Source organism: Microcoleus sp. Pol7_A1 (assembly GCF_036701085.1).
Taxonomy (GTDB): domain Bacteria; phylum Cyanobacteriota; class Cyanobacteriia; order Cyanobacteriales; family Microcoleaceae; genus Microcoleus; species Microcoleus asticus.
This window is the reverse complement of record NZ_JAUBQD010000057.1, coordinates 1-48,144: the sequence shown is the minus strand read 5'-3', so window position 1 is coordinate 48,144 and position 48,144 is coordinate 1. Positions and strand designations below refer to the sequence as shown.

Here is a 48,144-nt window from a genome sequence, read left to right as displayed (position 1 = left end):
ACCGAAACATAAACCTATTCATATTCACTCATTTATTTATTATACATCGCTGATGTTATTAAATTTTCATTCCTAAGACTATTATTGGCAGCACCAGCAGTTCGGATTTAGTAGATTTGCCGACAGTAATCGAAGCTTCTCAAACTCTCTCCAGCGAAATCGAGCTAGAGCAATTGCTGACTACTTTGATGCAAGTAGTTGTTAAGAATGCCGGATCACAAACCGGAGCATTAATTTTAAATGAGGAGGGAAATTGGAGAGTTGCCGTCCACTGTACGAATCGTCAAAATTGCCATCTTGACTCTCTGCTAGTTGAAGAGAGTCAAGCAATTCCTCTGAGCTTAATTAATTACGTCAAACGCACAAAAGAAACCTTAGTGTTTGATAATGTCAGCACTCAAACCACGTTTGCTTCTGACTCTTACATCATCCAACAGCAACCCAAGAGTGTTTTATGCACTCCCATTCTCCATCAAGGCAAAGTCATGGGGATTTTGTATATAGAAAATAATGTCACAATCGGAGCATTTACACGCGATCGCGTCGCCATCCTCAACATCCTGTGTTCGCAAGCTGCCATTTCCCTACAGAACGCCCGACTGTATCAGCAATCCCAGGAATATGCCCAAAAACTAGAGCTTTATCTTCACGATCTCAAACAGATGCAGTTGCAATTGGTGCAGGGTGAGAAGATGTCTGCACTCGGAAATTTAGTCGCAGGGGTAGCCCACGAAATTAACAATCCCGTAGGTTTTATTGCCGGCAACTTACAGCCAGCTCAAGAATACCTACAAGATTTGTTCGAGCTAATCGATGTATATCAAGATAGTTTTCCCAAGCCAGGAGCTAAAGTTGAAGAAAAAATCGAGGATATAGACTTAGAGTATTTGCGAGAAGATTTGCCCAAATTGATTAGCTCAATGAAAGAAGGAGTCGATCGCATCCGCAATATCAGTACGAGTTTGAGAACGTTTTCGAGGGCAGATAGCGATCGACCAGTTGCTTTCAATATTCACGACGGACTAGAGAGCACTCTGCTGATTCTCAAGCACCGTTTAAAAGCCAGCGAGTTCCGCCCTGCAATTGAAGTTGTGAAAGAGTATGGTAACTTGCCCCTAGTCAAATGCTTTCCCGGACAGTTGAACCAGGTATTTATGAACGTACTGGCCAATGCCATTGACGCTCTGGAGGAGTCTAATAAGGGGCGCAGTTTTAGTGAAATTAAAGCCCTACCCAATCAAATTACGATTCAAACTGCTCTGAGCGAATCCAACAATCAGGTTTTGATTCGGATTAAGGATAATGGAGTGGGGATGTCGAACTCAGTCCAGGAAAACATCTTTAACCACTTATTCACAACTAAGTCTGTGGGTCAAGGAACTGGATTGGGATTGTCTATAGCCCGCCAAATTGTGGTGGAAAAACATGGAGGTACGTTACTCGTGAATTCTTCCGTGGGACAGGGTTCGGAGTTTGTGATTTCTATTCCGGGGTGAGCAGTTCGTAGTAGCTATTTAGCGCAATTAGCGCCGCCTCGCAACTGCGAGCCGAGTTATTAGAAGAAAGAGGGAACGGGACATGGGAAACGAGCAACCGGCTAGGGGTTCTATTGCTAGGAATTAGCGACTTGGGACTAGGGAAAGAAAGAATATACTGATTCCCTTATCCTCCGCCCGCACCTTATTCGTGATTGAGACAGCGGTTTGCAACCGCCTGCTTTACAAACACTTTTCCCTTTTTTTGTTCCCAGTTTCGACTTAAAAGTTCTCTTGAGATTTTAAGCCTCTACCTTACCGAAATGAAGGCCGCTATCATGCTACTGAGATTGTGGAGTTGAATTTCATAATTTGAAAGTTGAATTTCCGACCTAAAAACTCTATCGCACTTTACGGCTGTTCGATCGGCAATTCTATGATAAACTCGGCTCCGTGGCCCAGTGCAGACACGCAGCTCAGTTTGCCACCGTGTTCTTGAACAACTTTGTAGGAAATTGACAAGCCTAAACCGGTGCCTTTGCCGGCGGGTTTGGTGGTAAAAAAAGCCTCGAATAGCTGCTGGGAAACTTCTTCTGGCATACCGGGGCCGTTGTCAGAAATCCTAATTACAGCATTGGAGTTTTGGACTTCTGTCCTAATTTTAATTTTGCTGCGGTTAGCTTTGACTTCTGGAACTGAATCCCCTTCGTTGTATTCCTCGATCGCGTCGATCGCATTTCCGATCAAATTCATAAATACCTGATTGATTTTCCCCGCATAACACTCAACCAAAGGCAAATTTCCATAGTCCTTAATTACCGCAATTTCCGGATAGTTGCCTCTGGCTTTCAGGCGGCTTTGCAGGATCAGCAGCGTTCCTTCAATCCCTTCGTGCAGGTTAACTTTGCTCATTTGAGAATCATCTTTGCGGGAAAAATTCCTGAGAGATCGCACGATTTCCCGAATGCGATCGGCCCCAACCTGCATCGAAGACATCGCTTTCGGCAAATCTTCTAGCAGAAACTCTAGGTCGATATCCTGAATTTTACCTTTAATTGCTGCCGGCGGCTGCGGGCAGTGCTTCTGGTACATATCGATCAAATTCAGCAAATCTTCCGTGTAGTGGCCGACGTGGACGAGATTGCCGCAGACGCTGCTAACGGGATTGTTAATTTCGTGAGCGACACCAGCTACCATTTGACCGAGAGTAGACATTTTCTCTGTGTGAATTAATAGAGCTTGAGTTTGCTGCAATTCGTGCAAAGTATTTTCTAATTGAAGTTTTTGTTGGGTTAACTCTGTTTGCGATCGCAGCAAAGCTTCTTCACTGCGTTTCTGCTCGGAAATATCAGTAATTAACCCTTCCAAAGCTATTAACTCTCCCGAGTCGGAAAACACCCCCAAACCTTGCTCCCAAACCCATTTTAATTCGCCATTTTTAGAAGTAATTCGGTAATTTAGCTGATAGGGTCGATTTTCTTGCAAGGCAACTTGCACGGCATTCCACAAATTATCGCGATCGTCCGGGTGAGTCAACTCCGAGAGAGAAATTTGCCGAGTGCCGATAAATTCTTCAGGAGAATAGCCTGCTAACTGATAGCAACCTTCGCTGACAAACTCCATACTGCGATCGGCATCGTTGCGAAAACGGTAGGCCATCCCCGGCAAATTGCTCATCAGCGTCGCCAAGGCCCGCTGGCTTTCCCGTAGGGCTTCTTCGGCGTGTTTGCGATCGGTAATATCCGTCATCACCGCCAGCATACAGAGTTCGCCGTCCAAATTAATCAATTCCGCTGACAGCAAACACACCACCACCGATCCCGACTTCATCCGAAACTCGCATTCCTGATTGCGAACAACACCTTGTTCGTGCAAACTTTGTCTAAAATTAACTCGGTCTTGAGACCTTACCCAAATATTTAACCCCGGTACTGTATTCCAGATAGTTTCTTCTAAAGCATAACCAATCATCGACAGAAAACTATCATTAACTTCAATAAAACGACCTTCAGCAAAAGTAGTAATAATCATCGGATCTGGGCTAGAGCGAAAAGCCTTAGAAAACTTTTCTTCCGATAAACTCAACTTTTTAATAGCTTCTTCCAACTGACTTGTCCGCTCTTTAACCCGGCATTCCAATACCTCATTAGCCTGCTTCAGGGCTTCCTCAGCCTGCACCCGATAAGTGATATCGCGCACCACGCCTTGCAGCCCTATTTTGCCGCCGATATCCATAGAAGTTAGCAGCACTTCCGCCGGAAACTCAGAACCATCCAAACGGCAGTGCCGCCAGTCAAAACGGCAATTTCCCGATAGCAGAGCCGTATTAATTCGATCTTGAAAAAGACTCATAGAATCTTGCCCGTCCGGTTGCAACGGCGGGCTGAACTCCGAAGGGTGCTTGCCGCAAAACTCGGACTCAGTGCTGCATCCAAATAACTTTAAAGTAGCCGGATTGCAATCCAAAAAACCCTCTTCGTCTAGCAGCATTACCGCATCAGTCGTCGATTCGTACAAAGTGCGAAACTTTTTTTCCGACGCCTGCAAAGAAGCAATCAACTGCATCTTTTCCTCAGCCGCCCGCTTTTGATCGGTAATATCCTGCATAACTTGAGAAAAGCCCTGCAACTTTCCGCTTTCATCGCGCAAAGGAGTAACAATAATATTCCCCCAAAATCGCGAGCCGTCTTTGCGAAGCCGCCAGCCTTCATTTTCGTATCGACCTTCTGCCACCGCCCCGATTAATTTTTCTTGGGGTTTGCCGATTTCAAGATCTTCTTTCGTGAAAAAACACTCCGAGTTATTGCCAATTATTTCATGAGCTCTGTATCCCAAAATGCGTTCTGCACCCGAATTCCAGCTAGCTACATACCCCTCAGTATCTAACATAAATATAGCATAATCCTTAACGCCTTCAATTATTAAGCGCAGGCGTTCCTCGCTTTCTCGAAGTCCAGATTCTGCCTGCTTGCGCTGGGTGATATCTTCTACAAAACCTTCGTAGTAGAGCAATTTACCTGCTTCATCGCAGACAGCCCGCGCATTTTCAGCGATCCAAATTATTGTTCCGTCTCGGCGATAAATCTGCGACTCAAAATCAGATACGATGCCCTGATCTTGTAAAGCAGAAACAAACTGATCGCGCCGATCGGGATTGACGTAAAGCTGATCGCTGATATCAGTCAGACAACTCATCAATTCTGCTGCGGAATTATATCCGTAGATACGAGCCAAAGCTGGGTTAGCGCTGATGTAGCGACCGGATTCGGTTGTTTGAAAAATGCCCGACACAGCATTTTCAAACATACTGTAATATTTTGCTTCCATTTGGTGCAGTGCCTCCGCGACATTCAGGCATTCTATCGCTTTATTTTCTAATTTTTGATTTCCCACTTGTGAATACCCTGCTCTTGGATGTGAGTTGAATATTTTTGGTCTACCGCCTGTTAAACTTGAGCCGTTAATGAGGCAGAAAGATGCTGTGGCACAGCCGGACACAAATGTGTTTATTCATCTGTCAGACAGGGCTGTTAGTTGTTAGTTGTTGCCGATCGAAGTTTAGTTTATCCGGTCTGTCTTTCTTTGAGCCGTGACTGGCTGTCACAATCAAAGCGCCAAATCGATCGGCCTGCGGTGCAGGTATCGGAAGAAAACCCGCTCGTTGAAATCTCCCTGAAATATATTAGCAGTTGAATACCCTGATATAAATTAGCGGCAAGGCTGTTGTTACAATAAAAATTAGGGACTTCTAGAACCGCAAAAGTCTATTTTTATGATTTGGGGGAGAGTGCGATCGACTCTTACCCAAGACAACTAACCCGCCTGTATGAGCTAAACGCTCCCTGTCCGTGCTGTCAGTCGATTTGAGATTTGAGATTTTAGATTAAAGAATTGACTCCACAGATGAATCTGGGGCTCCCTAATGTCTAAAATTTTTTGGTCTCCACAACTCCTGTCGGAAACTTTTATCGGTCTTTGGGTGCTCTGAGTTACTGTTAAGTATTCTTTCTGATAGATAATACAGCAGACTGCTGGCAGTTGTACGATCGGGGGTTTCTCTGTAAAGTTGGCACAACAATAGGGTAATTGTTGTATCAAAAAATTCATATTCGGCTGCTGCGGGGGGACAAATTCTGTTGCGCTGCTGGCATTTGGGCAAAAATCTGGGTGCAGGTGCGCAAAATTTGGTCGGCAAGTCTGGTAAAATCCCGATCGATTCTCGGTTTGGCCGAAAAGCTCGATCGGGCTAAATTTGACTAGAACTAATAAATGACAGATTCCCCTCTACTAGCAACGCCAGAGTTATCTCCTGCTTCAACCCACACGGCGGATTCTCCTCTGTGGCCGGCCCTGCTGCAACAACTGTTAGACAGACAATCTCTCTCACGCGCCCAAGCAGCCGACTTGATGCAGGGATGGCTAGCAGAATCTATTCCCCCCGTCCTTTCAGGAGCAATTTTAGTGGCCTTCCAAGCCAAAGGCATCTCTGCCCAAGAATTGGCAGGAATGGCTCAGGTATTGCATTCTCAGTCGCTTGCAGGCGAATCCGAGAGCGTTTTCAATCCCAAATCCTCAATCTCCAATCTCCAATTAATTGATACTTGCGGCACTGGCGGCGACGGCGCTTCCACGTTTAACATTTCAACTGCTGTAGCTTTTGTGGCCGCCGCGGGCAAAGTTCGAGTTGCCAAACACGGAAATCGATCGGCATCGAGCAAAGTGGGCTCTGCTGACGTGTTGGAAGCACTCGGAGTCAACCTCAACGCCGATGGCGCGAAGGTAAGAGCTGCGGTAGACGCAGTAGGGATCACCTTTTTATTTGCGCCGGGGTGGCATCCAGCACTTAAGGCTGTAGCGTCGCTCAGGCGCACTTTGAAGGTGCGCACTGTTTTTAACCTTTTAGGGCCCCTTGTCAATCCTATGCGCCCTACAGGGCAGGTAATCGGGGTTTTCGATCCTAGCCTGGTATCAACTATTGCTCAAGCTTTGGGCGAGTTGGGGACTGAGTTAGCTGTAGTCGTTCACGGCAGAGAAAAATTGGACGAGGCGGGTTTGGGTGATGTGACTGATTTGGCGGTTTTGTCGGATGGCAAAGTCGAACTCACTACTTTAGATCCTGAAAAGGTAGGATTGACACCAAGTGCGATCGGCTCGTTAAAAGGCGGAAATGTTGAGGAAAACGCCGAGATTTTGCGGAACGTTTTGCAAGGCAAAGGTACGCGATCACAAATGGATGTTGTAGCTTTGAATGCGTCTTTGGCTTTTCAGGTGGGAGGTGCAATTCCTATGGGTTCTCACGCAGCAGGAGTTTCTCTGGCTAAGGACATTTTATTGAGCGGCGAATCTTGGTTGAAGTTGCAGCAGTTGATTGAGTTTTTGAAATGAAGGAAGAGGGAAGAAGGAAGAAGGAAGAAGGAAGAAGGAAGAGGGAAGAGGGAAGAAGGAAGAAGGAAGAAGGAATAGGGAAGAAGTAAAGAAAAATTTAGAATGCCAAAATCTTCCCGATCTAACCATCTAAAACTCAGCCTTCTGCATTCATACTTTTTCAAGTTGGGAAACTTTTTTCTCTCTTCTCTTCTTATTGGTTAGTAAAAAAAATCCTTCTTCCTTCTTCCTTCTTCCTTCTTCCCTCTTTTTAAGAGCGCGGTCGAAATTCAATCACATCTTGCTTAATCGTTATGTCTTTATTACCAAAAAAATCGTGACCCAACAGTCCGATATCTAGGGATGGCGAGATGGCAACAACTACATTTTGAACTGCCAGACCCCCAGCTTCAATAGAAGTCAGGCGACCGAGGGGAAAAGTAGCCACTCCGTTGGGAGTTTGTGCTTGCACTGTTCCCTGAAGAACAACGCCCAAGGCTTGAGCCATTGCTGGTGTAATTACTGTGCCGCTAGCTCCAGAATCTACCATCATCTCGAACTTTTGTTTGCCGTTAAATGTGACTTCTATGACGGGGATATTAGCCTCTCTGCGTTTGATTTTTGCCTGAAATACTCCAGACTTGGCCGCCGCGGGCGAAGTAGCGGGATTCAATGCTTCGGGGAGAAAACCGCAGACTGATTGGCTGAGGTTGAGGGTTCGGCCTGAGGAGCTGCGCATGAAGCACCCCTCACTTTCTTGAGCCACTGCTCGCGAGGAGTTGGCAAAAGTCCCTACTAAAATTGAACTGCTCAGAGAAATAACTGTTGTTAACACCAGTAACGGTTGGCGCAGGTTTTGAGCGTTCAGTAGATGCTTGTATAAGTTTGAGAGTAAAGGCAAGGGAGATTTGCTAGCCATAGTTTGATTAAACGGTGTAGCTCGATCGTAACAGCGACAACTGCCTTTTGGTATAGATTTGACTTTCCGCCCGCCCTCACAAGCTGCTGGTAGATAAATTGCTGGTCGAGCGGGAGAGAGTAGAAGATGCCGGGGGTGAGGAGTGGGACAATTTGCAATTGTTGCAGCTTTTTGATTACCTGTTGCTTCTGCCTCCGGCATAAGTGCCTTGCTTTGCCGAACTCTTGCACAAATTAAAATAATATTTGTATCTTGCCGGCTAGCATCAAATCTCTGGCAGTGGTAAGAATTAAACCAAACGAAAGTAATTAAGGATGCCATGTCACTTTCAACTGCACAACCCGCTCTCCTAGTCCTGGCTGACGGTACTGCTTACCGCGGCTGGTCCTTTGGCGCTAACGCTACCGTCGTCGGGGAGGTAGTATTCAATACCGGAATGACGGGCTACCAAGAAGTCTTGACAGATCCCAGCTATTGTGGGCAAATTGTAACTTTTACTTATCCAGAATTGGGCAATACCGGGGTAAATCTCGAAGACGAAGAATCTTCGCGCCCGCAAATTCGAGGTGCGATCGCCCGGAACGTATGCAGCCGCCCCAGCAACTGGCGCTGTTCGCAATCTCTGCAAGACTACCTGAAACAGTACGATATCCCCGGAATTTACGGCATCGACACCCGGGCCCTGACTCGCAAAATTCGCACGGTGGGAGCGATCAACGGTGGCATTTCGACCGCGATTCTCGACCAGGCTGAGCTTTTGGAGCAAGTGCAAGATGCCCCCAGCATGGACGGGCTGAATCTGGTTCAGGAAGTCAGCACCCGCAAGGTTTACGAGTGGTCTGAAGCCACGGACTCGGTTTGGGAGTTCAGTCCTACAGTCAAACCTGCTAGCGGCGAAATGTGGACGGTGGTGGCGCTAGACTTTGGGATCAAGCGCAACATCCTGCGGCGTCTGGCGAGTTACGGGTGTCGGGTCATCGTTGTACCGGCTGACACGTCGCCAGAGGAAATCCTCAAATACAACCCGGACGGCATTTTTCTGTCCAATGGCCCCGGAGATCCGGCGGCGGTAACGGAAGGGATCGCGACTGCGAAAGCTTTGTTAAAGTCGGACAAACCCGTATTCGGCATCTGCATGGGACACCAGATTTTGGGACTTTCCTTGGGTGCAGAAACTTTTAAACTTAAGTTCGGGCACCGGGGATTGAATCATCCAGCGGGTTTAACTCAGCAAGTAGAAATTACTAGCCAAAATCATGGTTTTGCGATCGACCCCGATTCCCTAGTCCCGGAAGTAGAAATTACTCATCTCAATTTGAACGATCGCACCGTAGCCGGATTGAAGCACAAAACTCTGCCGCTGTTCTCAGTCCAGTACCACCCAGAAGCCAGTCCCGGCCCGCACGACGCTGACTATTTGTTCGATCGATTCGTGCAGTCAATGCGAGACAATCAGAAAGTAGCCAGCAGAAAGTAGTCCTTAGTCAGCAGTCATCAGTCAGCAGTCAGCAGTCCGCTAATGACTGCTGCCTCAAAAAAAAACTCAAAACCGCTGACTAAAAAAACTGTAGACAAAAGACCAAAAAACTCCTATAATGAAGCCTCGACTTTAAGCCATATCTAGCTAGGAGGGTGTCATTCCTGAGTCATTGACCCTGACCGTTAGCCTCAGAGGCACTCGCGAAGTCAAGAATAACTATCAGTTATTTCGCTTGACTGGCCTGCTGGACGCTTTTTCTGAGGCAACTTTTCGGAAGGTACTGAGCAAATGTATTGACGAGGGCCCAAAACACGTAATTTTGGACTTGTCTCAGATAGACTTTGTGGATAGTTCAGGCTTGGGTGCACTTGTGCAACTTGTCAAAAAAGCCCAAACCTTGGAGGGGACATTGCAAATTGTCTCAAATCCCCGCGTAACTCAGACTGTTAAACTGGTTCGCTTAGAGAAGTTTTTGTCTTTGCAGCCTTCGGTTGATGAGGCGGTAAAAAACGTCAAGGATGCTTGACGCCAAAGTGGATTAAATTAGCTATCCGGTTCTCAACGCTGGATAGCAAATTTTTATTGTTGTGCTGGTAAAGCAATACCGATTTTCCCAGAAGCTGCGACAAGTCTTGCCGCTATCTCCCCCTATGCTTTGAACTCCGGTGGCAGGGCAGTAAAATATGTGTTGCAAAAATGCGGAAAAATGGTATAAGAAGTAGAGCATCCCGATGAGTGTAAAAAGCCTTTTTTAGGACTGCGAGCGTCGCGCAAAGCTTTGCCTGTATATCTCGCTTCGTGCTCTGAGAGCGAACACTCCTGTGAAAGCTATAATTGCTGAAGTGACGAAAGACGAAATAAGTCAGTGACTAGAAAAACCAAGCTGTGCGGAAGTTTTATTTAAAAAAGTATGTTGCCGATCGCAGATGACGGGCTCAAACTGAGTCTGACGGATATCAGTTTAAATCGAGTGCATCCTGCGAGGGCTACACCAGCAGAAATAGAAAGAATTTCGCCCGCAGCCTGGGCATATTTGGGGGATGCAGTATACGAACTCTACATTCGGAGTTTGTATTTAATGCCGCCCAGAAGATTGCAAGCTTATCATGAATTGGTGGTGGGGCAAGTACGAGCCGAAACTCAAGCGCGTCACTTGCGATCGATCTCTCCTTACTTGAACAGTACAGAATTAGCAATTGTCAAGCGCGGCCGCAATGCCGCATCGGCCCGTTCTAAGCGAGCAGATCCAGAAATATACCAACAAGCCAGCAGCTTAGAAACTTTGATCGGATATTTGTACCTCACCGATCCCGAAAGATTGACCGAGATTCTGGCACTTTTAGAACTTGAGAATGAAATGATTTAGCAGTTAAGAGTTGGGAATGAGGAGGGATTAATTAACAACCCTTGCACGGCGACAAACCTAAAACTGCAAAAATCTCGATCGGGCGAACAGGATTTATCAGCCATTAATTAGCAACTTTAGCACAGCAAAATCCTTGCTCCCTCCCCACCCAATCTAAAATCTCACAGCCCCAAGATTGAACCGTCAATTCTTCAATTTTTCAATCGATGCTTCCTCCCCAGCCAATCTAAAATCTCACAGCCCCAAACAAGATTGCTCCGTCAATTCTTCAATCGAAAATCAAAAATCGAAAATCAAAAATCGTTTTGACTGCCACAAAAAACCCATGAGAAAATTTACCAAACCAAGCTCCTCGCGCTCAAATTCCGATAGCAAGCCATTCAAAAGCGAAGGCCGCCGTCAGGACTCACAACCGTCCTCTCCCCGCTTTGAACGCAAGCCCCGTCCCGATACTCGCGGAGTAGATGCGCCTCAAAAGCGATCGACCTTCTCCCCCCAATCCCGAGAAATGCCCGTGAGAGCAATTTTCAAACGGAGAGCCAATTCCGACAGCCAACCGGAAATTCGCAGAAATAATCATTTCAAAGACAGAGACAGCAGCCCCCAGGAATCCCGGGGCAATTATTACCAAGACAGAGACAGAGACAGAGACAGCAGCCCGCAGCCGGTTCGCAACAATTTCCGAGACAGAGACAGCAGCCCGCAGCCAGTTCGCAACAATTTCCGAGACAGAGACAACAGCCCGCAGCCGGTTCGCAACAATTTCCGAGACAGAGACAGCAGCCCGCAGCCGGTTCGCAACAATTTCCGAGACAGAGACAGCAGCCCGCAGGAATCCCGGGGCAATTATTACAAAGACAGAGATAGAGACAGCAGCCCGCAGGAATCCCGGGGCAATTATTACAAAGACAAAGACAGAGACAGAGACAGAGACAGCAGCCCGCAGGAATTCCGGGGCAACCATTTCAGAGACAGAGACAAAGACAGAGACACTCGCCCTGTTGACACTGCCTCAAATACAGTCGTGCAACCAGACGCAGACACAGACGACATGATTTACGGTCGCCATGCGGTGCAAGCAGCTTTAGAAACAAACCAAGTCCTCAACCGGATCTGGGTTGTCCCGCACCTGCGGTACGATCCCCGCTTTCACAGCTTGCTAACCGAAGCCAAGGCTAACGGCAGCATCATTGATGAAGTTGACGATTTGCGCCTCGACTACATCACGCGCAAAGCCAACCACCAAGGCGTAGCGGCTCAAGTATCAGCTTACGAATACCTGGATTTGAGCGAACTGATCGCAAACGCTAAGTCTGCTTGCGAAGATCCAGTAATTGTGGTGGCAGAAGGACTCAACGACCCCCACAATCTAGGGGCGATCATTCGCACCGCAGAAGCATTGGGAGCTCAGGGCATGGTGATTCCGCAGCGGCGGGCTGTTGGGATTACCTCGGCAGTGAGAAAAGTGGCCGCAGGGGCATTGGAAAGCCTGCCAGTGGCGAGGGTTGTCAATCTTAACCGGGCGCTGGAAGAATTGAAAGAGGCTGGATTCTGGATTTATGGCACTGCCGCAGGCGTGGGTGACTCGGTAGAGACAATCAAGTTCTCTGGGCCCACTGTTTTAGTTGTGGGCGGTGAAGCTGACGGTTTGAGCCTTTTGATACAGCGCGGCTGTGACGGATTAGTTTCAATTCCTTTAAGGGGGAAGACTCCTAGCCTCAATGTCTCGGTAGCAACGGGGATGGCTTTATACGAAATTTACCGCCAGCGCGGGCCCAAAAAGTTTCACGTACACTGATCGTAAAGGTGCTTGAAAAAAAGAGCACAACAGAGTAGTTTATTGTGGGTGCCGCCCAGAATTGAGCGGCAGCACACCTTGAACAAGTAAGGAGAGCCGATCGGCTTTCGTTACGGACAGGCGAAAGTACAAGGGGCTTTCCCTCTACGTTCAAACAGGAATTCAATACCAATCTATTTAGATATCAGCTTTAAATAGGTTTGGATAGGTTCTTGGTAGCAGTCGTCAGCCACGTGTAAATAACGAAAGCCTAGGCGTGTTCGCAGCACCCTGAAAACACCGTCAAATACGTTAGAAAAGCACATGAAAGAATTCTTGATTAGCTTGCTCAATTTTTTCGGATTGGCTTGGTGGGTTGAAGTGAAAACTTCAGCGCCGCGGTGCATTTACTATTTTGGGCCGTTTTTGACGGCTCCAGAAGCGGAAGCTGCAAAAGCAGGATATGTAGAAGACATAGAAAATGAAGGGGCAGAAGGTCTTCGTGTTTCAATTCTTCGCTGCAAACCTGTTACTTTGACGGTTGCAGATGATTTGGGAAAGCTGACTGAGGGAGGGCTGTGGCCTGTTTTGAGCGGTCAGTAGAAGCAGGGGAAATTTTGAGTTTTGAGTTGTAAATTAAAATCCGGTAACTGCGGAATTATACATTGCTTGCGAGCGCTGATAGCGAGCGGGAAGCTCGCACTGCACTCGGAAATTTATGATTCGCAGGTAAACGGCAACGATATAAATTCAAAATTCTTGACTGTTGGGTGATTAATTGCTGCTGACAAACTCCAAACTTAAGACTAGCAATTACCAACTGCTTGGGGGAATTTCTCAATCCAACGATCGATGTCTGCGAGTACCCGATCGGGAATTTCCCAAGGGAACAAGTGGGCTGTATTTGGATAGCACTGCCACTGACAATTGTGAAGGTGGCGGGCTGTTTCTAAACTCGATGCCGAGGTGATGTGCCGATCGCCCTCTCCGGCCAACACCAAGCTCGGACATTGAATGTCGTCGAGGTGGATCAGTCGATCGTATCCAGCCCTCAGAGCGGTATTTAACGCCTTGGTGGCCGTGTTGGAAGTTTTGAGGTAGGCGGGGGTACCTGCCTGTGCTAAGTAGCGGTAAGGGGTGGCTTTCTGCTGCTGTATCAAGTAGCGAAAGAGCGATCGCCTACCAAAAGTATCAATATTCCACTGCCAACCGGGTATCGCCCAATTGATAATTCCGGCTAAACCGGTGTAAAGGTTATCTTGCCAAGAGATGGGAGGGTGACTTCCTCGCGGTTTGGCTGCGGATGCAAGTAGAATCAAACCCGTGACTCGCTGGGGATATTTCATGGCTAATTCCAGGGCTAAAATCCCTCCCAAAGACCATCCGATCACCAAACACCGATCGACTCCCAATCGGTCTAAAAGTGCTTCTAAATCGAGGAGGTGGTCGGTCATTTCAAAGAAAGTTGAGGTGCGGCTGTTGCCATATCCGCGCAAGTCTGGTGCGATCGTCTGGAACCGCTTTGATAAGTGTTCTGTAAAGACGGACATACAATCGCCGGAACCTGGATGGCCGTGCAAGCAGAGAATCGGAAACCCTTTGCCTTTGACGGAAACACTGAGTTTTTGATGCGGCATTTTTTAACTGTTTGGGCGGTGCGTTTTCCCCAGCTATAAATTTTATATTCCAGCCGTTAAAAGCTGGGGTTTCGGACAATGTAATCGGCAATTTTAGAAATAGACTGGCGCATTTGTAGATCGCTGCTGCGGCTGTCAATCACAGTCATCACATAGGCCTCGTCGTCAATGCTCATGGCTAAAGTTGTGCCGAGTACCCAGGAATTTTGGCCTGTTTTTTCCCCCAACCACTGAGCTTTAGTTCCTTGCAAGGCGGCAAATCCCAGAGCGCGATCGTACTGGCGGTTGAGAGTTTCTATTAACAGTTTAGCACCGGGTGTTTCGCCGTTGTAAATTTGCACCATCATTTCGGTGAGTTCGTTAGCTGTCACGCGGTTGCGACCAGAACCGGGGTTGGTGGGCATAGTTTTTTCCCCCATTAATTTGAAGTTGACGCGGGTGACTTCGTAGCCGCGATTATCTAAGAATTGATTGATGTAATCCGAGCCCAAATAATCGATCAGTTGATTGGTGGCTATATTGCTGCTGCGATAGATCATTTCTTCTAACAGTAGCTGTAGCGGGTAATTGCGATTGGACGTAATCTTCGCCGATGAGTCTTCGGTGAAATTACCGCGACTGACAAATACTTCCTGGTTCAGACTAATTTTTTCTTTTTCGACTTTTTGCATCAGGGCGACAGCAATCGGCAATTTTATTAAGCTGGCCGGACTGACCGGAGGCACATCGCCCCGCAGGTGCACGCACTCTCTAGAAAGGTGGCAAATGCCGATCGAAGCTTGCCCAGACAAACCGCTTTCCCGGGCAACCGCAGCCAAAAAATTAGATTTTGCTTGCTGCACTTGAGAGGTTGCTACCGTTAAATTTTCCCGGTATTCTTGAGTTTTTGAGGCAGTGAGAGAAGCTAAAAATGAATTTTGAGGAACTTCCTGCAAGTTGTTGAGGGCCTGATGCCACAAAAATTGAGTTTGCTGCGAAGATTCGATCGACTGATTTTGCTCGCGTTTAGTTTCTACGGCTCGGTTGGCTAAACGGACTGCTTGCTGTAAGTTGTCGTTAGCCCTCTGTTCTACTAATATTTGAGCTTCCACCGCCTGCAACTGCTGTAGGACTTGTTCTTGAGGATTTGTGGCGACGGGAACTAAGCGGGATAGCAGGGTTGGTTCTGGGGAGGGAGAGGGGGGCTGTTCTAATTCGCTGACGAGCCGGTCGCGAATTTTGTAGAGTTCGTCTAAGGAACGCGGGTTAGATGATTGAGAGAATGAACTTGCAATTGTTAACATCTGAACCAGTCCGATGCCAGCTACTACTGCCAAAGTCTTGTTAGCGATCGACAAAAAAGGCCTGATCCCTCGCATATTTAACATCCTCAACACAACCAAATTCTATATAAGCAGCTATTGTTACATCAGTCAAACGGTTTAAGATTTTAGATAGGAGAACAAATCTAAAATCTAAAATCTAAAATCTAAAATCTAAAATCGTTTGATTGCGGCACTGCGCTAAGATAACCAAAATAAAGGGAGCGATCGCACGAAGCTAATCAACCCCCTCTAAACATTGCGAACTATCTACTTTCTGCGCCGCCGTCGCCAGTCAGCACCCAACCGCTTGAGGTAATCCCAGCCGCGTTGGGGCCAGACATGATCGCTACCGATTTTTTCGGCAATCCAGCGAGCTACTTTCGGGCCTGTCCAGTCTCCGCCGTCGGGGGCAGATCCTTGCAGCGCTTGTCGCAGTTCTTCTTGCTGTTCAGGATTCAGCAAGGATTTCGCAGGAGGGGGCTGGCGGTCTCCGCTGCGGTTCCTAACAGAGTTAGGGCCTTCTCGGTTATAGCGCTGGACAATTTCTTTGGCGTAGTCGTAGTTGAGACCTACGACTTGGGCTGCTTGTTTGATAGTCCAATTTCGGGAAACTAAGAGCAGCAAGTGCCAGCGGCGCGACTCTGTGGTGTTTTGTGCCTGCCGGTAGCGAAGTTTGAGTTCCTCTGCCGTCAGGTGGGATTCTAAGTGAGCTTTAGGTGGCATTCCTCCAACGGGGCATCGGGAACTTCTTACCATATATCTTTGGTTTTGGGGATAATTCCGGATGAAATTGTTTTCCTGGGGATCGTGGGGGCAAATACCTAGCTTTTTTTGCTGCTGATGCACGCAGATAGATGCAGGTGAGGAAGCACTGCTGTTTTTTTGCAGGTGCGCCTAACCAAAGACCTCGGCGTGGCGGTGAGCGTTCCGAGCTTTTTTGTGAACGCCAGATTTCCGATCGGCTTTTTGACCCGTGGCACAATGGGCGTGGATGCGAAAAGCTCGATCTTTTCTGTAATTACGCTGCAGCCATTAATTCACTCGGATAACTGATAACTTTTCCTAATTTTTGGCTAAAGTAGTGCACTTCATTATCGGGGGATAATTCTTTTTGAAGTTGCAGCCACAAGCTAATATTTTGTTGCTCATAAGTCAATACGGTTCAGTTAAGCCCGATCCTCGCTAGCCCCCCAAACCAAGGAGGCAACAAGAACTCGATCTTGCATCCCCCCAACGATTGGGGGTATACGAGGGGGATCTGCGGGCAATAAACAGTTTGACCAAAGCGTATTGGCTAATAAGTTTCTATTTCTTATTCAGTTTTTTCAGGGCTATCAGGGGGGTAATCCAAGTTGAAATCCGCTTGATATCTAAATATGCTTTTAAACCATGGATTAATTGTATCTAGCGAAAGGGGTAAGAGTTCAGGAGCAATCTTGCCAATATTATCTGGTTATATTCCCCATAAAGAGTAGCAGCAATAATCGGGAAAAAGTTTTTTTTGATATTTTTTTTCGCTAAATTATTGGTTGCGTCGAATATAACATGGGTGAGAAATTTTAAATTTTGGAAAGGGCTAATTTGCTTTTAGATTTGAGATTAAAGAATTCGGAATGGGTGATTTTATAAGGATTTTAATCTTGCATACACAGTTGTGGAAGCAGAACTTAATTATGTAGGCTGCGCATTGCGCGCCTTACCCTTATAATTAACACGTCAAACCACTACTTTTTACCTAAGTCCTAATCCAGTTGCATTCTTTTTTTTTTAAATATTAGGTAAAAAGCTCTAGTGCTATTTTTTGTCTGGTGCGATTTTGAGAATTTAATCTATTGTATGTAAAAGGGTCGATCGCGCGATCGAACAAAGCCACAAAAATAGCGGACTTTGCCGAATAGCTGTAAGTGCGTGCAATTGCCAGTTATATTAACTGTATTGTCTCAAAGTAGAAATGATAAAGGTACGAGCATGGCATCCATCCGCGAGTTGCACCGACAACTGGTCAATAAAGAACGCTCGGCTGTGGAAATTACTCAAGAAGCATTAGACCGAATTACCCAGCTAGAGCCGAAGTTGAAAAGCTTTCTGTGCGTGACAGCAGACAGCGCATTGGCGCAGGCCCACAAAGTGGATGCCCAAATCGCAGCCGGAGAGCAAATTGGCCTGTTGGCCGGCATCCCGATCGCCGTTAAAGACAATATGTGTACCGAGGGCGTTCCCACAACCTGCGCCTCTCGAATTTTGGAGAATTTTGTGCCTCCCTACGATGCAACCGTCGTCTCGAAACTCCAAGCAGCCGGTGCGGTGATTGTGGGTAAGGCGAATATGGACGAGTTTGCAATGGGGAGCTCGACAGAAACTTCGGCCTATCAAGTTACCGCGAATCCTTGGGACTTGGAGCGCGTGCCCGGAGGGTCTTCTGGCGGTTCTGCCGCAGCGGTAGCCGCCGAAGAATGTGTCGTGAGTTTGGGTTCGGATACAGGCGGCTCAATCCGCCAACCTGCTGCTTTTTGCGGTTTGGTGGGGCTGAAACCGACTTATGGATTGGTTTCTCGCTACGGTTTGGTCGCCTATGCTTCTTCTCTCGATCAAATCGGGCCGTTTGGCCGGACTGTTGAGGATGCGGCGATTTTGTTGGGGGCGATCGCGGGTTACGATCCGAGAGATTCGACGAGTCTTAATGTCCCAATTCCTGACTACGCCCAAGCTTTAAGACCCAGTTTGCGACCGAAGGGTCAGATTAGAATTGGTGTAATTAAAGAAACTTTTGGTGTCGGGTTGGACTCGGGGGTTAAAGACGCTGTTACTAAGGCGATCGAGCAATTTCAACAATTGGGCGCAGAAATTCAAGTCATTTCTTGTCCCCGGTTCCGCTACGGTTTGCCCACTTACTACATTATTGCTCCCTCGGAAGCTTCGGCAAATTTGGCGCGATATGATGGAGTCAAATACGGTTTTCGGTCTCCAGACTCCGATAATCTTTTGGATATGTATGCCAAAACTCGCTCTCAAGGGTTCGGTGCGGAAGTTAAACGCCGGATTGCGATCGGTACTTACGTGTTGTCTGCTGGATATTACGACGCCTATTATCTAAAAGCTCAAAAAGTTCGGACTTTGATTAAAGAAGACTTTGAAAAAGCTTTTTCTCAAGTTGATGTTTTAGTCTGTCCCACTGCTCCTACTACCGCATTTAAGGCAGGGGAAAAATTTAATGACCCCCTGAGTATGTATTTGTCAGATTTGATGACTATTCCGGTGAATCTTGCTGGTTTACCAGCTTTGAGTTTGCCCTGCGGATTTGATGATAAAGGACTGCCAGTGGGTATACAACTAATTGGTAATGTTTTGCAAGAATCTCGGCTGTTTCAAGTGGCTCACGCTTACGAACAGTCTACGAATTGGCACTTGCACCACCCTGAATTGCATTAATTTTTGAAATTCGGCGGAATGCTGCGGCGGAAGTTAGTAATCGATCTTGGCTAATTGTCTGAATTAATCATTTGCCATTAGCTTTTGAGCGATCTCTAATTTTCCGCGTGCTCTATCTATGAACAAGTTGCTAGTATTCCTTTTGTCTAAATCGCTAATAGCTTTTGGGATAGTTTTGGCCGTTGCTTATTCTGCTGCTTGTGTATTCCTATTTGTAGCACAAGGTAAGTTTATCTTTTTTCCCGCGCGGGCGATCGAAACTACGCCAGATGATTTTCAGTTGAAATATCAAGATGTCTGGCTGCCAATTTCAACTAAAACAGGCGCGGTGGAAAGCGTGCACGGGTGGTGGATTCCTGCCTCGGAAAATCCCCCCAGCCCCCCCTTAGCAAGGGGTGGAGCCAGAAAGGGAGAGGCTGTTCCCTCTGTTAACACCGGAGACTCGGATACCCCCCCCAGCCCCCCCTTGCCAAGGGGGGGAGCTAGAGGAGTCGGAACGTCCCCGCAAAGTGAGAGACCGGCAGTCGCTCGGGTTCCCCCCCTTAACAAGGGGGGGTTAGGGGGGGTAGTTTTGTACCTGCACGGCAATGCTTCAAATGTGGGATCAAATGTCGAACACGCTCATCGATTTCATCGATTAGGTTTGTCGGTATTTGTGATGGATTATCGCGGTTATGGAAAAAGCCAGGGCGATTTTCCGAGTGAATCTCAGGTTTATGAGGATGCTCAACTTGCTTGGGATTATTTGGTGAAACAGCGGGGGATTAACCCGAATCAAATTTATATCTACGGTCATTCTTTGGGAGGGGCGATCGCGATCGATCTAGCCGTGCGTCACCCGGAGGCGGCGGGGTTAATCGTAGAAGGCTCTTTTACTTCGACACGGGCGATGGTGAATTTCCAAAAAGGGCTGTTTTGGATGTTTCCGATCGATGTTTTGCTGACACAGCGGTTTGATTCTCTTTCAAAAGTCGATCGCCTGCAAATGCCCGTACTGTTTATTCACGGGGCTGCTGACAATGTAGTTCCAGTGGAAATGAGCAAAAAAATGTTTGATGCAGCACCTGAACCCAAACAGCTTTACATAGTTCCTGATGGAGGTCACACTAATGTGGCACAGATCGGCGGCGCAGAATATCTGCAAATAGTGAGCCAATTTTTAGGTTCTTCAAACTAGATAAAAACTGTTGGCGGTAACAGGTTCAGTTGAATATCTGTACCGCCTGCTCGCACTTCTTTCTAAGAGTACATATCTGAAATAGAGCATTGATCGCGATGATAATGCTTAGTAGAACCTTAATACATTAAGCCACCAGTCATTCAAGGCATAGCAGTAATTACAGTAATTGTTCGTGCTGATCGCTTGTTCTTTCTTAACTTCGCAGCCTCGCCGAGATATTTTTTGGTTTGGCATCCGGGCGCCGCAAAGATTGGCATCTGTGAGATTAGCTTTGTTCAATCTCGCATCCCTCAAGTCGGCAGATCTCAGGTCTGCACCGCTGAGATTTGCACCGCTTAAATCGGCTTCTTTGAGGTCTGCACCGGTGAGATTTGCACCGCTTAAATCGGCATTTCTCAGATCGGTTCGACTGAGTTTGGCGGCGCTCAAATTACTGCATTTTAAGTTAGCCAACTGGAGAGATGCGTCTCGAAGAAAACTCTCGCTGAGGTTGGCATTTTCTAAGTTGGCTCCCCTGATGTCGGCCCTGCTCATGTCGGCTTTGCTGAGGTCGGCGTCGGCCAAAAAGGCGTTTCTCATGTTGGCGTTGTTTAAATTAGCTTCCATTAAGTCAGCCGCAGTCAAGTCGGCATCAACTAAGTCGGCCCTGCTGAGAGTGGCGCGGCTCAAGGAAGCGCCAAACAAATCTGCACGGCTCAAGGAAGCGCCAAATAAGTCGCATCCGGGACATCCTCTTGTTTCTAGCAGCCGCTTGACTAGAGACAGATTTTGAGCTTGTAAGGGAAGTGCGGCGCAAAATGGGAGTAGCAGTATTGCTGCAGCGAGAATTTTCAGGTTGATTTTGGTCATAGTCTGGGTAAGTCCTGTAACTGCCTTTCATCACCGATTTGTCTGCTGGACTTACACGCGGGGCACTAAAAACTCAGTTTCCTCGTTAATTCCTCGCTGTCAAACCCAATATTCTTAGCAGAAACCGGGTTTTTTGCGCAAGTCCTAATTTAGTGGATTGACGCGGCTCGACGGTATAAGGTTCGATCGCGCTCGCGCTTACGGATATTACCTACGCCTTGGGGATGAGATCGCGCACTTCCAGGCTCCCTTCCAGCTTCCCACGGCAGAAAGCCGGCGCTGAATGCCAGGGATTCTGGAGCTTGCGACGGCTGCAGCAAGTGGCTGGCTCCGACAGCGGATAAGTATTTGTACTCAATGCAGTTGGATTGTGCTGGGTAGGGCGATCGTTCTCCGTACAGGCGATCGGTAAATAAGCCAATTGGCTTAGACTTTTAAGACTTATTGCTGATGCGTTGCCTTTTGTAAAAAAGATAGCATTCTGGTGTGACCCCCGAAATAATACCGAGCCAAGAAGTATCAAAAAAATACCGCGTGTCTCGGCGGGTGATAAAATTGGGTACAGCTAACACTTTCAGACGAGGAAAATAGATGTCGAACAGCATAGATCAACTTGCAGAAGGCGGCAGGGGGATCAAACTCATGTGGCAGGTTGCAGACGAGCTAAGTTACACACGGACTCTCGACGGTCGAAATTGTTTGTCCCTGAGCAAAAGTTACGAAGTAGAAGGTCGCAATCGATCGCAAAATATAAAAAATGCTAGCATTTTAGATGAGTTAATGAATTGCTTAAATACCTGGGATTGGCAGAATGAAATACAGCAGGAACAAGAACTGCATGACAGTTGTGTTCAACACATTAGCCTGCAAGTCAACACAGATGTGAATGCTTTAACTCTAGTTTTGGAGTGGTTTGAGCAGTTGAAAGATTTATCGATACCTAATGAGGTTTGGTGGAAGTTTCAGTTAGCTTTGGCTGAAGGTTTCACTAATGCAGTTCGCCACGCTCACAAAAATCTGCCAGTTGAAACTCCTGTTCAACTGGAAATTATGGTGTTTAAGGGACGGTTGGAACTCAAAATTTTAGATTGTGGCCCGTATTTTGATTTTGATGCTAAGCTGAAGGAAACTATCGCAGCAGATAGAAAACGCTGCTCGGATTTAGAGGTTTTGAACCATCCTTGCTTAATGCCTAGCAGACCGAAAACTTGGGAACTGTCTCAGTTTATAATTGCTCGATAGCTTTGGAGTGAGAGACAATTAACAGACTGCCACGGTTGAAAATGTCTTATGCTAAAAACGCTGTTAGGGGACGAGTGACGGGTTTTGTCTCCCTGTGCGTGAGGGGTTTTGAATACTTCCGACCTGCTGCGGCTTTGCTTAAAAGCTATGGGCTTGGGTGATTCTCTAGCGGTTCGAGAGCAACCGGTGCCTCTGTCGAATTAAACATTAAAAACTCAAAATTAAAAGTTCAAAATTATTCACACTAATTTGGGATTTTTTAATTTATCATAGTATCTGGTTGCTCACCAATTACTAATGATTTCCAAAGAAACTTTATTTGTTCTGTCTCTATTTCCCTACTTGGGATTTCTCTGGTTTTTGACTCGATCGGGAAAAACACCCCGTTTAGCTCTGATGGGATTTTACGGCACTCTGGTTTTTGTGGCTGTGACTATTCCCGCCGCAATTTACGCAAAAGTTGCCTACAACGAGTCGCTAGCAAATGTCGATTGGCTGCACGGTTCTGCGGAATTATTCTTAACAATTGCCAATATTTTAGTAGTTTTAGGCTTTAGGGAAGCGGTGATTAAAGCCAAAGCATCCTCACAGAATGGCGGCGGGGAGCAAGAGTGTCTTCTAGATGGGGGAGAATAGCCGGGATCGTCTCAGCTTTGTATTTACTCTCCGCAGAAATGCTCCCGAATAGCCGCAGTTAACAGTTAAATGTTGACATACCAGTTGGTGCTCCGCCAAGCTGCAAAATTTTAGGAAAGCATTAGAATATATGGAAACTCACATCAAGCACTTCTAGTGTCATCGCCTTGGTTTCTTGCCACAGGCTCAACCTGAGAGCCGAGATTTTGGGTTTAGAAAGCCAGTTTCTCAGGTATTATCGAGAATGGTGCTCTGGGCGTGAGTGGAAACAGACTACCATGTTGCTAAGTTTAGCTGTGGTGGGAATCTCCAGGCCGGAAAAAAGATGAGCTATTGCCTCAATCCCCATTGCCAAAAGCCGCAAAATGCTGACTCAAGCAATTTTTGTCTGGCGTGCGGCTCTAAATTGCTACTGAAAGAGCGTTACCGCGCCATTCAACCTATCGGTGAAGGAACATTTGGCAGAACTTTTTTAGCTGTCGATGAAGATAGGTTGAAAACTCGCTGCGCAATCAAACAATTTTTCCCCCAAGTTCAAGAGAAGGAAGAATTAGAAAAGGCAACTGCACTGTTCAAACAAGAAGCTCATCGGCTGCACGAACTCGGAGAGCACCCGCAGATTCCAAGTTTGCTGGCTTCTTTTGAACAAGCCAAACGTCTGTATCTTGTGGAAGAGTTAATCGAGGGAAATAATTTGTTTCAGGAGTTGCAGCAGCGGGGTGCTTTTAGCGAGGAACAGATTTGGGAATTGTTGATCAATTTGTTGCCTGTTTTGCAATTTGTTCACGAGCAGCAGGTGATTCATCGCGATATTAAGCCGGAAAATATTGTGCGGAGAACTCCCCAAACCTTGTGGGCTGTGGCGGGATATGGCAGCTCGACTACTGGTAAAGAAAAAGGAGGGGCAACTTTACCTCAATCTTCTGCTGGTATAGAAGGGATAATTGTTGCTGAATCCCATGCTGTACAGGGGAAGGCGAGGGGGGGTCAGTTTGTGCTAGTAGATTTTGGAGTTGCTAAGCACATTACCGGCATTTCTGAGGCGAAAACAGGGACGATAACTGGAACTGCTGGCTATGCGCCGATCGAACAAATTCGCAGCGGCAAAGCGTATCCGGCGAGCGACCTTTACAGTTTGGGCGTTACCTGCATTCACCTGCTAACTGGGGCGGTACTGAATGATTTGTTCGATGCTTTGGAATGCAAATGGATTTGGCGATCGCACTTGGCGCAAAAAGGCATAAAAGTCAGCCAAAAATTAGCAACTATTTTGAATAAATTGCTCAAAGATTCGGTAAAAGATCGATATCAGTCCGCTGGTGAAGTGCTGCAAGACTTGGTAAAATTTGGGCAATATCCCCGCTCTCAAATTTCTTATAATTATCGAACCAAAATAGCTATAAATTCGCCCTTAACTAACTCGCAGCCAAATACAGCAACCGCCGTATCGGCCGCGCCGGCCCAAAATATTCATGTTGCGCCATCCGCTAGCAATCCGAAATTATTGTCTCCTAACTGGCAGTGCGCGCGCATTCTCCACGGTCATTCAGACTCGGTTAATGCTGTTGTTATTAATCCTCAAGGCAATATTCTCGCGAGCGCCAGCGACGATAAAACAATTAAGCTGTGGAACCTGCAAACAGGTGAATTCCTCCATACTTTTTTCGGCCATTCCGCTAGGGTTGATGCTGTGGCAATCAGCCCAGATGGGAGAATGATGGTTAGCGGCAGTTTTGACAGAAAAGTCATTGAGTGGAAGCTGGATAAAAAGGCGATGATTCGCGAATTTTACAGCGATTTTGGTTCGCCGTACAGTCACCGCTACGGCTCCGTGTACTCGGTGGCTTTTAGTTGCGACTCTGGAGCGATTGCGAGTGCTAGCGGCGACCAGAGTATTAAATTGTGGAACCAGCGCAACGGAGCATTGGTTCAAAAACTGTCGGGACATTCTGACAAGGTTTTATCTGTTAGTTTTCGCCCTCAAAGTATGATGCTTGCCAGCGGCAGTGCTGACAAAACTATCAAGATGTGGCTTGTAGGTATTGGGGAGAGTGTACGGACTTTTGTCGGTCATTCAGATTGGGTTTATGCGATCGCATTTAGTCAAGACGGCAAGACGATTGTCAGTGGAAGTGCCGACGCTACTGTTAAATTGTGGAATGCCGATACAGGGGAATTGATTAATACTTTGAGGGGGCATTCTGATGCGGTGATTTCGGTGGCGATTAGTCCCGATCGCGAAACTATGGCTAGTGGCAGTCGAGATGGTACGGTTAAACTCTGGAACCTGGAAACAGGAGAATGTTTGTGCTCTCTTGCTGGGTGCAATCCGGTGGCTTTTAGTCCTGACGGTCAAACTTTAGTCACCGGTGGCGATGGCGGCGAAGTGTTAGTTTGGCGGGCGTCTGTTTAATTGGGCGAGATAATTGAGATACTTGTGAAGGCGATCGGCGTCAGTGTCAAGTAAACAACTGGCCCAAGAGTGTACATTAAGTTGCGATCGCATTTCTCGAAATACCGCAGCATCCCCGCGATTGTCTAGAGGAAAAACCCAAGCATCAAATCCAGCCGACTTGAGACGGCTAACAGTTCCCTCGCCATCTTGCACCCACAATTGAGGGCTAATGCGAAGGGGTTGACAGGAATATTCACCGACAACAATTCCCCCCAAAGAAACGCTAGCACCTTCTCCACGATTGGAAAGTTCTTGCAAAATAGCTTTGAGAGAATTGAGTTTTTTCCCGTCTTGTACTTGCTGCGGTGTCAGCTTGACAATCACCATTTCTAAAACTTCCACAGGTTTTGTCGATCGTACAATGTTGACTGGTTCCGCCGGCCAAGGGTTGTTTATTTCCGGTTCCGCCCTCTCGATTTCCTCTGCAACCTGTACTGTTTCAACCGGCTTTGCAGTGTCTACAATTATCTGAATTTCCTCCCCATCTTTCTCAATTTTTCCACTAATCTGTAAGATCGCATTCTCTACAATGTAAGGTTTCACTTGTTCGTAAGCCTTGGGGAACACAACAGCTTTTATTTGATGTGTCAAATCTTCTAATTGCAAAATTGCCATCCCCTCGCCTTTTTTTGTTACTACAAGTTTAATAGTGCTGAGCATGACAATAACTGATACTTTCCCCTTTTTATCTGCTAACTGTTCGAGAGTCACAACATCGGGGTCTTGGTTTACTTGAATCAGAAACTTTAGCGGATGCTCTGATACATAAAAACCGAGCAATTCTTTTTCTAAGCGCAATTTTTCCTGTTTGTCAAAATCTTTAACCAATTTAGATTTTGGCGCAGACTCATAGGTATTGACCGACTTGCCAAAGCTATTCGTACCTAACAAGTCAAAGAGATTACCTTGCCCGCTTTCTCGATCTCTTTTGCGGTCCTGCGCCCATTTCATTACCCCTTCGAGGTCGTTTACTAATTGATGACGGTTGTCGTCAATTTTGTCAAAAGCTCCGCATTGAATTAAAGCTTCTAGAGCGCGGCGGTTCACAGAATGGAGATTTACGCGATCGCACAAATCCGGCAGCGATTTAAACTTACCCCCTTCCTGCCGCGCCGCCAAAATATTTTCAATTGCCGCTTCTCCCACATTTTTAACCGCCGAAACCCCAAACAAAATTTTATCTTTTGCACCTCCAGTCATCTGTTTTGGCAGCGGTGTAAAAGTAAGTTGAGAGCTATTAACATCTGGCGGCTCAACCTCAATACCCAGCTTGAGACAATTGGCAATATATTTCTGTACTTTATCCTGATCGCCCCTGTTAGCAGTCAGCAGTGCAGCCATGTATTCTACAGGATAATTCGCCTTTAAATAGGCAGTTTGATACGTGATATAGGCATAGGCCATTGAATGGGATTTATTAAAGCAATATTCGGCGAATTGCAGCATCTGTGCGAACAGTTTATCAGCTATTCTTTGGCTAACTCCATTCTTAGTAGCCCCGTCGATAAACGTTTCTTTTTGCTTCTGCATTTCATCAGCTTTCTTTTTGCCCATTGCGCGCCGCAGCAAGTCAGCTTGACCCAAAGAATAGCCCGCCAAATCTTGAGCCATCCGCATAATTTGCTCTTGAAAGCAAAGCGTTCCGTAAGTCTCTTTTAAAATCGGCTCTAATAGCGGATGATCGTACTCAACTGCTTTACCGTGCTTGCAGTCAATAAACTGAGGAATCAAACCTGCATCCAGCGGGCCGGGTCGGTAAAGTGCCAAAATAGAAGAAATATCATCCAGACAGGAAGGTTTGATTTTTTTTACTACATCCAGCATTCCGGAAGATTCCAACTGAAAAATACCTTCTAAATCTCCTTTTTCTAAAAGTTTATAAGTTTTGGCTACATCAGCGGGCAACTTTTTGATTCTAGTAAATGTCTCTTGAGCTTTGCGTTCCATCTCAGAAGGCAGGGCTTCGGCATCGATGGTTATATCTTGGGTTTGCTTAACATATTCAACAGTTTTCTGGAGTGTTGTTAAATTTTTTAATCCCAAAAAGTCCATTTTCAGCAGCCCCAAAAATTCCAAATCTTCCATGAAATATTGGGTAATCACAGCACCCTCATTATTCTTTTGCAGCGGTACAAGTTCATCCAAGGGCTCTGAAGAAATTACCACACCGGCTGCGTGAACCCCATAGGTTTTGTTGGTTCCTTCAATGCGAATTGCCATGTCAATCCACTGACGAACGGGGACTTTAGTACCAGTTTCTGCATTTATGCAAATTGTATTTTCATAGTTGTCTTTAAATTCCTGTGCAGGTGTGTCATCGGAAATCATCACTTTAAGTTTTTCCGGTTTTCCTCTGGAGACGGGAATTAATTTTGCCATTTCGTCGGCTTTTTTGTAGGGAATACCTAACACCCTCCCAACATCTTTCAATACAGCTTTTGATGTCATTCTGTTGAAAGTAATAATTTGCGCTACGCGCTCGCTACCATATTTTTCAGTAACGTATTTAATCATGTCATCCCGCCTTTCTATGCAGAAATCGCTATCAATATCTGGCATAGATTTCCGTTCGGGATTGAGAAATCGCTCGAATAGTAGTCCGTGGTGTACGGGGTCTATATTGGTGATTTTGAGGACGTAGGCAACTAGAGAACCTGCGGCAGAACCGCGTCCTGGCCCTACTGGAATATCGTTGTCTCTCGCATATTTTATGTAGTCCCAAACTACTAAAAAGTATTCCGAAAAGCCCATCTGCTGAAGCATTTTCAATTCGTATTCTAGTCTTTGTTTGTAGACTGGGGGGATTTCATTTCTGGTGCGGGCTTTGAGGCGTTCTAAGAGTCCCAGCCAGGATATTTCTTCTACATAAGTATCGGCTGTATGTTCTGGGGGAATTGGAATTGTGGGAATCCGAGCTTCTCCTGTCAGCTCGTATCTCGATACTTTATTTGCGACTTCTAGGGTATTTTCGATCGCATCTTTGATTGTTTCATCATCCAAATGGTCTCGAAACAGTTGCGCCATCTCGTCTGCGGACTTCAAATACTCAGTACCGCTGTAGCGCATCCGCTTGTCTTCTTCAATAAGTTTGTTGGTGTTAATGCACAGCAAAGCATCGTGTGCTTCTACGTCGTTGCAGGAAATATAGTGAGAATCATTGGTGGCAATTATTTTAATGTTGAGCTCGCGGGCAATTTTGACGATTTCAACATTAACAATCCGGTCTTCCGGGGAACCGTGGTCTTGAATTTCTATATAATAATCTTCCCCAAATACTTCTTTATACCATGTGGCTACTTCACGGGCAGCATCTAGCTTGTTTTGCAGAATCATTTGCGGAACTTCCCCGCCCAAACAAGCACTGGTAACAATTAAACCTTCAGAGTATTGTTTTAGCAGTTCCTTGTTGATGCAAGGTCGAGCAAAAATACCTCTTTCAGGCATTCCCTTTAAATGGGAAATTGTGGTTAGTTTGACGAGGTTTCTATAACCTTGGGTATTTTTAGCTAAAACAACTTGATGGTATTTTCTTCTACCTCGAACTTTGACTTCTATGTCGCCGTTGACGACATACATTTCATTGCCAATAATCGGCTTGATATTTTTATTTCGGCAAACTTTGATTAGCTCGATCGCCCCGTACATCACCCCGTGGTCTGTAAGGGCGATCGCGGGCATCCCCAATTCCACCGCCCGTTCTGCGAGCTGCTGTAGCTGAGACGCCCCGTCCAGCAGGCTATAATCGCTGTGAATGTGCAAACCAACGAAGGACATAGCGATTTTAGATTTTAGATTTTAGATTTTAGATTCTACACCATTGGCGTGTCAAAGCGTCAAATAAAAAACAAAGCTTTATATCACTTTTGAGCAGGTTTAGGTTGGAGGTCTGATGTAGCAGCGCATCAGTTCGCCTCCGCCGTATTTGTTAACAATTATCAATTGTTGAATTACGAGTTCAAAGTTATGCGTTAAAATACAGCGGTTCCCGCTGTAATTTGGTACAATAAATAATAACAAAATATCATTTTGTATTCAAAACTAATGAAAACATATTCCCTCGATCTCCGCAAAAAAATAGTGAGATCACATTTGGTTCAAAAAATGTCAATTAGGAAAGTATCCATCACGTTTGGTGGAGCGCAAAAGTCTCGTCCAAAAACTGGTAAAACAACAACAAATCGAGGGAAACTTACAACCTAAACAGAGGGGTAAACCACAATGAGCGTCACCTAGCAAATGCGGAAGCAATGATCAGAATACTGGTGGCTGAGCATCAAGATGCTACTTTGGTAGAGCTATGTGAATTATTTGCTATTAAGACGGGAAATTGGGTGAGTCGGACGGCAATGTGTCGCTACCTACAGAAATTAGGACTCAATCGTAAAAAAAAACATGGCGCAGTAGCCAAGCCGGGACTGAAAGAGTCCAAAAATTGAGAGTGGAGTATTGGGAAAAGATCAAAGATATCGAGCCAGAAAATTTAGTATTTTTGGATGAAACTGGTATCCTGCTAGGACTGAGCAGAACTCATGCACGTTCACAACGCGGGACAAGAGCATACCAAAAAAAAGCATTTTATCGGGGTGGTAAAGTCACAGCTATTGGCGCAATTAGTATGAATAAAGTGTTAGCATTGATGACAATGAATGATTCAATGGATGGACAGGCATTTGCTATATTTATTCAGCATTTTTTATGTCCTAAATTATGGGAAGGAGCGGTAGACGTGAATTGATAATTTACCCGCCCATAAATTAGCATCAATCAAGCCAATGATTGAATCTGTAGGAGCGAGTATTATTTGTTTATCTCCATACTCTCCTGATTTTAACCCAATAGAGCTTTGGTGGTCGCAACTCAAATCTTTTTTGCGTATGTTCACTCCAACTACCACGTCGATGATCGATCAAATAATTGCAGTTGCCCTCAACTTAATCAATCCTCAACATTTAAGAAATTGGGAAAGCTAATTGTTGCTACTGTACTTCATAACAGCGGTAACCGCTGTATTGAGTGCTAGAGTTAAGCATTTGCTGTGATTTTTTAAGTGCAAAAAAAGGTAATTAAATGCTGCATAATTATCAACTAGCTCTCAAAGAAATTCCCCCACTGGCTCAAACAATTGGGGAGCAGTTCAGCAGTTTGCCTCAAGTTGTAGCCGTCGTTTTAGCAGGTTCTCGAACAACTATAGTTACGGATGAGTCGTCTGATTTTGATTTTTACGTATATGTTGAAGAGGAAATTCCTGTTGACATACGGGAGGCGATAGCGAGACAATTTTCCGATCGCATCGCAATCAACAATCAATTTTGGGAACCCGGGGACGAGTGGATAGATATTAACACTGGCTGCGGTATAGATATTATGTACCGCCAGCCCGAATGGATCGAAGAAGAACTCGATCGCGTCCTGGTCAAACATCAAGCATCAGTAGGTTATTCAACCTGTTTTTGGTGGAACGTTCTCACCTCAGTATCATTGTATGACAGAGACGGTTGGTTTCAGCAATTGCAAGCAAATGTGGATCGACCTTATCCCCAACAACTCCGTCAAGCGATAATTGCCAAAAATTATCCGATTTTGCGCCACCTGATTTTTTCATTTCGCCACCAGTTAGAATCCGCTGTTCTGCGCCGCGATTCAGTAAGTATTATCCATCGAACAGCAGCTTTTTTAGGCAGTTATTTTGATATTATTTTTGCTTTTAATTCTATCCCTCATCCGGGCGAAAAGCGCCTGGTAGAAAGGGCAACAGCTTTGTGCTCAAAATTGCCGGAAGATTTGGAAAGCCAGATTCACAGTTTAACTAATTCTATTTCGTTACCTGCTGGCGATCGCCAAATTTTACATTGTCTTGATAGACTGGTTGACAGTCTCGATCAATTGTTGATTGAGGCAGGTTTAATTGCTACTAATTCTTTCGCTAACTAGGTAAGTGCAAAAAAACCATAGTTCCATATCCTAGGGTTAGCAGTGTGCACCTCCCTCAATAGCGATCGAAATTTTACAAATTTGCTTGTTTCAAATAACCTTCCAAATCTTTAATCCGTTCTTGCGTCACTCTGGCCCTGCAATAACCGTAGGTAGAAGCAGCCAAACTACCGCCTTCAAACTGTCCTTTTGCATAATCACAATTTTCATCTCGAAATTTGATCCAAGTACGCTGTGCCACCGTCAATCTCTGCTTTTGTCTACTGCTGATTTTTGCTTGCAGTTGCTGATAGACTTGATTGAGCTTTTTGTCGGCAGCCTCAAACTCTTGACTGGAACAGACATTCATCTCTAGTGTGGTTTGAGGATTTTTGCAGTTAGGCTGTTGGGCGACTTGTACAGGGATGTTGCTGGCTTTGCTGGGAAGCAAAAAGCCGGCTGTCAATAAAAGCAAACTCGCCGCAAATTTTACCCAAATAGTGCTATTTGTCACTTAGTTTCTCCCTTTTTAATCTTTAATTTTCTCTGCTGGCTGCGCCGATCGCCAAATCCACCAAGCCGCCGCCCACAGAGTAAAATTGCCGATGAGAGTCATCGCCGCTTGCAGGGTAACGATCCATTCTAGGGCTGGGGAGTTGTCAAAATAGTGCCATGTACAGGCACACATAGCGCTGACAAGAGCGGGCAACATTCCGGCTGAAAGGGCCCACCAAGCTCGGTTTTGAGTGACTTCGCCGTAAGTCCAAATTAACCAGATGGCGGCAATCCACTCGACGACGCTAGAGATGTGAATAATCCAGGTGGGAATTGACAAAGCGTGCATTTTTTGTATCGTGAACGAAGATGAAAGATTTATCGATCGGGACTTACGCAACTGTCATATAAAGTATGATGAGTCAGTCGATTTTAGATTTTAGATTTTAGATTTTAGATTTACTCCACAGATGAATCTTGGAGCTTGAGCTTTGGTCTAAAATTTTAGGAGCAGCCACGACTTAAGTCGGGGCTTGTACCTGTTTTTGGGCTGGTCATACAATTTTAGATTAGCGATTTGAGATTTTATTAGATTTGCGATTTTAACTGACTGATGACGTAAAGCCTGGAAGCTTGCTGACAGTAGCATTTTTTTTGGTAGTAGTATCAAATTTCAAATTTCAAATCTCAAAAAAATCTAAAATCTAAAATCTAAAATCTAAAATAGTTAGATTCCCCATCACAAACAAAGAAAAGAGTAGAAATGCGAGCAATTTTGTGCGGCTATTACGGTAAAGGCAACGGCGGCGACGAGGCGCTGTTGGCATCGCTACTGCAAATGTTACCAGATGGCGTGACGCCGATCGTCCTGTCTGGCAATCCTGTCGAGACAAATCAGCGGTACGGGGTAGCTGCGCGCGATCGCATGAATGCGTTCCAAGTTCTCGAAGCACTCCGCACCTCCGACGCGCTAATTTGGGGCGGCGGTAGTTTAATCCAAGACGCTACTAGCATTGCGAGCCCTTTCTATTATGGCGGTTTGATGGGAATAGCGCAGCGGATGGGCTTAAAAACTGTTGCCTGGGCCCAGGGAATTGGGCCTTTGAAGCGGGAAATGACTCGCAAGTTATCTCAGCGGTGTTTTGCTGGATGCACCGCCGTCAGCGTGCGGGATAAAGGTTCAGCTACTTTACTTGCAGATTGGAAAATTCCCTTTACTTTAGCGCCCGATCCGGTGTGGGCTTTGGAGAATTCCCCTGTGTCGGGTTTGTGGGATTTACCGGCGCCCAGAGTTGCTGTTTGTTTGCGTTCTCATTCTACACTAACTCCCGCGCGTTTGTCAATCTTAACTCAAGCTTTAGTTGACTTTCAAAAAGCAACTCGCACCTTAATTTTGCTGCTGCCTTTTCAAGCGTCTCACGACTTAGAGATTGCCCAACATTTGCACGAAGCCCTGCCCAAAAGGAGTCGCATCCTCAGTTTAGAAGACCCCAGAAAATTGAAAGGAGTGTTCCGGGGAGTCGAAATGGCGATCGGGATGCGCTACCACAGTTTAATTATGGCCGCATCCGAAGAATGCCGCTGTTTTGCCCTCAGCTACGACCCCAAAGTCAGTCAATTGATGGACGAGTTAGAAATGCCGGGATACTTATTATCAGAATTGCCAGAAGATCCTTATTTAATTAGCAAAACCTGGATGGAACACTATGCTAACGGCGACGCCTTATCGCCAGACAGGATAAAATTTATAGTAGGGCGATCGCTCTTTCATCGCGAAGTATTGCGAGCTGCGCTCCAGCAGTCTCAGTAATAGCAGTCTCAATAAGAGGTAAAATACCGTGACAGCCACTACAGCCGACTTAAAAATTACCTGGGAAAAATTGCCAGACGGCTTCATTTTAGACGAGGAACCAGTGGAAAATATCGACCAACCCTTGCTAGCCGCCGCCTTGCGGGAAATCTTAGAAATCGCAGGGCTAATTGTAACAGGAATATTAGTTGCCCCAAACATGGGAATTTGTGCGACAGTAGACAGCAAGCTAGTAATCAAAGCTCCAGATTGGTTTTATGCCCGCAACGTACAGCCGCTTTCCAGTCAAGAAATTCGTCGCAGTTACACTCCCAACTTAGAAGGAGAAGTCCCGGCGATTGTCATGGAATTTTTGTCAGCTACTGCCAACGATGAATATTCAATAAAACCCACGTATCCGCCGGGAAAATGGTTTTTTTACGAGCAAGTATTGCGAGTGCCTATCTATGCACTTTTTGAACCTGCAGCCGGAGTTCTCGAAGTCTATCAGTTGAATTCATCAGGACGATATCAAGTACAGCAACCTGATTTAAACGGTCGTTATTGGATTGAAGGAGTTGGGTTATTTTTGGGTGTTTGGCAGGGAACCAAGGCCGAAAGAACCGGATATTGGTTGCGCTGGTGGGATGAGAGCGGAGAGATGTTATTGTGGGGAGCAGAAATGGTAGAAAGGGAACGGCAGCAAAGGGATATCGCTCAACACCAAGCCGAACAAGAACGAGAACGATCGGAAAGATTAGCCGCGCAATTAAGAGCAGCAGGCATTGAACCAGAAGCCTAATGCAATAATGAGCAATTAAAAGTTGCAGAGATACAATTTTTAATTGCTCATTAATTAAAAAGTATTAGACAACATCGCAAAAATCAATATTTCTCAGCGTAAATCTACGTTAATCTGCCTTCATCAGCGGTTAAAAATTACATTCAGGAGACAGCAAAATTGGCAAGAGTAAGAGTGCGGGAACACGTCAATCCCCTATCAATTAGATATCAAGCATCTGCAAGCCCCCCGGATTGGACAAAAATTTATGCTGACTTAAATTTACCGCTGCATTTAGATATCGGCTGCGGCAGAGGGCGGTTTTTGTGGCACATGGCGCAAGTACAAACTGACTGGAACTTTCTAGGATTAGAAATTCGGGAACCTCTGGTAGAGGAGGCTAATCTTTGGCGGGACGAAAAAGGCTTGACAAATTTGCACTATTTGTTTTGCAATGCGAATAGTTCCCTGAAGCCCATTTTAGAAACTTTACCCGCAGGTATTTTGCAGCGAGTTAGCATTCAATTTCCCGATCCCTGGTTCAAGAAAAAGCACCACAAACGGCGGGTGGTGCAGCAGGAATTAGTTAATGAATTGGCAACTTATCTCGCAGTTGGCGGTGAAGTTTTCATTCAATCTGATATTGAGGAAGTAGAAAGGGAAATGTGCGATCGCTTTTCATCTCACCCCAGTTTTAAACGTCAAAAAGGCGACAACTGGCTAGCAGAAAATCCCCTACCTGTGGCTACAGAAAGAGAAATTGCTACTCTGAAACGGGGCGAACCAGTTTATCGGGCACTGTATCAAAAATAATGCTCGCTTTGGCAAACTCACCTTTGTCATAAATGTTATAACTTACCTCTTGCACCTTTGTTAGGAACAGGCAAGATGCCTGTTCTACAAAACTTAATTTTCTTGTGGAACGGGCATCTTGCCCGTTAATCAAAGAATTATTTCTAACTTAAACCCAAGACGGCAGCCACATCCGAATTTTCCATTCCCACTGCGACAAAGGCAGTCCCAAATAGATAGGCATCCAGAAAATAAAAGCACCCAAAACCAGAAAAATAATTGTTACCCCCATCCCTCGGAGTCGAGTTTGAGGGCTGTGCAGCCACCTGTCAACCCACCAAGCAAGTGCTAAGGCTGCAAACACAGAACAGCCCATATAATGGTACAAAAATATGCAGCGAGTCACTTTCACCCAAGGCAGCAAATTAGCGGCCCAATTAACTATTAAATATAACGCCAGCCACATTTCAGCAGTCGGCGGAAACAAAATCGGCCGCTGCTGTTCTATGGTGTCAACAGAAGCTTCGCTGCGCGTTTGCAGCCACACCAAAATCCGGTGAACTAAAACTCCTATTACTAGCAATAAAGCTAAGGTTGACAACCACCAAAGGAAGGGATTTCCCATCGCGTGAACGTCAAAAATTGCCTGAGTTGCACCTTCAGGTAAAGGCGGCAAAACCGGATCGGGTTGGGCATTGCTGCTAGCAGTTTTGTAGAAGTAAACTATGGGGCGCAGCATCAAAGGCCAACTGTACCACGTGGAACAGTAAGGATGTACATCTGGGCCGCTTTTAATCCGCTGGTGATAAGTCAAAATTTCCGTTTGCATCTGCCAAAAATTGGGAGTTGGATTAAAGTGCAGGTGAGGAATCCAAGAGATGCTGTAAACTATAATAGGAATAATAGCTAGACTTAAGCAGAGTTCTATAAGATTGAGTTTAGTGAGTTTTTGTACGGGACTTTCGGCAGGAATTAAAGGTGAATTTACCTCGCGGCTTTGTTCTTCATTTCCTCTGTTACCCTGGATAAAACGAACGGCCCAAGCACAGATTAAAATTAGATAAGTACCGAAAAGAAACCACAATCCGTTCCATTTAATAGCCGCAGATGCGCCGAAACCTATCCCGGAGAGTACCAGCCAAAGCCAGCGCTTTTTGCCTTCTGCTTCTACGGCTTTTAAAATAAATAACTGACCTAAAATTCCAAACAAAACTAGATAAATGTTGTTCAGCGCGTAGCGAGACTCAACTAAAAACAAACCGTCGCAGGCGATAAACAAAGCAGCAAGAAAAGCAAAGGTGCGGCGCCGAACTAGCTGATAAGCTAGCCCTCCCACAACTAGGGGAATAAAGGAACCTGTAAGAGCATTCAGCCAGCGGTAATCCCAAGGAGAAAGCAGGGAGCCAGCCATACTGTTGACGGCAGTTTTTCCGAAGGGAAGATGAGTACCGATCCAAATGCCGATCGCAATTATGTACTGGCTCAGAGGTGGGTGAGCGTTGAAAAAAGGAGTTTTTGTGAGATAATCGTTGGCAAATTTAGCGTAATAAACCTCGTCAAATACTAAGGTGTTAAATCGCTCCAGTTCCCAAAATCGGAGAGTTAAAGATAGGAGGAATACAGCGAACATTCCTAAGCCAAAAACCAAAGTAGATTTGTTGAATTGTTTTTTGTTGAGTTTCATAAAACAGCAGAAAATAGTAGATGCTAGATTTTATAGAGATCCCTAATTTGAAATTCCTGAGTTGAGAGTAAAGTAAAATAGGACTTGTGCAGAAACCGAATTTTTGAGGAGAAACCGGGTTTTTTGGAAAAACCCAGTTTCTTAAACCCGGTTTCTAATCATGCTTGGAGAGTGCAGCGAGAAGCAGTAGCGACTATTGTTTCACCAAATGCTCCCCATCTAATTGGCAAGCAGGAAGGAAAAGCGCGCATCACAAGGTGCGATAGATTATGATAGCAGCTAATTAGGTCTTTTTTGAGCGAGTGCTTATGAATCCCATACTTTCGATTTGGGGGCGTTGGGGCTTAGCTGTAGGTGCGACTATCCTGATGGGATTTGCCGCCGCGCCAAATCCCAAGACATTTGAAAGTTTTGCTGATTTCTGTACCAACAAAGAGAATTTGACCCCGGAAGCCAGACATACGGTGGAGGTGTTGCTATCAAAAGCAAAAACACAAGAGTGCGATCGCGCTCAAAAAACCCTGACTAATCTCACAGAACTTTCCCTAATTCGCAATCAAATAGTCGATATCAAACCCTTATCAAAATTCACCAATCTGAGAAAGCTCAACCTCAGTTTAAATCAAATAGCAGATGTGCAACCATTATCGGGACTGACTAATCTAAGATTTCTCGTCCTCAATTTCAATCAAATCTCAGACGTGAAACCATTATCGGGACTGACTAATTTGACAGAGCTTTTCCTCGAAGCCAATCAAATCGTAGATTTAAAACCTTTAGCTGGGTTGACTAATCTAACAGGGCTGTCCCTCGCATCTAATCAAATTGTAGATGTGACACCTTTATCGAGAATGACTGAGTTAAATTTTCTTTATCTAGGTGGCAATAAAATTGCAGATGTGAAACCATTATCGGGATTGACAAATCTGATACTGCTTTTCCTCGCATCAAATCAAATCGCAGATGTCAAACCTTTAGCGGGATTGACAAATCTGACAGCCCTAGACCTCTGTAGAAATCAAATCGCAGATGCCAAACCTTTAGCGAGATTGGTAAATCTGACAACCCTCGATCTCAGTATAAATCAAATCCCGGATGGGGAAGCCGAGCGATTAATTCAGAAAAACAAACAACGATTAAATCAAAAAACAGATGAAGCCGAGCGATTGCTTCAGGAAGCTGAGCGACTATTGGCTCAGGAAACAGCAGCATCTTACCAGGAGGCCTTGCAAAAGTTTGATGCAGCGCGTTCGCTTTATCGAATGCTTAGAAATTGGAAGTACGAAGCTTACACGCTGAATCAAATCGGCTTAATTATTAATAGATTAGGAGACAGACAGCAAGCCCTGAACTACTACAAGCAAGCTCTTTCTTGGCATCAGACTATAGCCGATCGCCATATGCAAGCCGTCATCCTCAACAATATCGGCGCCGTCTACTATGCTTTGGGAGAGAAACAGCAAGCCATCGACTACTATAACCAAGTCCTTTCCCTAATTCGGGAAATGGGCGATCGCGCTGAAGCAAGTATCAACCTCAGCAACATCTCGAACATACCCGCATACAGCGACTCATCTTTGGACGATCGCACTGGGGAAGCCACCACACTCAACAACATCGGCTTAGCCTACAACGATTTAGGAGAAAAACAGAAAGCAAAAGAGTATTTCAACCAAGCCCTTCCCTTATTCCGCGCTATGGGCGATCGGGCTAAGGAAGCAACTACCCTCACCAATATTGGTTTAGTCTATTCAGATTTGGGAGAAAAACAAACAGCCCTCGACTACTACAAACAAGCCCTCGATTTGAGACAAAAAGCGGGCGATCGGCGTGGAGAAGCCCTCACCCTCAACAATACAGGTACTACTTACTCAAAATTGGGACAACAGCAGAAAGCAGAAGAATATTTCAACCAAGCCCTGCCGCTGTTTCGCGCTGTGGGCGATCGTCCTGGGGAAGCTCTCACCCTCTACCATATGGCTATTCTCAAAGGCGATCGAGGCAATTTAATCGCAGCCCTCACTGACATTGAAACCTCCATCAAAATCATCGAAAATCTCCGCACCAAAATTACCAACCACGAGCTCCGCATCTCATACTTTGCCACCGTGCAGGACTATTACCAGTTCTACATTGACCTGTTAATGCAACTGCACAAAACGCAACCCAATTCTGGTTACGATACTAAAGCCTTTCAGGCTAGCGAACGCTCCCGCGCCCGCACTTTATTGGAACTTCTTCAAGAAGCAAACGCCGATATTCGCCAAGGTGTAGCCCCAGAATTATTGCAGCGAGAACGCAATTTACAACAGCAACTCGATGCCTTAGAAACACTCCGAATCGAAACTATAAGCCGCCCCAATCATACCCCTGAACAACAAGCAGAATTAGACCAAAAACGGCAAACTTTACTAGGACAATATCAGGACATTCAAGCCCAAATCCGCTCCACCAGTCCCCGGTACGCCGCCCTTACCCAACCGCAACCTTTAACCCTGGCACAGATTCAACAACAAATCCTCGATCGCAATACAATTTTACTCCAGTATTCTTTAGGGAAAAAGCGCAGCTATCTGTGGGCTGTCACCAAAACCAGCATCACCAGTTATGAATTACCTCCTAGGATCGACATCGAAAAAGCCGCCCGCAATTTCCGCGATGCTGTGACTAACCCGCGCTACCGAAACATTCCCGATCGAGTTGCTGAAGCTAACAACACGCTCAGTCAAATTATTTTACAGCCCGTAGCAGCACAACTCGCTCAAAAACGCCTGCTGATAGTTGGCGATGGCATTCTCAATTACCTGCCATTTGCCGCCCTCTCAATCCCCGAAACACCCGGTAAAAATCGGAATCAGCCTTTAATTGTAGACCATGAAATTGTGCTGCTGCCTTCCGCTTCCACCTTGGGAATCTTAAGACAAAACTACAATGACAGACAACCTCCTACTCGGACTTTAGCAATGCTCGCCGATCCAGTTTTTAGCGCTGACGATGAACGAGTAAAAAACGAGTCAACCGCCACGAATCGGGAAGCAATAGAATCAGTAAATCTCGGTTTAAGCCGCTCTAGTCGCGACAATAACATACAGTGGAGCCGTTTAAAATTTACACGCCAAGAAGCTCAAATCATTCAAGCGTTATTCCCAGCTAATTCTCGCACCGCATCTTTGGATTTTGCAGCCAGCCGCGCCGCAGCAACCAGTCAGAACTTAAGCCAATATAAAATCATTCATTTTGCCACTCACGGTTTAGCGAATAGCACTCACCCGGAACTATCGGGAATCATCTTGTCACTGGTAGATGAAAAGGGCAATCCCTTAAACGGATTTCTGCGACTTACTGATATTTTTAATTTGAAGTTAGCAGCAGATTTAGTAGTGTTAAGTGCGTGTCAAACCGGATTAGGACAGAGCATTCAAGGCGAGGGCATGGTAGGATTAACGCGGGGATTTATGTATGCGGGGGCTCAGCGAGTTGTGGTGAGTTTATGGAATGTGGATGATGAAGGAACAGCTACGTTAATGTCAAGTTTTTATCAGGGAATGCTGCAAAAAGGGTTAACGCCAGCGGCAGCATTGAGGGCGGCACAACTGGAAATGTTGAAGCAGGAAGAGTGGCGTTCTCCTTATTATTGGGCGGCTTTTAACCTTCAGGGGGAATGGCGATAAATTTTATAAAAAAAACCAGCATTAATTCCAATTCCGAGCGAATGTAAGTCTGGCGAGAACTTTTTGCGGTGAATCTGGATACCAAAAAAAGCGGCTCCGCTTGTCGCAGAACCGCCGTCACAGAGGATGAAAAATCAAAACTTAACGGACTGCACCCTGTACAGAAGGTGATTCAATTGTTTTCATGAAGTACAGCTTCACTAATTGCCAGCCGTTCGACAAATACAGAGGCAATTTTTGGAAGAATTGCAAGAATTTCGGAGTTTCAGAAGCAACAATTGCGGTCAACTGCTGATTGTTCTTGAGGCAAATATCCAGCCGTTCATAAAACTCGGGGTTGTTCACGTCGAGCATCACGGGGAATACGCGGCCTGCTGTTTCGTTGGTCTTTTTAATCACTTCAATGTCGTATTCGCGAGCATCGAGTCCGAGCGATCGATAAAAACCGGCGCGCTGGATATCATTGAGATACATTGTCGCAAACACTGACAGCAAGAAGAAACGGCACCAAAGCTTAGCGCGCCAATCGTTCAACATCTGAGGCTGAGCTCTCATCACCGCATCAAAGAAATCTCCGTGGCGGTTTTCATCCTGGCACCAATTTTCAAAGAATCGGAAAATCGGATAAATCTGGTCTTCAGGATGGGCTTTTAAGTGCTGATAAATGGTGATGTAGCGCCAATAACCGATCTTTTCCGACAAGTAAGTCGCGTAGAAAATAAACTTCGGCTTAAAGAATGTGTAACTGCGGCTCTTTGTCAAGAAACCCAAATCAAGGGACAAATTAAAGTCCGAGAGAGCTTTGTTGAGGAATCCGGCGTGCCGCGCTTCGTCCCGGGACATCAGCATGAAACCTTCGGCCAGCACGGGATTTTTTCCTTTGAGCCTGCGTCCCAATTCTTTGTAAAGCAAGAATCCAGAAAACTCAGCGGTGCAGGAACGTTCCAGAAACTCAATGAACAATTGGCGCTTTTCGCCGTCGATGTGTTCCCAAGATTGATCGAACTCGGCATCCCGCACGAAGTGGTTTTTGTTGTAGTCAACGCGGAACTCTTGGATAATTGCTTCTAGTTCGGCTTCATTTACCGAGATGTCCATTTTGGCCATCTCGTCAAAATCTGTTGTGTAAAATCTCGGCGTGAGAATAGTTTCTTTGGCTGGGGCTTTCACTCCCGGCCGCATTTCTTCAAAAGTGGGTTTTTTGAGGGAATCTACCATATGTTTATTGGATTTCTGGTTATAACTACTCAGAGTTTCAGTTGCCTGTTACTGCGGGCGATCGATCGCCCCTGTCTGTTCGTCTTCGTCAGACCGCCCGATCGGCCTCGTTATACTTTACCAAGCTCTCGACCCTGGAAATATATTGCTGGCGTTAAGAATTGCTACGCAGAATTACTTATGGGAGTGTGGGAGACTGGGAGTGGGGGAGACTGGGAGTGGGGAGACTGGGAGAATTGCAATTTTTGTATTCTCTCTTCCTTCAGATGATGCACAAATCTCTCCTCGTGTCAAACTGTTCAAACACTAAATAGAAAGTACAAAATATAGAGAGGGAGTCCAATAGTTAGAATAACCAAGCAGGACGGTCAGAAAATGAGCAATTTAGGTGTTAGTTACCTTTTATGGGCAGCTTGTTTTTTCGGCCCATTCGGACTCCACCGCCTCTACAACGGCAAAATTGGTACGGGTTTACTGTGGCTGTTTACCTTTGGTTTGTTTGGGTTCGGGCAATTGTTTGACTTGCTGCTGCTGCCGAACATGGTGGACGAACACAATGCCACTCTCAGGGGCAAACTCGGCGTATCTCGCGAAGGTATACCGCTATATCCCAGCAGCGGGGCGATCGCCGCGACATACCCCAAGCAAACTCCCGACCAGTTAGGGGTTAAACTCCTGAAGGCAGCTTATACCAAGAAGGGAAGATTATCTGTCACCCAAGGGGTGATGGCAACCGGCGCTACTTTTGCCGAAGTGGAAGAAGCTTTCACGGCAATGCTCAAAACGGGTTATGTCAGTATCGAGAACGATTCAGTAACTGGTGTCGTGATCTACCACTTTCACGAACTTTAGAGGCTGCGGGTGCGTCAGAATCGGGGATTTTATGTGTGGTTCGAGAAGCTAATCGCTGACGCAACCTACTACTCGCCGAACGTCTGAGCACTAGCCGCACGTCTCAGGCCTAAAATCTAAAATCTAAAATCTAAAATCGACTGACGAATGCCTTCTGACGGATGCCTTCTGACGAATGCCGTTTGTGGAGGAAGCATTGCTGGCAAAATCGGCTAGAATGTTTGTTTGTCTATATAAGCAGAAAGTATTTAGCGTCATGGCAGTCCCTAAGAAGAAAACCTCCAAATCCAAGAAGAATATGCGCAAGGCCACATGGAAGCGCAAAGCTGTAGTGGCAGCTCAGAAAGCTCTGTCCCTGGGCAAATCTGTTCTGACTGGGCGTTCCAACAGCTTCGTGTATCCCGGCAATGAAGAAGAAGAGGAAGAATAGAAACAAAATACAGGGCATTGGGCGAACCCGATGCCCGATCGATCAATCCATTTTTGCGGTTGGTAAAATCAGCATGGCATCGCCAAACGAATAAAAGCGGTACTGATGCTCGATCGCTTCTCGGTACAAATCCAACAGCCGAGGCCTTCCAATCATCGCACTTACCATCATCATCAAAGTAGAGCGGGGCAAGTGAAAATTGGTAATCATCCCCTCTACAACCCGCCACTTGTAACCAGGGTATATAAACAAATTTGTCTGGCCGCAAAAAGGCTGCAAGGAAAAATCGCCGCTCGCCGCCGCCGCTCCCTCTAAAGCTCGCACTGCTGTCGTACCCACCGCAAAGATTCGCCCGCCTCTAGCTTGAGTTTCGCGGATTTTCTCGACAGTGGCGGGGGGTACTTCCACCCATTCGCCGTGCATTTGGTGAGCCGTCACGTCTGCCACCTCCACCGGGCGAAACGTCCCTACTCCGACGTGTAGGGTGACAAAAGTTTTTTCGATTCCCCGCTGCTGCAAGCGACTGAACAATTCTTCGGTGAAGTGCAGGCCTGCTGTGGGGGCAGCCACCGCCCCAAGCCGATCGGCATAAACAGTCTGGTACTGTTCCGCTGAAGCTTGGGAATTTTCGATGTAGGGCGGCAGGGGTACGTGGCCGTATTCGTCCAAAAACTTCGCCAGACTCGCATCTGTGGGGATGTCAAACTCCAGCAGCCGCCCTCCTGTTGCGTCGTCCCTGGCGATAACTGTCGCAGTCAATCGACGATCGAGCACGGCGGCTTCGGGAAGGCAACAGCAAGGAGCTGCAGCGGAGTCCTCACTTGCTGGGGCGATCGGGTCAAACTCAATTTGCGACCCCAACTTTAAGCGTTTCCCCGGTTTAACCAAAGCCAGCCAGCAGTTGTGCTGCCGTTCTTCCATCAACAATATTTCCACAGCCGGGCCGTTGGGTTTGTGCCCGTAGAGCCTCGCTGGCAGCACGCGGGTGTTGTTGAGTACCAGCAAGTCTCCGGGCTCCAGCAAATCTGGCAAATCTCGGAAAATCCGGTGTTGCTGGCTGCTGGGAGAATCTACAGCCAGCAACCGAGAACTGTCCCTCGGCACTACGGGATTTTGGGCAATGCGCGAGGGCGGAAGTTCGTAGTCGTAGCCGTCCAAAGACCAGTCAATCTCTGTCATCGAGTGAATTCCTGTGCGATCGATCTGTCAACTGGGTAACAAATTGGGTAAAAACCCCCATCCAAAGTCGGGTGCTTTTCCCCTTGTGGCGGCGGGTATAGCCCGCCATGATAGAGGTATAGCATCAGCTTTGCTCGAAGGATCGTTATGGAATACCTCTACTATATCGCCAATACTAGCCTTACTCTGAGAGTCGTGGATTACCTGCGCACAGCTCATCATCTTCCCTTGCAATTTATCACTGTTATTCACCAAATAGACGGCTGGGTGGTGAAGGTGAAAATGAGCCAATATTTAACTCCAGAATTGCACGGGGATTTTCGGGCTTTTATGAACGAACTCGGGATTCCTTACGATCCTGAAATTCGCTTGCAAATGGCTCTTTGGAGTTTGGAAACGGGACAGTCGCCGCTGAGCGTGATGCGCCGCTACCAGGTGGCAGTGGTTTGTCACGGCAGCCCTGACCGCAAGGAAATTGAAGCGTTTCGCCAACAATTTGTCAAGGGCCTGGGATATTGCCCGGAAACTCTCGCCTAGACTTCTACTCATATAAATTAGCTGTTATGGCAGAGGGGGAGAGGGAGAGAAAGGGGGAGAGGGAGAGAAGATTTAACGCTTTTTTCACGTCCGTTAAAGATCGAGAGAGAAATTCGCGAGAGCCTAGGGAATTTAACAATCAAAAACTACCTAGTGGCATTGCTTTGTGATTTTACCCTCTAATTTTTAATTATATATTTTTAATTGCTAAAAGCAGATCGAATGTATTCTTGCAGGGTAAGGCGGTAGTTTTCTGCAAGGGCGGATTGAGAGTTCGCTGCTGTTAACGGTAATATTTGTTTAGTGTTTGGTCGTGAAGGTTCGCACCTGACTAGGGCGACATCAAAGCGACAAGAATTATTTGCTAAATCTGGACGAGTGCTTAAAAATATTTCGGCTGTTTGCCAAAGTTTGGCTTGTTTTGTGGTAGTAACAGCCAGCATTCCACCAGCATCCCAATTTCCCCGGCGGCGAGTTTTTACCTCGACAAATGCTAATGTTGGGGATTTGTGATTGGGAAGAACTCGGTTTTTTTCGCTTTCTTCATCTCTTCCGAGTGCGATGATGTCAATCTCTCCCCAGCGACAGTGCCACTGTCGGTGCAGGATTTCCCAGCCTTGCTGCTGCAACCACTCGGCGACTAATTTTTCTCCCAATGTGCCGATATCCCGAGAGTTTGGGGATTGGGGGGAATTCGAGTCAGCCGTCGCAATCTTGTTTGAGGGCTTCGCGATCATCGGGCGATCGCGCTTTATGGTAGAATTCAATTCTGAACTGTCACGGCTGCCCATTAGCTTTAACTTATGAATTCTCGAATTCGCCAACATCGCAAAAATATTTATACTTTCTTGCTGAGTTTTGTTATTTTAGCAGTAATTGTCGCTGGGGCGATCTGCATTAATCCCGCACCTGCTTTCGCTGTGGTTCACGACAAAGAAATCCTAGTCGGCGCTGATTTTAGTGGACAAGTTCTGACTGACGACAGTTTTAATAAAGCTAATCTTCGCAACAGCAATTTTACCAATGCAGATTTGCGGGGTGTCAGCTTTTTTGCGGCCAATATGGAAGAGGCAAATTTTGAAGGCGCTAATTTAACGGGTGCTACTTTAGATTCAGCTCGCATGATGGAAGCAAATTTAACTAATGCTATCCTTGAGGGTGCTTTTGCTTACAATACCAGGCTGGAAGGAGCTGTGATTGACGGTGCTGATTTTACAGAAACACTGCTGCGAGACTATATGATAGAAAAACTTTGTAAAGTTGCAAAAGGTACTAATCCCGTGACGGGTAGAGATACTCGCGAAACTCTTTTTTGCGATTATTAAAAGGCTAATCCAACCAAACTTACCCCGCACGCGGGGTAAGTTCCATGTAAACTATCTGGCAGTAGGGCGATCGGGTTCGATCCACTGACCGATACACGACTAAAATATCAGCGGAACCCCCAGCAAATCGAAGGCTTTATGCTGTAAACGAGTGGGCGCCGTCAGGCCTAAACTAACTGCAACACCCGCTAGTTTAAGCTGCATTCGAGTTAAAAATATTGATATTTCTTACTCTAGTCAACCTCTTTACGGTTAACTAACGGAATTTAGTTCAATTGCTAATCGATTAGGCTACTCAATGACTACAGAATTAAATATTGGTTCTCAAAGATCGCCAAGCACTCTCCATGCTTGGGGTATAGCAGTGTTGATCCTTGTCACCCTAATCTGGGGTACAAGCTATCCAGTTATCAAGGGAGCTCTCAGCAGTCTTTCTCCTTCTGCAATATTTGCAACCCGCTACGTAATAGCAGCGTTGCCGTTTACCCCCTATTTACGCTTCCTTAATCTTTCCCTGCTACGGGATGGAGTCTTTTTATCACTAATACTGTTTCCTGCATCAGTCCTCCAAACCCTTGCCCTTGAGACGACTTCTGCCGATCGTGCTGCATTCATTGCCAGTTTCAACGTCATCCTAGTTCCTCTGCTAGGGCAACTGCTAGGTCGGCAGGTGTTCCCAAAAACTTTCCTCGCCGCAGGAATTGCCATCTTTGGCATTGGAGTGATGTGTTGGGAGAGTGAACAGATCGCGATCGGCGATCTGTTGATCTTGGGCAACGCCTTCCTCTACTCGATCTACACTCTTAAGCTTGAGTCCACCACGTTGCGCCACCCTATTTTGCCACTCGCCGCGATCCAGCTTTGGGTAATAACAATATTTTCTTTAATCTGGGCCGCTCCAGATCTGGTTACACAACAGGAAGCAATTGGCGCGAATCTTGGTATTCTTTTATATATTGGCTTATTTGATACTGCTGCTACGATTGTGCTTCAAGTAGTGGCTCAACGATGGGTTAACGCTTACCAGACGGCGCTAATTTATACGCTCGATCCGATTTTCGCAGCGGTTTTCTCGTTTCTACTACTGGGAGAGAAACTTGGAATACGCGGTGTGATTGGCGCATCTCTTGTAGTGGTGGCAATGGTTTTTGGTCAAAGCAAATCTCAGGACGCTGAGCACAATGGCGAAATCCAGGTTAACGAGTCGATAGTCGCAGCGCTGTCAGATTCCGATACTGAGCCCATTAACGCTCCAGTGTCGCTTCGGAGCGCTAACGTCGTGGAATTAGAATTAGATTTGTAATTTGTATTAAGAGTGAGGAAAATGGGTTTCGATATTTTGATCCAGCAAACAGAGAAAGGTAGAGGCGTTTTTGCCAGCCGAGGCTTCCGTAAAGGTGAGACTGTGGTGGTTGGACGCCGAGTCGATATCTTGCCCGAAAGAACTACTCACTCGATTCAGATGGACTTTGACCTGCATATAGAATTAGATGAACCGGCATTATTGATCAATCATTCTTGTAGCCCAAACACAGGGGTTCGGAATAATCAATTCGGAGCCTACGATTTCGTGGCATTGGTTGATATTCCTTCGGGAAGCGAGATTACATGGGATTACTCTACAACAGAGTACACTTTCATTGACATTCCCAAATGTTGTTGTGGCTCCGCCGAATGTCGATCGAAGCTTCTTGGATATAAATTTCTCCCTGACGAAATCAGGCAAACGTATGGTGAGTTTATCGCCGATTACCTCAGAGTAACGGCACCTGAAACGGAACTTCCCCCGCGCGATCTTAAAGTTCCTAGTATTGCCCCCACCAGTAGGGCGATCGGGCTTTAGCCCCCGCCGGATATATGACTGGAATGTCAGCGAAACCCCCAGCAAATCGAAGGCTTTCTGCTGTAAAGGAGTTGGGGTCGTCAGGCCAGAACTAACTGAAAGACCAGCTAGTTTAGGCTGCACTCAATTTTTAACGATCGTCGATCAATTAGTCAGTAACGTCCGAAAACTTTGAGCGGGAAACTTTTCCAAAGTATGCTTTGTTGAAGCTTTCCGTTTCGCGCGAGTGGCAGACAAAACCTGGACAACCACCGAACCCGACTCAGAAGCATCTAATATCAAATCCGCGCTTCATCCTCCTGGTAAAATCGAGTCAACATTCAACATTCAACCATCCTTCAGTTTTTCGACTTCGAGTTAACTCAAATCCGGTAGCATCGGAATAATAAAATCGAGTCAACAGTTAAACTCAACAATGATATTAAATCCGGCAGCATCGGAATTAATATTAAGTAGGTCGGCGAGAAAAAACAAAACTATGTTAAGATACATAAATAAAACTCTAGTTTTAGTGGGGTAACTAAT

39 protein-coding genes and 1 pseudogene are annotated in these 48,144 nt (G+C 46.1%); 27 read left to right on the top strand and 13 right to left on the bottom strand.

Going from position 1 to position 48,144, the window contains the following annotated elements:
* Nucleotides 1-74: 74 nt before the first annotated feature.
* Nucleotides 75-1,496: pseudogene (locus QUA20_RS24985) on the top strand (GAF domain-containing sensor histidine kinase); the annotation flags it as partial.
* Between the two features lie 390 nt (nt 1,497-1,886).
* Here the strand turns inward: QUA20_RS24985 and QUA20_RS24980 are convergent.
* Nucleotides 1,887-4,868, bottom strand: coding sequence for a PAS domain S-box protein (locus QUA20_RS24980; protein WP_333192071.1), 2,982 nt, complete (start codon nt 4,866-4,868; stop codon nt 1,887-1,889).
* Between the two features lie 696 nt (nt 4,869-5,564).
* Between QUA20_RS24980 and QUA20_RS24975 the strand changes: the two genes are divergently transcribed.
* Together QUA20_RS24975 and trpD are read left to right on the top strand one after the other, a co-directional pair.
* Nucleotides 5,565-5,735, top strand: a complete 171-nt coding sequence (locus QUA20_RS24975; RefSeq protein ID WP_333192069.1) for a hypothetical protein — start codon at nt 5,565-5,567, stop codon at nt 5,733-5,735.
* Nucleotides 5,736-5,744: 9 nt separating this feature from the next.
* Complete coding sequence (gene trpD, locus QUA20_RS24970; RefSeq protein WP_333192067.1) at nt 5,745-6,860, top strand: anthranilate phosphoribosyltransferase; 1,116 nt, start codon at nt 5,745-5,747, stop codon at nt 6,858-6,860.
* Nucleotides 6,861-7,110: 250 nt separating this feature from the next.
* On the opposite strand, the gene QUA20_RS24965 is transcribed toward trpD, so the two are convergent.
* On the bottom strand, nt 7,111-8,079 hold the full coding sequence (locus QUA20_RS24965; RefSeq protein WP_333192065.1) for a retropepsin-like aspartic protease: 969 nt from the start codon (nt 8,077-8,079) through the stop codon (nt 7,111-7,113).
* Here QUA20_RS24965 and carA point away from each other — a divergent pair.
* The 5 genes from carA to QUA20_RS24940 all read left to right on the top strand — a co-directional run bounded on the left by carA (nt 8,078) and on the right by QUA20_RS24940 (nt 12,984).
* Nucleotides 8,078-9,235 (top strand): glutamine-hydrolyzing carbamoyl-phosphate synthase small subunit, encoded by a 1,158-nt coding sequence (gene carA / locus QUA20_RS24960; RefSeq protein WP_333192063.1) that lies wholly within the window; start codon nt 8,078-8,080, stop codon nt 9,233-9,235. The genes QUA20_RS24965 and carA overlap by 2 nt on opposite strands.
* A gap of 172 nt (nt 9,236-9,407) precedes the next feature.
* The gene (locus tag QUA20_RS24955; RefSeq protein ID WP_172186150.1) at nt 9,408-9,764 is read left to right on the top strand and encodes an STAS domain-containing protein; all 357 of its coding nucleotides are present in this window, start codon (nt 9,408-9,410) and stop codon (nt 9,762-9,764) included.
* Nucleotides 9,765-10,148: 384 nt separating this feature from the next.
* Nucleotides 10,149-10,604 (top strand): ribonuclease III domain-containing protein, encoded by a 456-nt coding sequence (locus QUA20_RS24950; protein ID WP_333192058.1) that lies wholly within the window; start codon nt 10,149-10,151, stop codon nt 10,602-10,604.
* Between the two features lie 325 nt (nt 10,605-10,929).
* Nucleotides 10,930-12,402 (top strand): 23S rRNA (guanosine(2251)-2'-O)-methyltransferase RlmB, encoded by a 1,473-nt coding sequence (gene rlmB / locus QUA20_RS24945; RefSeq protein WP_333192055.1) that lies wholly within the window; start codon nt 10,930-10,932, stop codon nt 12,400-12,402.
* 303 nt (nt 12,403-12,705) lie between these two features.
* Entirely contained in the window at nt 12,706-12,984 is a 279-nt protein-coding gene (locus QUA20_RS24940; protein ID WP_172186147.1) for a DUF1816 domain-containing protein, read from the top strand.
* A 203-nt stretch (nt 12,985-13,187) separates the two neighbouring features.
* Here QUA20_RS24940 and QUA20_RS24935 read toward each other — a convergent pair whose 3' ends face one another.
* The 3 genes from QUA20_RS24935 to QUA20_RS24925 all read right to left on the bottom strand — a co-directional run bounded on the left by QUA20_RS24935 (nt 13,188) and on the right by QUA20_RS24925 (nt 16,045).
* A complete protein-coding gene (locus tag QUA20_RS24935) occupies nt 13,188-14,018 on the bottom strand; it encodes an alpha/beta hydrolase (RefSeq protein ID WP_333192053.1) in 831 nt (276 codons plus the stop codon).
* Between the two features lie 56 nt (nt 14,019-14,074).
* Entirely contained in the window at nt 14,075-15,376 is a 1,302-nt protein-coding gene (locus tag QUA20_RS24930; protein WP_333192051.1) for a serine hydrolase, read from the bottom strand.
* A gap of 213 nt (nt 15,377-15,589) precedes the next feature.
* Nucleotides 15,590-16,045, bottom strand: a complete 456-nt coding sequence (locus tag QUA20_RS24925) for a helix-turn-helix domain-containing protein (RefSeq protein WP_172186144.1) — start codon at nt 16,043-16,045, stop codon at nt 15,590-15,592.
* Nucleotides 16,046-17,290: 1,245 nt separating this feature from the next.
* Here QUA20_RS24925 and gatA point away from each other — a divergent pair.
* Together gatA and QUA20_RS24915 are read left to right on the top strand one after the other, a co-directional pair.
* The gene (gatA, locus tag QUA20_RS24920) at nt 17,291-18,751 is read left to right on the top strand and encodes an Asp-tRNA(Asn)/Glu-tRNA(Gln) amidotransferase subunit GatA (protein WP_172186143.1); all 1,461 of its coding nucleotides are present in this window, start codon (nt 17,291-17,293) and stop codon (nt 18,749-18,751) included.
* A gap of 118 nt (nt 18,752-18,869) precedes the next feature.
* A complete protein-coding gene (locus QUA20_RS24915) occupies nt 18,870-19,928 on the top strand; it encodes an alpha/beta fold hydrolase (protein WP_333192047.1) in 1,059 nt (352 codons plus the stop codon).
* 108 nt (nt 19,929-20,036) lie between these two features.
* Here QUA20_RS24915 and QUA20_RS24910 read toward each other — a convergent pair whose 3' ends face one another.
* The gene (locus QUA20_RS24910) at nt 20,037-20,780 is read right to left on the bottom strand and encodes a pentapeptide repeat-containing protein (RefSeq protein ID WP_333192045.1); all 744 of its coding nucleotides are present in this window, start codon (nt 20,778-20,780) and stop codon (nt 20,037-20,039) included.
* A gap of 591 nt (nt 20,781-21,371) precedes the next feature.
* Here QUA20_RS24910 and QUA20_RS24905 point away from each other — a divergent pair.
* The 3 genes from QUA20_RS24905 (at nt 21,372) to QUA20_RS24895 (ending at nt 25,071) form a co-directional block, all read left to right on the top strand.
* Nucleotides 21,372-22,022 (top strand): ATP-binding protein, encoded by a 651-nt coding sequence (locus tag QUA20_RS24905; protein WP_333192043.1) that lies wholly within the window; start codon nt 21,372-21,374, stop codon nt 22,020-22,022.
* Between the two features lie 297 nt (nt 22,023-22,319).
* Nucleotides 22,320-22,658 (top strand): DUF3593 domain-containing protein, encoded by a 339-nt coding sequence (locus QUA20_RS24900; RefSeq protein ID WP_172186139.1) that lies wholly within the window; start codon nt 22,320-22,322, stop codon nt 22,656-22,658.
* A 325-nt stretch (nt 22,659-22,983) separates the two neighbouring features.
* Nucleotides 22,984-25,071: a serine/threonine-protein kinase gene (locus tag QUA20_RS24895; RefSeq protein WP_333192040.1), complete on the top strand. Its 2,088-nt coding sequence runs from the start codon at nt 22,984-22,986 to the stop codon at nt 25,069-25,071.
* Here QUA20_RS24895 and QUA20_RS24890 read toward each other — a convergent pair.
* On the bottom strand, nt 25,048-28,887 hold the full coding sequence (locus tag QUA20_RS24890) for a DNA polymerase III subunit alpha (protein WP_333192038.1): 3,840 nt from the start codon (nt 28,885-28,887) through the stop codon (nt 25,048-25,050). The genes QUA20_RS24895 and QUA20_RS24890 overlap by 24 nt on opposite strands.
* 473 nt (nt 28,888-29,360) lie before the next feature.
* On the opposite strand from QUA20_RS24890, the gene QUA20_RS24885 reads away from it, so the two are divergent.
* From QUA20_RS24885 to QUA20_RS24875, 4 genes are all read left to right on the top strand, one after another.
* On the top strand, nt 29,361-29,549 hold the full coding sequence (locus QUA20_RS24885; protein ID WP_333192036.1) for a hypothetical protein: 189 nt from the start codon (nt 29,361-29,363) through the stop codon (nt 29,547-29,549).
* A 2-nt stretch (nt 29,550-29,551) separates the two neighbouring features.
* Entirely contained in the window at nt 29,552-29,848 is a 297-nt protein-coding gene (locus QUA20_RS24880) for a transposase (RefSeq protein WP_333192034.1), read from the top strand.
* Complete coding sequence (locus tag QUA20_RS32140; RefSeq protein WP_445304711.1) at nt 29,844-30,083, top strand: transposase; 240 nt, start codon at nt 29,844-29,846, stop codon at nt 30,081-30,083. Before QUA20_RS24880 ends, QUA20_RS32140 begins: the two co-directional genes overlap by 5 nt.
* 97 nt (nt 30,084-30,180) lie before the next feature.
* A complete protein-coding gene (locus QUA20_RS24875; RefSeq protein WP_333192033.1) occupies nt 30,181-31,044 on the top strand; it encodes a DUF4037 domain-containing protein in 864 nt (287 codons plus the stop codon).
* 73 nt (nt 31,045-31,117) lie between these two features.
* On the opposite strand, the gene QUA20_RS24870 is transcribed toward QUA20_RS24875, so the two are convergent.
* Nucleotides 31,118-31,537: a lysozyme inhibitor LprI family protein gene (locus QUA20_RS24870; RefSeq protein ID WP_333192031.1), complete on the bottom strand. Its 420-nt coding sequence runs from the start codon at nt 31,535-31,537 to the stop codon at nt 31,118-31,120.
* Nucleotides 31,538-31,552: 15 nt separating this feature from the next.
* Nucleotides 31,553-31,867 (bottom strand): DUF2499 domain-containing protein, encoded by a 315-nt coding sequence (locus QUA20_RS24865; protein WP_172186134.1) that lies wholly within the window; start codon nt 31,865-31,867, stop codon nt 31,553-31,555.
* A gap of 414 nt (nt 31,868-32,281) precedes the next feature.
* Here QUA20_RS24865 and csaB point away from each other — a divergent pair, with 414 nt between their 5' ends.
* From csaB to trmB, 3 genes are all read left to right on the top strand, one after another.
* Nucleotides 32,282-33,328, top strand: coding sequence for a polysaccharide pyruvyl transferase CsaB (gene csaB, locus QUA20_RS24860; RefSeq protein WP_333192029.1), 1,047 nt, complete (start codon nt 32,282-32,284; stop codon nt 33,326-33,328).
* Nucleotides 33,329-33,356: 28 nt separating this feature from the next.
* Complete coding sequence (locus QUA20_RS24855) at nt 33,357-34,109, top strand: Uma2 family endonuclease (RefSeq protein ID WP_333192026.1); 753 nt, start codon at nt 33,357-33,359, stop codon at nt 34,107-34,109.
* A gap of 159 nt (nt 34,110-34,268) precedes the next feature.
* Entirely contained in the window at nt 34,269-34,901 is a 633-nt protein-coding gene (trmB, locus tag QUA20_RS24850; protein ID WP_333192024.1) for a tRNA (guanosine(46)-N7)-methyltransferase TrmB, read from the top strand.
* Nucleotides 34,902-35,049: 148 nt separating this feature from the next.
* On the opposite strand, the gene QUA20_RS24845 is transcribed toward trmB, so the two are convergent.
* Nucleotides 35,050-36,564 carry a phospholipid carrier-dependent glycosyltransferase gene (locus QUA20_RS24845; RefSeq protein WP_333192021.1) on the bottom strand — a complete coding sequence of 505 codons (1,515 nt, stop codon included), beginning with the start codon at nt 36,562-36,564 and terminating at the stop codon, nt 35,050-35,052.
* Between the two features lie 308 nt (nt 36,565-36,872).
* On the opposite strand from QUA20_RS24845, the gene QUA20_RS24840 reads away from it, so the two are divergent.
* Nucleotides 36,873-40,235 (top strand): CHAT domain-containing protein, encoded by a 3,363-nt coding sequence (locus QUA20_RS24840; protein ID WP_333192018.1) that lies wholly within the window; start codon nt 36,873-36,875, stop codon nt 40,233-40,235.
* A gap of 141 nt (nt 40,236-40,376) precedes the next feature.
* On the opposite strand, the gene acsF is transcribed toward QUA20_RS24840, so the two are convergent.
* Nucleotides 40,377-41,453, bottom strand: a complete 1,077-nt coding sequence (acsF, locus tag QUA20_RS24835) for a magnesium-protoporphyrin IX monomethyl ester (oxidative) cyclase (RefSeq protein ID WP_333192015.1) — start codon at nt 41,451-41,453, stop codon at nt 40,377-40,379.
* Nucleotides 41,454-41,828: 375 nt separating this feature from the next.
* Between acsF and QUA20_RS24830 the strand changes: the two genes are divergently transcribed.
* Both QUA20_RS24830 and rpmF read left to right on the top strand, forming a co-directional pair.
* Nucleotides 41,829-42,305 (top strand): TM2 domain-containing protein, encoded by a 477-nt coding sequence (locus tag QUA20_RS24830; protein ID WP_172186128.1) that lies wholly within the window; start codon nt 41,829-41,831, stop codon nt 42,303-42,305.
* A gap of 256 nt (nt 42,306-42,561) precedes the next feature.
* Nucleotides 42,562-42,735, top strand: coding sequence for a 50S ribosomal protein L32 (gene rpmF / locus QUA20_RS24825; protein WP_006632406.1), 174 nt, complete (start codon nt 42,562-42,564; stop codon nt 42,733-42,735).
* A 42-nt stretch (nt 42,736-42,777) separates the two neighbouring features.
* Here rpmF and queA read toward each other — a convergent pair whose 3' ends face one another.
* The gene (gene queA / locus QUA20_RS24820; RefSeq protein WP_333192011.1) at nt 42,778-43,914 is read right to left on the bottom strand and encodes a tRNA preQ1(34) S-adenosylmethionine ribosyltransferase-isomerase QueA; all 1,137 of its coding nucleotides are present in this window, start codon (nt 43,912-43,914) and stop codon (nt 42,778-42,780) included.
* Nucleotides 43,915-44,061: 147 nt separating this feature from the next.
* On the opposite strand from queA, the gene QUA20_RS24815 reads away from it, so the two are divergent.
* A complete protein-coding gene (locus QUA20_RS24815; RefSeq protein WP_172186126.1) occupies nt 44,062-44,451 on the top strand; it encodes a hypothetical protein in 390 nt (129 codons plus the stop codon).
* A gap of 200 nt (nt 44,452-44,651) precedes the next feature.
* Here the strand turns inward: QUA20_RS24815 and QUA20_RS24810 are convergent, their stop codons facing one another.
* Nucleotides 44,652-45,242 carry a YraN family protein gene (locus QUA20_RS24810; protein ID WP_333192009.1) on the bottom strand — a complete coding sequence of 197 codons (591 nt, stop codon included), beginning with the start codon at nt 45,240-45,242 and terminating at the stop codon, nt 44,652-44,654.
* Between the two features lie 12 nt (nt 45,243-45,254).
* Between QUA20_RS24810 and QUA20_RS24805 the strand changes: the two genes are divergently transcribed.
* The 3 genes from QUA20_RS24805 to QUA20_RS24795 all read left to right on the top strand — a co-directional run bounded on the left by QUA20_RS24805 (nt 45,255) and on the right by QUA20_RS24795 (nt 47,619).
* Nucleotides 45,255-45,776: a pentapeptide repeat-containing protein gene (locus QUA20_RS24805; RefSeq protein ID WP_333192007.1), complete on the top strand. Its 522-nt coding sequence runs from the start codon at nt 45,255-45,257 to the stop codon at nt 45,774-45,776.
* Nucleotides 45,777-46,074: 298 nt separating this feature from the next.
* Nucleotides 46,075-47,079, top strand: a complete 1,005-nt coding sequence (locus QUA20_RS24800) for a DMT family transporter (RefSeq protein WP_333192004.1) — start codon at nt 46,075-46,077, stop codon at nt 47,077-47,079.
* A gap of 36 nt (nt 47,080-47,115) precedes the next feature.
* Entirely contained in the window at nt 47,116-47,619 is a 504-nt protein-coding gene (locus QUA20_RS24795; protein WP_333192002.1) for an SET domain-containing protein-lysine N-methyltransferase, read from the top strand.
* Nucleotides 47,620-48,144 lie beyond the last annotated feature (525 nt).

What these genes read in the sequence shown, in the direction of transcription:
- rlmB (WP_333192055.1), top strand. Translation starts at nt 10,930, where the DNA reads ATGAGAAAATTTACCAAACCAAGCTCCTCGCGCTCAAATTCCGATAGC.
- carA (WP_333192063.1), top strand. Translation starts at nt 8,078, where the DNA reads ATGTCACTTTCAACTGCACAACCCGCTCTCCTAGTCCTGGCTGACGGT.
- QUA20_RS24890 (WP_333192038.1), bottom strand. Translation starts at nt 28,887, where the DNA reads ATGTCCTTCGTTGGTTTGCACATTCACAGCGATTATAGCCTGCTGGAC.
- QUA20_RS24925 (WP_172186144.1), bottom strand. Translation starts at nt 16,045, where the DNA reads ATGCCACCTAAAGCTCACTTAGAATCCCACCTGACGGCAGAGGAACTC.
- QUA20_RS24910 (WP_333192045.1), bottom strand. Translation starts at nt 20,780, where the DNA reads ATGACCAAAATCAACCTGAAAATTCTCGCTGCAGCAATACTGCTACTC.
- acsF (WP_333192015.1), bottom strand. Translation starts at nt 41,453, where the DNA reads ATGGTAGATTCCCTCAAAAAACCCACTTTTGAAGAAATGCGGCCGGGA.
- gatA (WP_172186143.1), top strand. Translation starts at nt 17,291, where the DNA reads ATGGCATCCATCCGCGAGTTGCACCGACAACTGGTCAATAAAGAACGC.
- trpD (WP_333192067.1), top strand. Translation starts at nt 5,745, where the DNA reads ATGACAGATTCCCCTCTACTAGCAACGCCAGAGTTATCTCCTGCTTCA.
- QUA20_RS24845 (WP_333192021.1), bottom strand. Translation starts at nt 36,564, where the DNA reads ATGAAACTCAACAAAAAACAATTCAACAAATCTACTTTGGTTTTTGGC.
- QUA20_RS24965 (WP_333192065.1), bottom strand. Translation starts at nt 8,079, where the DNA reads ATGGCATCCTTAATTACTTTCGTTTGGTTTAATTCTTACCACTGCCAG.
- QUA20_RS24935 (WP_333192053.1), bottom strand. Translation starts at nt 14,018, where the DNA reads ATGCCGCATCAAAAACTCAGTGTTTCCGTCAAAGGCAAAGGGTTTCCG.
- QUA20_RS24810 (WP_333192009.1), bottom strand. Translation starts at nt 45,242, where the DNA reads ATGGGCAGCCGTGACAGTTCAGAATTGAATTCTACCATAAAGCGCGAT.
- QUA20_RS24830 (WP_172186128.1), top strand. Translation starts at nt 41,829, where the DNA reads ATGAGCAATTTAGGTGTTAGTTACCTTTTATGGGCAGCTTGTTTTTTC.
- QUA20_RS24815 (WP_172186126.1), top strand. Translation starts at nt 44,062, where the DNA reads ATGGAATACCTCTACTATATCGCCAATACTAGCCTTACTCTGAGAGTC.
- QUA20_RS24950 (WP_333192058.1), top strand. Translation starts at nt 10,149, where the DNA reads ATGTTGCCGATCGCAGATGACGGGCTCAAACTGAGTCTGACGGATATC.
- QUA20_RS24885 (WP_333192036.1), top strand. Translation starts at nt 29,361, where the DNA reads ATGATCAGAATACTGGTGGCTGAGCATCAAGATGCTACTTTGGTAGAG.
- QUA20_RS24915 (WP_333192047.1), top strand. Translation starts at nt 18,870, where the DNA reads ATGAACAAGTTGCTAGTATTCCTTTTGTCTAAATCGCTAATAGCTTTT.
- QUA20_RS24940 (WP_172186147.1), top strand. Translation starts at nt 12,706, where the DNA reads ATGAAAGAATTCTTGATTAGCTTGCTCAATTTTTTCGGATTGGCTTGG.
- QUA20_RS24905 (WP_333192043.1), top strand. Translation starts at nt 21,372, where the DNA reads ATGTCGAACAGCATAGATCAACTTGCAGAAGGCGGCAGGGGGATCAAA.
- QUA20_RS24895 (WP_333192040.1), top strand. Translation starts at nt 22,984, where the DNA reads ATGAGCTATTGCCTCAATCCCCATTGCCAAAAGCCGCAAAATGCTGAC.
- csaB (WP_333192029.1), top strand. Translation starts at nt 32,282, where the DNA reads ATGCGAGCAATTTTGTGCGGCTATTACGGTAAAGGCAACGGCGGCGAC.
- QUA20_RS24875 (WP_333192033.1), top strand. Translation starts at nt 30,181, where the DNA reads ATGCTGCATAATTATCAACTAGCTCTCAAAGAAATTCCCCCACTGGCT.
- QUA20_RS24930 (WP_333192051.1), bottom strand. Translation starts at nt 15,376, where the DNA reads ATGCGAGGGATCAGGCCTTTTTTGTCGATCGCTAACAAGACTTTGGCA.
- rpmF (WP_006632406.1), top strand. Translation starts at nt 42,562, where the DNA reads ATGGCAGTCCCTAAGAAGAAAACCTCCAAATCCAAGAAGAATATGCGC.
- QUA20_RS24900 (WP_172186139.1), top strand. Translation starts at nt 22,320, where the DNA reads ATGATTTCCAAAGAAACTTTATTTGTTCTGTCTCTATTTCCCTACTTG.
- QUA20_RS24840 (WP_333192018.1), top strand. Translation starts at nt 36,873, where the DNA reads ATGAATCCCATACTTTCGATTTGGGGGCGTTGGGGCTTAGCTGTAGGT.
- QUA20_RS24805 (WP_333192007.1), top strand. Translation starts at nt 45,255, where the DNA reads ATGAATTCTCGAATTCGCCAACATCGCAAAAATATTTATACTTTCTTG.
- queA (WP_333192011.1), bottom strand. Translation starts at nt 43,914, where the DNA reads ATGACAGAGATTGACTGGTCTTTGGACGGCTACGACTACGAACTTCCG.
- QUA20_RS24800 (WP_333192004.1), top strand. Translation starts at nt 46,075, where the DNA reads ATGACTACAGAATTAAATATTGGTTCTCAAAGATCGCCAAGCACTCTC.
- QUA20_RS24865 (WP_172186134.1), bottom strand. Translation starts at nt 31,867, where the DNA reads ATGCACGCTTTGTCAATTCCCACCTGGATTATTCACATCTCTAGCGTC.